The organism is Flavobacterium sp. TC780, assembly GCF_056783245.1.
On record NZ_JBXBAV010000103.1, the window covers coordinates 1 to 40,517 of the forward strand.

The 40,517-nt window shown below is 38.6% G+C and carries 44 protein-coding genes and 6 pseudogenes; 21 read left to right on the plus strand and 29 right to left on the minus strand.

What is annotated here, in order from left to right:
• Positions 1–63: 63 nt before the first annotated feature.
• The 3 genes and pseudogenes from AC1RYN_RS11065 to mobA all read right to left on the minus strand — a co-directional run.
• Positions 64–1,281 (minus strand): annotated as a pseudogene (locus tag AC1RYN_RS11065) (YWFCY domain-containing protein); the annotation flags it as partial.
• A gap of 101 nt (positions 1,282–1,382) precedes the next feature.
• Entirely contained in the window at positions 1,383–2,672 is a 1,290-nt protein-coding gene (mobB, locus tag AC1RYN_RS11070) for a conjugal transfer protein MobB (RefSeq protein ID WP_024564676.1), read from the minus strand.
• Positions 2,669–3,111 (minus strand): annotated as a pseudogene (mobA, locus tag AC1RYN_RS11075) (conjugal transfer protein MobA). The gene mobB and the pseudogene mobA overlap by 4 nt, the downstream one beginning before the upstream one ends.
• 738 nt (positions 3,112–3,849) lie before the next feature.
• Between mobA and AC1RYN_RS11080 the strand changes: the two are divergent.
• The 4 genes from AC1RYN_RS11080 (at position 3,850) to AC1RYN_RS11095 (ending at position 5,979) form a co-directional block, all read left to right on the plus strand.
• Positions 3,850–4,617, plus strand: coding sequence for a ParA family protein (locus tag AC1RYN_RS11080; protein ID WP_002979427.1), 768 nt, complete (start codon positions 3,850–3,852; stop codon positions 4,615–4,617).
• Positions 4,618–4,622: 5 nt separating this feature from the next.
• Entirely contained in the window at positions 4,623–5,060 is a 438-nt protein-coding gene (locus AC1RYN_RS11085; RefSeq protein ID WP_024564678.1) for a DUF3408 domain-containing protein, read from the plus strand.
• 11 nt (positions 5,061–5,071) lie between these two features.
• A complete protein-coding gene (locus tag AC1RYN_RS11090) occupies positions 5,072–5,344 on the plus strand; it encodes a DUF3408 domain-containing protein (RefSeq protein ID WP_002979429.1) in 273 nt (90 codons plus the stop codon).
• A 131-nt stretch (positions 5,345–5,475) separates the two neighbouring features.
• Positions 5,476–5,979, plus strand: a complete 504-nt coding sequence (locus AC1RYN_RS11095; RefSeq protein ID WP_481807017.1) for a conjugal transfer protein TraD — start codon at positions 5,476–5,478, stop codon at positions 5,977–5,979.
• 37 nt (positions 5,980–6,016) lie between these two features.
• Here AC1RYN_RS11095 and AC1RYN_RS11100 read toward each other — a convergent pair whose 3' ends face one another.
• Genes AC1RYN_RS11100 through AC1RYN_RS11115 form a run of 4 tightly spaced genes read right to left on the minus strand, consistent with a single transcriptional unit; the run spans position 6,017 to position 9,322 of the window.
• The gene (locus AC1RYN_RS11100; RefSeq protein WP_481807018.1) at positions 6,017–7,048 is read right to left on the minus strand and encodes an ATP-binding protein; all 1,032 of its coding nucleotides are present in this window, start codon (positions 7,046–7,048) and stop codon (positions 6,017–6,019) included.
• A 1-nt stretch (position 7,049) separates the two neighbouring features.
• A complete protein-coding gene (locus tag AC1RYN_RS11105; protein ID WP_481807019.1) occupies positions 7,050–7,772 on the minus strand; it encodes a helicase HerA domain-containing protein in 723 nt (240 codons plus the stop codon).
• A 2-nt stretch (positions 7,773–7,774) separates the two neighbouring features.
• Positions 7,775–8,980 (minus strand): SIR2 family protein, encoded by a 1,206-nt coding sequence (locus tag AC1RYN_RS11110; RefSeq protein ID WP_002979432.1) that lies wholly within the window; start codon positions 8,978–8,980, stop codon positions 7,775–7,777.
• A 57-nt stretch (positions 8,981–9,037) separates the two neighbouring features.
• A complete protein-coding gene (locus tag AC1RYN_RS11115; RefSeq protein ID WP_002979433.1) occupies positions 9,038–9,322 on the minus strand; it encodes a helix-turn-helix domain-containing protein in 285 nt (94 codons plus the stop codon).
• A gap of 204 nt (positions 9,323–9,526) precedes the next feature.
• Here AC1RYN_RS11115 and AC1RYN_RS11120 point away from each other — a divergent pair, with 204 nt between their 5' ends.
• The 17 genes and pseudogenes from AC1RYN_RS11120 to AC1RYN_RS11200 all read left to right on the plus strand — a co-directional run bounded on the left by AC1RYN_RS11120 (position 9,527) and on the right by AC1RYN_RS11200 (position 21,303).
• Complete coding sequence (locus AC1RYN_RS11120; RefSeq protein WP_002979435.1) at positions 9,527–9,832, plus strand: DUF4134 domain-containing protein; 306 nt, start codon at positions 9,527–9,529, stop codon at positions 9,830–9,832.
• A gap of 12 nt (positions 9,833–9,844) precedes the next feature.
• A complete protein-coding gene (locus tag AC1RYN_RS11125) occupies positions 9,845–10,177 on the plus strand; it encodes a DUF4133 domain-containing protein (RefSeq protein ID WP_002979436.1) in 333 nt (110 codons plus the stop codon).
• Positions 10,174–12,675, plus strand: coding sequence for a TraG family conjugative transposon ATPase (locus AC1RYN_RS11130; RefSeq protein ID WP_024564679.1), 2,502 nt, complete (start codon positions 10,174–10,176; stop codon positions 12,673–12,675). Before AC1RYN_RS11125 ends, AC1RYN_RS11130 begins: the two co-directional genes overlap by 4 nt.
• A 45-nt stretch (positions 12,676–12,720) precedes the next feature.
• On the plus strand, positions 12,721–13,335 hold the full coding sequence (locus AC1RYN_RS11135; RefSeq protein WP_372487774.1) for a DUF4141 domain-containing protein: 615 nt from the start codon (positions 12,721–12,723) through the stop codon (positions 13,333–13,335).
• Between the two features lie 2 nt (positions 13,336–13,337).
• Positions 13,338–14,333: pseudogene (gene traJ, locus AC1RYN_RS11140) on the plus strand (conjugative transposon protein TraJ).
• Between the two features lie 24 nt (positions 14,334–14,357).
• Positions 14,358–14,983 (plus strand): annotated as a pseudogene (gene traK / locus AC1RYN_RS11145) (conjugative transposon protein TraK).
• 11 nt (positions 14,984–14,994) lie between these two features.
• Positions 14,995–15,432 carry a hypothetical protein gene (locus AC1RYN_RS11150; RefSeq protein ID WP_481807020.1) on the plus strand — a complete coding sequence of 146 codons (438 nt, stop codon included), beginning with the start codon at positions 14,995–14,997 and terminating at the stop codon, positions 15,430–15,432.
• 489 nt (positions 15,433–15,921) lie between these two features.
• Complete coding sequence (locus AC1RYN_RS11155) at positions 15,922–16,368, plus strand: hypothetical protein (RefSeq protein ID WP_481807021.1); 447 nt, start codon at positions 15,922–15,924, stop codon at positions 16,366–16,368.
• A gap of 82 nt (positions 16,369–16,450) precedes the next feature.
• The gene (traM, locus tag AC1RYN_RS11160) at positions 16,451–17,062 is read left to right on the plus strand and encodes a conjugative transposon protein TraM (RefSeq protein ID WP_481807022.1); all 612 of its coding nucleotides are present in this window, start codon (positions 16,451–16,453) and stop codon (positions 17,060–17,062) included.
• A 25-nt stretch (positions 17,063–17,087) separates the two neighbouring features.
• Positions 17,088–17,988 (plus strand): annotated as a pseudogene (gene traN, locus AC1RYN_RS11165) (conjugative transposon protein TraN).
• Between the two features lie 21 nt (positions 17,989–18,009).
• Positions 18,010–18,570: a conjugal transfer protein TraO gene (locus tag AC1RYN_RS11170; protein WP_481807023.1), complete on the plus strand. Its 561-nt coding sequence runs from the start codon at positions 18,010–18,012 to the stop codon at positions 18,568–18,570.
• 11 nt (positions 18,571–18,581) lie between these two features.
• Positions 18,582–19,032 (plus strand): annotated as a pseudogene (locus AC1RYN_RS11175) (DUF3872 domain-containing protein).
• A gap of 115 nt (positions 19,033–19,147) precedes the next feature.
• Positions 19,148–19,429, plus strand: a complete 282-nt coding sequence (locus AC1RYN_RS11180; protein ID WP_002979448.1) for a hypothetical protein — start codon at positions 19,148–19,150, stop codon at positions 19,427–19,429.
• A gap of 175 nt (positions 19,430–19,604) precedes the next feature.
• On the plus strand, positions 19,605–19,907 hold the full coding sequence (locus AC1RYN_RS11185; protein WP_481807024.1) for a VOC family protein: 303 nt from the start codon (positions 19,605–19,607) through the stop codon (positions 19,905–19,907).
• Between the two features lie 141 nt (positions 19,908–20,048).
• Complete coding sequence (locus tag AC1RYN_RS11190; protein ID WP_024564686.1) at positions 20,049–20,360, plus strand: helix-turn-helix domain-containing protein; 312 nt, start codon at positions 20,049–20,051, stop codon at positions 20,358–20,360.
• The gene (locus AC1RYN_RS11195) at positions 20,341–20,634 is read left to right on the plus strand and encodes a helix-turn-helix domain-containing protein (protein ID WP_002979451.1); all 294 of its coding nucleotides are present in this window, start codon (positions 20,341–20,343) and stop codon (positions 20,632–20,634) included. Before AC1RYN_RS11190 ends, AC1RYN_RS11195 begins: the two co-directional genes overlap by 20 nt.
• Positions 20,635–20,916: 282 nt before the next feature.
• Complete coding sequence (locus AC1RYN_RS11200) at positions 20,917–21,303, plus strand: response regulator (RefSeq protein WP_002979452.1); 387 nt, start codon at positions 20,917–20,919, stop codon at positions 21,301–21,303.
• Between the two features lie 214 nt (positions 21,304–21,517).
• Here the strand turns inward: AC1RYN_RS11200 and AC1RYN_RS11205 are convergent, their stop codons facing one another.
• The 22 genes from AC1RYN_RS11205 to AC1RYN_RS11310 form a co-directional block, all read right to left on the minus strand.
• On the minus strand, positions 21,518–22,324 hold the full coding sequence (locus AC1RYN_RS11205) for a PRTRC system ThiF family protein (protein WP_481807025.1): 807 nt from the start codon (positions 22,322–22,324) through the stop codon (positions 21,518–21,520).
• Complete coding sequence (locus AC1RYN_RS11210) at positions 22,321–23,043, minus strand: PRTRC system protein B (RefSeq protein ID WP_024564688.1); 723 nt, start codon at positions 23,041–23,043, stop codon at positions 22,321–22,323. Before AC1RYN_RS11210 ends, AC1RYN_RS11205 begins: the two co-directional genes overlap by 4 nt.
• Positions 23,040–23,903, minus strand: coding sequence for a hypothetical protein (locus AC1RYN_RS11215; protein ID WP_481807026.1), 864 nt, complete (start codon positions 23,901–23,903; stop codon positions 23,040–23,042). The genes AC1RYN_RS11210 and AC1RYN_RS11215 overlap by 4 nt, the downstream gene beginning before the upstream one ends.
• Before the next feature lie 116 nt (positions 23,904–24,019).
• Positions 24,020–24,202, minus strand: a complete 183-nt coding sequence (locus AC1RYN_RS11220) for a hypothetical protein (protein ID WP_481807027.1) — start codon at positions 24,200–24,202, stop codon at positions 24,020–24,022.
• Positions 24,203–24,220: 18 nt separating this feature from the next.
• The gene (locus AC1RYN_RS11225) at positions 24,221–24,439 is read right to left on the minus strand and encodes a PRTRC system protein C (protein WP_024564690.1); all 219 of its coding nucleotides are present in this window, start codon (positions 24,437–24,439) and stop codon (positions 24,221–24,223) included.
• Between the two features lie 17 nt (positions 24,440–24,456).
• A complete protein-coding gene (locus AC1RYN_RS11230) occupies positions 24,457–25,065 on the minus strand; it encodes a PRTRC system protein E (RefSeq protein WP_024564691.1) in 609 nt (202 codons plus the stop codon).
• Between the two features lie 24 nt (positions 25,066–25,089).
• The gene (locus AC1RYN_RS11235; protein WP_024564692.1) at positions 25,090–25,428 is read right to left on the minus strand and encodes a hypothetical protein; all 339 of its coding nucleotides are present in this window, start codon (positions 25,426–25,428) and stop codon (positions 25,090–25,092) included.
• Between the two features lie 26 nt (positions 25,429–25,454).
• The gene (locus AC1RYN_RS11240; protein WP_481807028.1) at positions 25,455–25,616 is read right to left on the minus strand and encodes a DNA-binding protein; all 162 of its coding nucleotides are present in this window, start codon (positions 25,614–25,616) and stop codon (positions 25,455–25,457) included.
• Between the two features lie 86 nt (positions 25,617–25,702).
• The gene (locus AC1RYN_RS11245) at positions 25,703–26,776 is read right to left on the minus strand and encodes a DUF932 domain-containing protein (RefSeq protein WP_024564694.1); all 1,074 of its coding nucleotides are present in this window, start codon (positions 26,774–26,776) and stop codon (positions 25,703–25,705) included.
• A 45-nt stretch (positions 26,777–26,821) separates the two neighbouring features.
• Positions 26,822–27,214: a single-stranded DNA-binding protein gene (locus AC1RYN_RS11250; RefSeq protein WP_024564695.1), complete on the minus strand. Its 393-nt coding sequence runs from the start codon at positions 27,212–27,214 to the stop codon at positions 26,822–26,824.
• A gap of 653 nt (positions 27,215–27,867) precedes the next feature.
• A complete protein-coding gene (locus AC1RYN_RS11255) occupies positions 27,868–29,118 on the minus strand; it encodes a site-specific integrase (RefSeq protein WP_002979474.1) in 1,251 nt (416 codons plus the stop codon).
• Positions 29,119–29,824: 706 nt separating this feature from the next.
• Positions 29,825–30,601 carry a hypothetical protein gene (locus AC1RYN_RS11260; protein ID WP_481807029.1) on the minus strand — a complete coding sequence of 259 codons (777 nt, stop codon included), beginning with the start codon at positions 30,599–30,601 and terminating at the stop codon, positions 29,825–29,827.
• Positions 30,602–31,016: 415 nt separating this feature from the next.
• Positions 31,017–31,475, minus strand: coding sequence for a contact-dependent growth inhibition system immunity protein (locus AC1RYN_RS11265; RefSeq protein ID WP_481807030.1), 459 nt, complete (start codon positions 31,473–31,475; stop codon positions 31,017–31,019).
• 259 nt (positions 31,476–31,734) lie between these two features.
• Positions 31,735–31,962, minus strand: a complete 228-nt coding sequence (locus tag AC1RYN_RS11270) for a hypothetical protein (protein WP_481807031.1) — start codon at positions 31,960–31,962, stop codon at positions 31,735–31,737.
• Positions 31,941–32,192, minus strand: a complete 252-nt coding sequence (locus tag AC1RYN_RS11275; RefSeq protein WP_481807032.1) for a hypothetical protein — start codon at positions 32,190–32,192, stop codon at positions 31,941–31,943. The genes AC1RYN_RS11270 and AC1RYN_RS11275 overlap by 22 nt, the downstream gene beginning before the upstream one ends.
• Positions 32,193–32,196: 4 nt before the next feature.
• Entirely contained in the window at positions 32,197–32,406 is a 210-nt protein-coding gene (locus tag AC1RYN_RS11280; RefSeq protein WP_481807033.1) for a hypothetical protein, read from the minus strand.
• Between the two features lie 612 nt (positions 32,407–33,018).
• Positions 33,019–33,597 carry a hypothetical protein gene (locus tag AC1RYN_RS11285; protein WP_481807034.1) on the minus strand — a complete coding sequence of 193 codons (579 nt, stop codon included), beginning with the start codon at positions 33,595–33,597 and terminating at the stop codon, positions 33,019–33,021.
• 41 nt (positions 33,598–33,638) lie between these two features.
• Entirely contained in the window at positions 33,639–36,620 is a 2,982-nt protein-coding gene (locus AC1RYN_RS11290) for a NucA/NucB deoxyribonuclease domain-containing protein (RefSeq protein ID WP_481807035.1), read from the minus strand.
• 70 nt (positions 36,621–36,690) lie between these two features.
• Complete coding sequence (locus tag AC1RYN_RS11295) at positions 36,691–36,981, minus strand: hypothetical protein (RefSeq protein WP_481807036.1); 291 nt, start codon at positions 36,979–36,981, stop codon at positions 36,691–36,693.
• Positions 36,982–37,132: 151 nt separating this feature from the next.
• A complete protein-coding gene (locus AC1RYN_RS11300; protein WP_481807037.1) occupies positions 37,133–38,035 on the minus strand; it encodes a toxin TcdB middle/N-terminal domain-containing protein in 903 nt (300 codons plus the stop codon).
• On the minus strand, positions 38,032–40,038 hold the full coding sequence (locus AC1RYN_RS11305) for a hypothetical protein (protein ID WP_481807038.1): 2,007 nt from the start codon (positions 40,036–40,038) through the stop codon (positions 38,032–38,034). The genes AC1RYN_RS11300 and AC1RYN_RS11305 overlap by 4 nt, the downstream gene beginning before the upstream one ends.
• A partial coding sequence (locus tag AC1RYN_RS11310) for a hypothetical protein (RefSeq protein WP_481807039.1) occupies positions 40,025–40,517 on the minus strand: 493 nt, incomplete at its 5' end. The genes AC1RYN_RS11310 and AC1RYN_RS11305, both read right to left, overlap by 14 nt.

The following is a 40,517-nucleotide window of genomic DNA, read 5'->3' on the forward strand; positions in this document are numbered from 1 at the left end:
TTTTTTGGCCCCACTGATTGGTACGTGTTAAGGTTAATACGTGTCCTGTTGTAGGGAGGCAGCACCTGTCATAACCCAATACAGTTGCGGACTAATCATTCTTGACAATGGAATTTTAGCGGAAGCTATCTGCCCCTGTAATTGGTCTTGTGCTCCGCCTTGCCAAGCATCCATAAAGGGCGATAAATAGTTTTCCAATTCGGGATAAGAAGTCAAAATTGTAAATACGTCTGCATATCTTTTATTTAGTAATTCTATGGCGTGGGGAAAGGAACAATACTTACCATTGTCATAAATTTTCAGATACCAAATAATGGCTGCCAATAGAATAATTGGGCTTTCCACGAAGAAATCCCCTTGTTTCTGTATCCAGCTTTTGTTCAGGTTTAACATTATCGTATATGCCGCTTCGTAGGCATCTGATATGTCCGTCATAAATTCGGGATTGAGCGGATTGCAACGGTGGCTCTTGCGTGGGTCGTCAAAATTTATCACGTAAAATTTTGGCGGTACTTTGTATTTATGCCTGTTCTTTAATAAGTGATTGTAGGCAATCGTGGACAGGTCGTCAAACTTAAAATCGTAGATGTACATTGAGAAGCCTTTCTCAATCTGTTGCTTTATATAATTATTTACGATTGCATACGATTTTCCGGAGCCAGGGGTTCCCAGCACAATCGTTGCCCGAAATGGGTTTACAATGTTTATCCAACCGTCATTCCATTTGTTTTTGTAGTAAAACTTTGTAGGCAGATTAACAGAGTAATCATTCTGCATTAACTTGGTTTCCTGCTGAAAGCTCTCATTTTCGTTGTTGAAAACGTCGTCCATTAAATTGCTACGGAGCAAACGGCTCATCCAAACCCCTGCAACCATTAAAGCGATATAACCTAAACCCGTCGTCAGGATATAGAGAAATGTGGCGGTGTTTAGTGGTAGCTTTAGCAATGGGAAATTCAAAAAGAAAAGGACGAAACCGATACCCAAAGCCACATAAATTTTGCCCCAAGTAATCTTTTCGTCCTTAACGCCCTTTGTACCCAAACAGCTTAAAGCCAACAATACCAAAGCAAAGACTTTGGTATATAAGGTGTGTTCAAACAGTCCTGCTGTTCGGTTGAAATTCCCTAAAATCTTATTGATGATTTCCAATGTCCAGCCACGGTGTATAAAGAACCCGTAGCAAAACCAATACAAGTGCATCAATACTATAATGATGCTTACGGCTCGCATAAAAGCCATAATCTTGGCTAAGCCTCTTAAATCGTCTTCTCCCTGCATTTCTAAAGTTTTAAATGTTCGGGCGTGAATTTAAAGGCTCAAAAGAGTGGCTATAAGAATGTGGCAGTCAATGGCAGTGGGTGGCGGTGTTTGGCTAAATGTTATTGCAGACCTCTCTTGCGTTTCCGCTTTTTCTTCATTTTATTAGCAAAGTCCTGTTCTTCGTAGTCCTCGCCCTGTGCTTCAGGGATAAGCAAACCGCCAAAGGCTTCAATCAAGCCGTCGTCTTTTTTATCGGGAATGTTTAAGTCGAACAAATGATGCAGTTCTTCCGCAGGAAGATCCGCATCATTTGATGTGGATTTCTTTTCTTTTGGCTCGTCCAGTTCTTTAATGTCCGGTTTAATGTTGTTGTTCCAATAATCATTAAAGGTATTGGCTGAAAGTTCCTTTGCTAATCGTGAGCCATTCCAAACGGTTTTGGAATTGTGGTCGATGAATGTGATACCGTAAATACGTCCTGTGTCGTTCCTGCGAACCACTACATTAATACCTTGTTCGCCCAACTGCTTTTTAAAGCTCAATTCATCAGCCGTAGATTGCAGGGCAATGGTAACGGCTGCTTTTAAAGTCTGCTGGGTCGGGTGGTCTTTCAAAGCTGTTTTGCATTTCGCAAAATGCAATTCCAATGCTGGCAGTCCAGCATTCTTTCCGAACAGGGAAGCCTTAAACGGGTGTCCGGCTCTTTCGCCCTTTTCATTTAATGGAATATACAATAAACCTTTTCGCATTTTTCCCTGCAATTCGCCCTCGATTTTCTCGGTGGTAATATTGAACAGGGATAGCAAAGCATTGTATTCTCCCAAAGTCTGAAATTGATAGTAGTTCGGCAAATGTCGTACTACCGAAGCAATCTGACTTTTTATGTCGCCTGCTTTATAATCCACAGGTTTAAAAATCTTGTCGTTATGCTGGCGTTCCTTGTCCGTAGCTGGTATGAGATTGTATTGCTTTTCGAGTTCTCGGCAAATATTCATCGACCGTACTTTCTCAAACTTATCAGGGATTTTTTTGCCGTTTTCGTCCACGCAAACCGATACGATATGAATGTGAGAGCGGTCAATATCGGTGTGTTTGAATACGACAAAAGGCTGGTCGCCATAGCCTAATTCTTTCATATACTGCTGTGCCATTTCCCTGTAAGTATCATCGCTGACCTTATCTTTTGGGTCGGGATTGAGTGAAATATGCAAGGTATGTTTCTCCGTATTTTGGTTTGCCAACAGATAAGGGGCAAAAGATTGGGCTAATTGTGCAACGGAATATTGCCCGTCTGACGTTTCAATAATCTTATTGGTAAACAGAATTTGTCCGTTTTCCTTTTCAACTTTGAGATTATTGTACGCCAATGCTCCGTATAAATTTGCACTTCTTCCGATTTTCGCTATCATTTTTCAGGCTGTTTTTTGAGGTGTTTTTGGTTAAATTCCTCGGTTATCTCCACAACTTTTTTGAACAATTCGACCATTTCTGCCGTCTGTTTTTCCAACTTGTACAGGTATGCCGATGCCTTTTTCTCGGAAAAACTCTTGTACAATAGCTTTACAATCTGATTATAGTTTACCCCGATAGAGCGGAATTGACTGTGAAACGAAGTCAGTCGCATATAGAAATCAACTGTTCCTTTGTCAATATGTACCGATTTTATCGTCTTATTGAAGATGCAAGACGTTATAAAATGTGCCTTATCTGCATACCCGATTTATCAAAGAGGGCAAGAAAACGGGCGTGTTCCTCCTCGTTAAAAGAAATCGTGTAGCGGATTTTCGCAGGGTCGTTTTTAAGCGGTCGCCCCGTCTTTTTTAACTGTTTTTTGCTGTTCTCATTCATCACTAAGCCATTTTAATTCACACAAAAACGCCGACTTCGGAGGACGTTTTCTGCTCCTGCAAGGGCAAGTGGTTTTGAGCATCCGAAAAGTTTTCGAGATGCTCAAAACACAACTTGCCGTGTTCTGTTGAACACAAAAATCCTCCCTACGGTCGGATTGATTTTAACAGGGAAAAACGGCTCGAAGCCGTCGCTGTAAAAGTCCAATTTGTCTATTCGATTTTGCATAAATCCGTTAATAAAATTCTTTTTACAAAGTAAAGCCCTCTTTCTGAAAGGATTGTACTGTAACAGAGTGCCAAACACTGCCAATGAACGCCAAACACTGCCACATAAATAAAACTGCTTGTTTATCTCTTTTCCTTTGTACCAACAAAAGGATATAAGTGCGTAGATAGCTATGCAGGTAACAACATAAGTACCTCAATACCGAGATAGGTAAATGAGTAAACAGGTACATAGAAAAGTACCTATTCAGATACCTGCCTATGCAGTCCTGTACGGACAAATGCAGGTACATAAGTAAGTAGGTCTGCCCGTACAAACCTACTTACCCGCATACCGATATAGGTATGTATTCAGGTACATAGATAGCTTGTTGCATAGGTGCGTAGCTACCCAAGTATATCGGTACAGAGCTACCTATCTATTTGCAGAGCCACATAGGTATCTGACTACGGATATAAGCACCTACGCACATAGGTAATTAAGTATGTAAATAATTAAAACAGTTGAAATATGAATGCAAAACACAAAACAGTATTTATCGCCTTTTCTTCTCAAAAAGGCGGTGTCGGTAAGAGTACATTTACAACTCTTGCAGCGAGTATCCTGCATTATCGGTTGGGCTACAACGTAGCCGTATTTGATGCGGATTTTCCACAGCACAGCCTGATGAAAATGAAAGAACGTGATTTATCTATGGTAATGGAAAACGAGGCTTTGAAAAAGCTGGCTTACAAACAATTTACCACAATCAACAAAAAAGCCTATCCGATTATACAGCACAAAGCGGATAGCGTGTTGGAAGCGGCACACGAATTTGTAAACGCTTCAGCCGTTCCTGTTGATGCCGTGTTCTTCGACCTGCCGGGAACTGTAAATACGCCGGGTATTCTGAAAGCGTTGGCAGGAATGCACCACATTTTTACGCCTATCACGGCAGACCGTGTTGTAATGGAGAGTACCCTCGTTTTCACACAGCTATTAAAGGACGTGATTATGAAAAAGGGCGAAACCTCGATAGAAACCATTAACCTGTTTTGGAACCAAGTGGACGGCAGGGAAAGCACCCCATTGTATGAGGTCTATAACAAACTTATAGACCAATTAGGTTTAAGCCTGATGCAGAGCCAAGTCAAGAACAGCACACGCTTTCGCAAAGAAAGTGAAGTAAACAGCAAAGCCGTTTTCCGCTCAACGCTGATGCCTCCCGATGAACGACTGATGAAAACCTGTCAATTGGACGAGTTTATGAGCGAATTTTTAAAAATCATTCAATTATAGGCACTATGGAAAAAGAAAACAAGAAAAAGGTTACTCCCGACATTAACGAGGAATTTATGATGAACCTTATGGTTGATGGCGTAAAGAAAGAGGGTTTACAGCCATTGCAAGAACCTCCGAGCGAAGCACCCGAAACGGAAGCCGAAAAGCCAAAGGAACTGCCACGGGAGAAACCCGTTATCAGGGAAAGAAGCCGAAGCAAACGAAGTTCCGATGCCGATTACGAAAGTATCTTTTTCAGGAAATCGGAAACCAATGCCCGTGACGGGAAAACGGTTTATATCCGTCCTGAATTTCACGAAAAGCTGACACGCATAATACAGGTAATTGGCGAAGACAAAATAACCATTTATGCTTATTTAGACAATTTGCTGGATTACCATTTTCAGGAATTTGCCGAACAGATTACCAAAAGTTATAACGAAAAATATAAACCCATTTAATTAGTAGAGATATGGAAACGAATAAAAAAACAGCCGGAGCAAAGAAGACAGGCAAAACTTATAGTGCTAAATTTCTAAAAAGAAGTAAAATGAAAGGTAGAGGCGATAAAGCTATTTATGTAAGTCCCGAATACCACGAAAAGCTAACACACATTGTAAAGGTAATCGGTAAGAGCGAAATCCCATTGTACGCCATTTTGGATAATATATTGGAACATCATTTTGAATTGTTTTCCGAAGAAATTATCAAGGAGTATAACAAAAAATTCAAACCTCTTTTTTAGCTATGGAAACGATAATCGTAATATGTCTGTTGGTAATTATTGTCCTGCTTGTACAGGACAAGATTATCATTAAAAGGAAATTGAAACAGAAACCTACGCAGGAAAAAGTCAATCCGAAACTACCCGATATTATGGGACAACCTAAGCCCGTAAGAAGCCAATCAGTGCCAAACACTGCCAATGAGAGCCAAATTGCAGAACCGGAGATTAACCCTGCTAATTTGGTCATCGAATATGACAAATACGAAGAAGTCAATATTCAAATTCCGCAGGAAGAATTGGACGAAGTATTCAGAAATGTACCTGATTTGACGGAGGAGGTAGAATTGAACAGGTATAGAGCTTCCGTAGGCGATGACGGTTTTGCCCAAGGGGTTACCTTTCAGGAACTAAACAACGTGGGGGTCTTGCTTCAGAAAGAAAAATTAGAGCCAGCCCAAAAGGAAACAGCGATTGATATAGTTCAAAGATTACAAGGAACCGAATTATTTGCTCTGCTGGAAAGTTCAATGGAGGGAGCTTCCCTAAAGATTGCCGAGCTTTTGGATAGCACTCTTACAACTGATACCAAAGACAATTCTTCCAATTTGCGGAAAAGTGATTTAAGTGATTTTGACATTGGGGAGTTTATATAGACTTCCCTTTGTCTTTTAGAAAACAAGGGAATATCTTTTAACCTCCGGTTGCCTTTACGAATTTTGGAGTGTCAAACTTTGGTGTAATTGTAGGCAAATCCACTTTGACAGATATAGGCATTGGAAAATCAACACCCATTACAATGGCTTCTCCAGACCCCAAAGACGGCAGAAATGAAAGTGTTTCTTTATTAGCTGTTGAACAAGCACTTGCTATCGCTTCTTTATCTTGGTAGTTTATCAGTCTATGAGTAATAAATGTTCCCATCTGACTTAATGTTCCCACAGGAATATCTCTTGGCATCTGTGTCGATAAACAGAGGAATAATCCATATTTTCGGCTTTCCTTAGCTATATTGTCAAAAGCATTTAACTCTGTACTTTCAAAATATTCATCTTTAACTTTTTTATTCAAGAACTGATGTGCTTCATCAACAAAAAGTATTAAAGGGTTTTCTCTAAAGGCATTGGTTCTTGCTTTGTTTAATAAATATCTTCCCAATGAGTTTGCTAAAATTTCTCGTACCTGAAAATTATATGGGACGTTTTCAAACCCAATTCTCAATACGTTTAAATCAGGATTGTCTAAAAACTCATTAATCTTCGTTATCAAGTTGTTGGTTGTTGGTGCATTAAATCCAAACATTCCTGCATAATCATTGTCAGATATGACATTATTGACACGCATTATTAGGCTGGTTGCATTTCCATAATTTCTTTCATCCCTATTTGTTGCCCAACGGTCATTAAATATTTGAAAACATTCGTTTCCAATTTGTCTATGAAGTAGGTTTATACCAAAATTATTTATTGAAAAATCTTCTACTATCGCCTTGTAAGTAAAGTAAGCATTATTATATGCGGCAGTAAAATTTCCCTGTTTTACAATCAATCCATTGTTTATCACAACTTGCTGCCCTCTAAAAGTGAAATTGTCATTTGTTCCATCATTAAGATGTCCATTATTGGGAATATTACTCATTAAACAGTGAGCAACTTTCAAAGATTTTATCGCTTCCAACAAAACAGGCTGTTGTACTTGTCCTGATGGTCTGAACAGGACAAACAAGTCATTTATAGTTAAATTTTGATAAGGAAAAGTGAGCTTCTGAAATAAGCACGGAATGTGCGACTTTCGGATGTGCATCAAACGTGGAATATTCTCCTGTTGGGTCTAAAATAATAGCCTTTGCGCCAGTTTCAATAACACCCTCGATAAATTTACTAATTGTATAACTTTTTCCACCACCCGTTGTACCCACCACAGCACAATGCCTACTGAAGATTGCTTGCAATGAAATATCTACGGGAACATTTTTATCATAAATCAAATTACCCATTCTAAATGTCGGAGAATGCTCAATATTTTCTGGTTTTATACCGAAAGTTTTGAAATGAGTAGATAAAAATTCTGAAGAACAAATGAATACCTTAGAGCCAATAAGTGGTAAACTGTTTATGCCTTTTTCTATTTTATTGGGGTTAAATAAGTCAAATGATAGCAAAATCTCAATTCTGCCAACCGGATGAAATGCCTTAGTTGAAAAGGTTCTTTCGCTTAATTCTAATCGTTCTTTCTCGGGCAACGATATTTCCAACATTTTTCCTAAAAACCCCTTGTCTTCTCCCTCAATAACAATATAATTGCCAACAAGACCACCCCGCAACACTTCTGCGTGATGCACAAATGTTTTCATCAAAACTGATGAAGGAAAATGCACTTTGACAAAAGCAGGGGATACAAAATTTATGTACCCAAGAAAGTGGCTGTGATTAAAAGGACTATTACTCATAGTTAGGAGTTAGGAATGTTAATTACTATTTGTCTTGTATCTTCCTGATTATAAGATTTTAAGTCAGGATAATTTTTGGCGAAATCTTCAAAGGTTTCTGATACAATACTTAAATTGGAATATTTCTTTGAAGCATCAATAAATGGCTTCAGATTTTCATTAGTTTCATCTATTCCACGATTGATAATCATTAATTGGAAACTTGGATTTTGTTCAAGAGCTTCGATAATAGCAGTAACTATATGTTTATCTCCGAAGCTGAACCCTATCGTTATGAGAAAAACATTATCCTTTCGGAGATTAGATTGGAACCTCGACATCATCTCGAAATACGGCTGTTCATAAGAACTTTCGTATTTAGACTGATGCGGGTAAATCATCAATGGGTTGTCAGGGTTTTCTTTCTGTATAATTTTGTTGTCTTCTTTTTCCCAATTTACAGAACCGTGTAACTTATACAAGTGAAAAACCTTTTGAATGAAATTATCTTCCTCTTTTACCCTGCTTTGATTTCGAGAAACAATATCATAATCATAATTACGTCCGCTAAATATTCTTGGTTGAGAAAATGAAAAGCCATCAATAACCACAAAATTGCTTTCACAAGCCGCCTGTTCAAACATCATATCGTAGTTCAATGTGAACAATTTAAATCGTGGTAGCGTAACCTTTCGTTTGGTTATTTTATTTAGTAAAAGCGTATGAGGTGAATTATCAGGTAAACTCAATTGACAAGCATCTTTGATAAAATCTTTAATCTTGTTTACACAATCTTCTATGTCAATATCGCCTTTAGGTACATAAGGAATAGCAGGGGTAGCCATAGAAAGAACTTTTTCTAAATTTTTCACGATTGTACCATCTTCCCATTTCTCTTCATAGCCAATCGTTTCAAGCAACTTGTTAAAAACATCAGTAGTCAAAAGGGCTTCCGCATCATCCCATAAATTAGCCATCGACTTACCTAATTTTTCATCCTTGCCCCAACCAATGGACGAGCCAGCCCCTGTGAGGAGTAATAAATTTTCAAACTGATTATTTAAAGTTTGAGAATACTTGTTCCTCTTTGTTGCAATAGCATAATCTATCCTGTTTTCAGTGCTTTCTTTGAAATCGTGAAGTTTACCGTCGATATACACTTTGACATCGGCAGCATCACTATCATCATAAGCAACAGAACTGTTATTGTTGAGTAAAATATAATTCATACACTCATATTTTGTTTATTAAAACTCGTGTTTATAAGAAGTTTTCAAGGCACTGCCTTAACTATGTTTCAATTGATTTAATACTATTTTCAAAGCCTGTTTTCCTATTTCTTTATCGTCAATAAGACTTTTTATTTTATCAGATAACCACAAAATCAATAATTCATCTAATGGTACGTTCAGAAATTCAGCAAGATTTTCTAAATGCTTTCTTGGTAATAATCTTTCCTCATTTTCTACCTTACTGATAAAAGCATTATCCAATTCTAAAGCTGCCCCAACCTCTCTTAGGAACAACCCCTTACTTTCTCTCAATTCTTTTATATGTTTTCCAAATGCCATTTTGATTTTTTACGACTTGTCTAAAAAGTTCAAATTTACAAAAATACTTTTAATGAGTAGATAATTTAAGCCAACATTATGCCATTGAACGCCAAACACTTCCTTTGACTGCCACTTTAAAAGACCGCCTCCATTTCCATTAGACATTTGTGCCGTAAGCCCGTAAGGTACGGGATAACAGTAACAAATTAATCTTTTTCAAAAATGGAAAAACAGAGAAAAAAAGTTTTGCTGGCAGCCGTGGCGATGCTGTCAGGAATTGGTGCGTTCGCACAGGGAAACGGGTCGGCAGGTATCAACGAAGCTACCCAAATGGTAACGTCCTACTTTGACCCAGCTACCCAATTGATTTATGCGATTGGGGCGGTCGTCGGGTTAATCGGGGGCGTGAAAGTGTATAACAAATTTAGTTCGGGCGACCCTGATACGAGTAAGACGGCAGCAAGCTGGTTTGGTGCTTGTATCTTCCTGATTGTGGCGGCTACAATCCTACGTTCATTCTTCCTGTAAATCCTCTGCCTTATGAATAGTTACAACATTAACAAAGGCATTGGCAGGACGGTTGAGTTCAGGGGCTTAAAGGCACAGTATCTTTTCATCTTCGCTGGTGGTCTGTTGGGTACGCTCATCTTCGTGATGATACTGTATATGGCTGGCGTAAGTAATTACGTCTGCCTGTTCCTCGGAGCTGGCGGTGCTTCGCTCATTGTGTGGCAAACATTCTCGCTGAACAAAAAATACGGCGAACACGGATTGATGAAAGTAGGTGCAAGAAAACGACACCCTCGCTTCATCATTTGCCGCAAGCCTGTACGCAGGTATTTAAAATTCACTCCTAAACCTAAAGCCGTATGAGAAATGTAGCCAAGACAGCCACATTGGAGAATAAATTCCCTTTGCTGGCAGTAGAGAACAACTGTATCTTATCCAAAGATGCAGACATTACCGCCTGCTTTGAGGTGCGGTTGCCGGAACTGTTTACCGTAGCCTCTGCCGAGTATGAAGCCATTCATTCGGCTTGGCATAAGGCAATCAAGACCTTGCCCGATTTTACGGTAATCCACAAACAGGATTGGTATATCAAAGAGAGCTATGCTCCCGATTTGGCACAGGAAGACCAAAGTTTTTTATCAAAGTCGTATCAACGCCATTTCAACGAACGACCGTTCCTGAACCATTATTGCTATCTGTTCCTGACGAAGACGTCCAAAAACAGAATGCGTATGCAAAGTAACTTTTCATCGCTTTGCAAGGGTACGCTTATTCCAAAGGAAATCAATAAGGAAGCAATACACCGATTTATGGAAGCGGTCGCACAGTTTGAGCGTATCGTGAACGATAGCGGTTTTATAACCCTGCGACGTTTGACAGAAGATGATATAACCGGAACGGACGAGCAACAGGGATTGCTGGAACAATACCTCACGCTTTCGAGAGAAGCCGGAACACCAATGCAGGATATTGGCTTAGGTGCTGAAGAAGTCCGTGTAGGGAACAAAAGATTGTCCTTGCACACGCTGTCCGATACTGACGACTTGCCTGCAACCGTTTCGGCTGATACCCGATACGAAAAGCTATCCACTGACCGGAGCGACTGCCGTCTGTCCTTTGCTGCTCCCGTAGGATTGTTGTTGAGCTGTAACCACATTTACAATCAATACATATTCTTGGATAACAGCGAGGACAACCTACAACGGTTTGAGAAGTCTGCCCGTAATATGCACTCTTTGGCAAGGTACAGCCGTGCCAACCAAATTAACAAAGAGTGGATTGAAAAATACCTGAACGAAGCACATTCGTTCGGTCTTTCTTCTGTTAGAGCACACTTTAATATTATGGCTTGGTCGGAAGACCCTGCGGAACTCAAACAGTTGAAAAACGATTGCGGTAGTGCATTGGCACTAATGGAATGTAAGCCTCGCCACAATACTACGGACGTGGCAACCTTGTATTGGGCTGGAATGGCTGGTAATGCCGGGGACTTTCCTGCGGAAGAAAGTTTTTACACGTTTATTGAGCCTGCTCTATGTTTCTTCACGGAAGAAACCAACTACCACAATTCGCCCTCTCCGTTCGGGATAAAAATGGCTGACCGTTTGACCGGAAAGCCAATCCATTTGGATATTTCCGATTTACCAATGAAAAGGGGAATTATCACGAACCGGAACAAGTTCATTCTTGGTCCGTCAGGTTCGGGAAAATCTTTTTTTACCAATCATATGGTAAGGCAGTATTTCGAGCAAGGTGCTCACGTTCTGCTGGTAGATACGGGTAACTCTTATCAGGGATTGTGTGAACTGATTAAAGGAAAAACCAAAGGCGAAGACGGTGTTTACTTCACTTATACCGAGGATAATCCGATTGCCTTTAATCCTTTCTACACCGACGACGGTGTGTTTGATATTGAGAAAAGGGAAAGTATCAAAACTTTGATACTCACGCTTTGGAAACGGGACGATGAACCGCCTACAAGGTCTGAAGAAGTGGCACTTTCCAATGCCGTTTCGGGTTACATCGAACGTATCAAACAAGACGATACCTACCCGTCATTTAATGGTTTCTACGAGTATGTAAAAGGCGATTACCGCAAGGTTTTAGAGGAAAAACAAGTCAGGGAAAAAGACTTTGATATTGCCAATTTCCTGAACGTTTTAGAGCCTTACTATCGTGGCGGAGAGTATGATTATTTGTTGAACTCCGACAAGCAATTAGACCTGTTATCCAAGCGATTTATCGTGTTTGAAATTGATGCGATTAAAGACCACAAAATCCTGTTTCCCATTGTGACCATCATCATTATGGAGGTGTTCATCAACAAGATGCGGAGGCTGAAAGGTATTCGCAAGCTGATACTGATTGAGGAAGCGTGGAAGGCGATTGCGAAAGAGGGAATGGCGGAATACATCAAGTATTTGTTTAAGACAGTCCGCAAATTTTTCGGAGAAGCCATAGTCGTCACGCAGGAGGTCGATGATATAATCCAGTCGCCCATTGTAAAGGAAAGTATCATCAACAACAGCGATTGCAAAATTCTCTTAGACCAAAGGAAATATATGAACAAGTTCGATGACATACAGGCGATGCTCGGACTTACGGACAAAGAGAAAGGACAGGTACTATCTATCAATATGAACAACGATGCCAGTCGCTTGTACAAGGAAGTTTGGATAGGATTGGGCGGAACACACTCGGCAGTGTACGCAACGGAAGTAAGCCTCGAAGAATATTTGGCTTACACGACGGAGGAAACCGAAAAAATGGAAGTGATGCAACTCGCTTCCGAATTGGACGGTAACGTAGAACTCGCCATTAAGCATATCGCTATGCAAAGGCGTGACAATGCAAATCAATAGTAATTAACAATCAAAAATTTTAAGACAATGAAAAAGATGTTTTTAATGGCAATCACGGCATTAATGCTTGCCGTTGCCCCAAGTGCGAAAGCTCAATTTGTGGTAACTGACCCTGCAAATTTAGCATCAGGTATTCTCAACTCGGCGAACGAAATCGTACAGACTTCTTCGACCGTGAGTAACGTAGTCAAGAACTTTAACGAGGTCAAGAAAGTGTACGAACAAGGTAAGGAATATTACGACAAGCTCAAAGCCGTAAACAACCTTGTGAAAGATGCCCGTAAGGTGCAACAGACTGTTTTGCTGGTGGGCGATGTATCGGAAATGTATGTGCAAAACTTCGGCAAAATGATGAACGACCCGAATTTCTCCGCACAGGAACTGACCGCAATCTCAAATGGTTACTCGGCTTTGCTGAATGAAAGTACCGAGTTGCTAAAGGAACTGAAACAGATTGTAACCTCCACAGGCTTGTCACTAAATGACAAGGAGCGAATGGACATTATCGACCGTGTGTATAAGGAGGTCAAAGAATACCACAGCCTTGTCAGATACTACACGAATAAGAATATCTCTGTCAGTATCCTGAGAGCAAAGAAACAGAATAATACCAAACGAGTGCTTGACTTGTACGGAACTCCTAACCAAAAATATTGGTAGTTATGGAATTTCAAAATCTGCACGAAGTCCTACGCTCATTGTATGATGAGATGCTCCCACTGTCCGCCGATATGGCGGCAGTGGCTAAGGGCGTAGCCGGCTTGGGTGCTTTGTTCTATGTCGCCATAAAAGTATGGCAGGCATTGAGTAGAGCCGAACCCATAGATATGTACCCTTTGCTCCGTCCGTTCGCTTTGGGTATCTGTATTATGTTCTTTCCGACAATCGTGTTGGGAACAATCAATGCGGTACTAAGTCCGGTGGTACAGGGTACACACGCTATTCTCGAAAATCAGGTGCTTGACCTGAACGAGTTGCAACAGAAAAAAGACCTGCTCGAACGGGAAGCGATGCTCCGCAATCCTGAAACGGCATATCTCGTAGATAATGAGGAGTTCGACGCAAAGCTCGAAGAATTGGGCTGGTCGCCGGGCGACCTGATTACTATGTCAGGTATGTATATGGACAGGTTTGCCTACCAAACCGAACAAGCCATTAAGAATTGGTTTCGCAACCTGCTGGAAAGTGCCGTTTCAGGCTGCTGCATTGGTCGTCGATACGATACGAACATTCTTCCTGATAGTCCTGTCCATACTCGGACCAATAGCCTTTGCTATTTCCGTGTGGGACGGCTTTCAGAGTACGCTCACGCAGTGGCTCACAAGGTATGTGAGCGTTTACCTGTGGTTGCCCGTCGCCGACCTGTTCAGCTCAATGCTTGCTAAAATCCAATCCCTGATTATCGAAAAGGATATACAGATGTTGGCTGACCCGACCTACATACCCGATACGGGTAATACCGTGTACATCATCTTTATGATTATCGGCATCGTGGGTACTTCACTGTACCGACCGTAACAGGCTGGGTAATTCAGGCTGGTGGTGCTGGAAACTTTACCCGAAATGTAAACCAAGCTGCTATGAAAGCCGGAAATGTCGCAAGTGCCGGAGCTGGTTCTGCTGCCGGAAATATCGGAGGGCAATTGCTTAAAAAATAATGTAAAACGAATAATCATTTAACAATGGAATTTAAAACGCTTAGAAATATTGAAAACAGCTTCCGTCAGATACGTCTGTATGCGATAGTGTTTGCCGTTCTCTGTATTGGCGTGGTAGGATTTGCCGTGTGGAAATCGTACAGCTTCGCCAACGAGCAACGCCAAAAAATCTATGTGCTGGACAACGGCAAATCTTTGATGCTTGCCTTATCACAAGATGCAAGCATTAACAGACCTGTGGAAGCAAGGGAAGCAGGTTCCGGAGATTTCACGAACTGTTTTTTACGCTTGCACCTGATAAGAATGCTATCGAGAGCAATATGGCAAGGGCATTCAACCTTGCCGACAAATCAGCCTTTGACTATTACAAAGACTTATCGGAGAAAGGTTATTACTCCCGTATCATATCGGGGAATGTTCAGCAACGCATTGAGGTCGATAGTGTCGTGCGCAACTTCGACAACTATCCCTATTCGGTGCGGACGTATGCGAAGCAATTTATCATACGGTCGAGTAACGTAACACGCCGTAACCTGATTACCTCCTGCTATCTCGTAAACTCCGTAAGGTCGGATAATAACCCACAGGGATTTAATATCGAAAAGTTTGCGGTGGTTGAAAATCGGGATATCGAAGTCATTGAACGCTAAAATTTACGGATATGGATAAGCTACTTGATTTAGACACATTCGCAAAAACATTGACTGACAAAGGTTATGACGGATATTTCCATACGGAAGCTGATTATCCGGGCAAAGTCAAAGAAAGTATCAACAGGTTTTTGGAGGCTTGTAAGAACGGTACGGACAAACCGCTGTATGCTGATAGCATTTCGCTAAAAACATATCTCGAATGGAACGGAGATGACAAACCCTATACTGATTGCTATATGCGTGTACGGTATGAAGACGGCAAATTCGATGTACAGAGTTTGGAAATTGAAAGGAAAGACCGTTACGGGCATTCAATGAAAAAATCGGAACTGACCAACCTTACAACGGGGTCGGTTCCGACCGCAAAGGAAGCCCTTTCCAAAGTCCTTGATACACCTAAACAACAGTTTTCTCCCCGAAAAAGAGGGTTTAAAATGAGAACCTGAAATAATAAGAGTATGAAAAAATTAAGGGAAAATATCGACAGGTTTTTTGACAGGCTGGACGAAAATTGGAGGACAATGCCCGTTCGCAAACAGCACCAATACACGCTATACCTGTTTGTGGGCTACCTGCTACTGACCGTAGGGGTTGTTGCAAAAAGTGTGGTACGATACAAGCCAGTCAAAAAACGATATGCACATCGACCATATCGAAAACCCTGTCCTGAAACAGACCAAAGCCCTGCAAGATTGCAGACACATTAAAAACAATTTTTAAAAAATCAAATTTACTGAAAGAACAATTTAAAAAAAGGTCAGTTTTCTCGTTGAGGGGGACGACCAAAACGGAGCATCAAATCTGCCCGAAGAAAAAAAGAACAATACCGAGAAATTGAAAAAGCCATTCATTTTTGGCTTAATGGGTATTGTTTTCGTGGGCTGTATGTATTTGATATTTAAACCGTCGGAAGACAAAAAGGAAATCGAAAATATTTGGGTCTGAACGATGCCGTTCCGCAAGCTACGGGAGCAGGAATGCCCGACAATAAGGGCAAGGCTTACGAGCTTGAAATGCTGGAACAAAAGGAGCAAGAGAAACGCAATGCTTTAGCAACACTTTCAGATTATTGGAACACGGACGATAAGGAAGAACCGATAGACGAATTTGCCCAGGAGGAAGAAAGCTACGGCTATGGTAATGGCGGTCGAAGTTCAGGGAGAAACGGGGGCAATCCTGCATTGAACAGCTACCGCAATATGCAAAGTACATTGGGGTCTTTCTATCAGGACGACAATTCGGAAACAATGGAACTCCGCAGACAGTTGGACGAACTCAAAGAGCAATCAGCGGAGCAAAATGTACCGAAACCAACAACCGTAGATGACCAGCTTGCATTAATGGAAAAATCGTATCAAATGGCAGCGAAGATCTCCTGCTAATACGCCTGCAAGCTCCGCAGAAAATGCACCTGCAAACGGTACGGCAACAGGAACAACGGGGACAAATCAAAAGGAGCATTTTGTGGTGTTCACTCCGGCAAGGAAGAACACCGTATCAGCCTTGTACCGTGAACCTACGGACAGTGCCTTTTTAGCCGATTGGAGCGAAACCCGAAATCGGGGATTTTATACTGCTGGTGCTAAAGAGCAAATTGTACAACCTAAAAACAGTATTAGAGCCTGCGTACACGATGCACAAACGGTAGTTGGCGAAACAGGCGTAAGGTTACGGCTGTTAGAACCTGCAAAAACGCCAATCCGTACAATCCCACAGGGAACGATTGTAACAGCTAATGCGAAATTTCAGGGAGGGCGTTTGCAACTCAAAATAACCTCTATCGAATTGGAGGGCAATATCATTCCCGTAGATATAACCATTTACGATTTGGATGGTCAGCAGGGTTTGTACGTTCCGTATTCCCCCGAAATGAATGCACTTACAGAAATGGCTGGCAATATGAGCCAGACAGGTGGAACGAGTGTAATGCTGACACAAAATGCAGGACAACAAGTCGCTGCCGATTTAAGTCGTGGCGTGGTACAAGGAATTTGGGCTATTTCGCCAAAGAAAGTACGCACACCAAAAGTCACGCTAAAGGCAGGACACCAAGTATTCCTTGTATCAAAACAATAATTGTATAACTCAAATATTTAGACAAATGAAAAATCTTTTTAAAACCTTTTGGGCGGTTGCCCTGACTATCGGCTTTGCCGTACAATCTTTTGCACAGGATAGTGTAAATATCAAAACTCCGCTTGCTTTGGGCAAGATTGAGCCTTACAAAATGGAAGTAACCTACGATAAAACTTCGCATTTGATTTTCCCGACCGCCATTCGGTACGTGGATTTGGGAAGTGAATACCTGATTGCAGGAAAGGCGGAAGATGCGGAAAATGTATTGCGTGTAAAAGCTGCCGTAAGGAGTTTTGAAACCGAAACCAATTTTTCGGTCATTACCAATGACGGGCGTTATTACTCTTTTGATGTGTATTATAGTTCCTATCCCGATGCGTTGAGCTATGACCTGCTGACGATGCAAAAGGCAGTAGATAAAGCCAACGGTAATGATGTGCTTTGAGGAACTCGGAAACAATTCTCCGTCTTTGGCTGGTCTGCTTTTGGAAACGATTTACAAAAAAGACAAGCGTATCGTTAAGCATATTGGGGCTAAAAGCTTCGGCATTCAGTTTATCCTGAAAGGCATCTATATCCATAATGGTAAATATTATTTCCATACGGAATTAAGGAACAAAAGCAATGTACCGTTTGATATAGACTTTATCAATTTCAAAGTCGTCGATAAAAAGGTCGCTAAGCGTACCGTAGTACAGGAACGGGCATTGACACCGCTAAGAACCTACAAGCCATTAGAGGACGGTATTAACGGGAAATCTACCGAGCAAAATGTTTTTCTCTTAGACAAATTCACGATTGCCGATGATAAGGTTTTATTGATTGAGATTTTCGAGAAAAATGGCGGACGACATCAAACGCTTCAGGTGGAAAATTCGGACTTAATCAATGCCCGTGTAATCAGTGATATGCACTTGAAATTTTAATAACCTTTTAAAGCAAGAACAATGAAAAAGTATATCTATACCGTGATGCTACTCTTTGTGGCCATCACGGTGGCACAGGCACAACGAATGTTGCCAAAGCAAAAAGGATTGGAAGTGAGTACGGGCATTTTGTCCAATGATAAAATGGGTAACGATTATTATATCAATCTCGGAATGACCGTGAACGGCAAAAACGGTAATTATCAGATTTTGGCTTTGGAGTACACGCACCAATATCACGACTATAAAGACCAACGCATACCGCAGGAAACTTATACTGCTGAGGGCGGTTACAGTTTCTTCCTGCTGGGCGATGTCCGTAAGAACATTACGCTGAATGCAGGAATAACGGGCGTGGTCGGTTACGAGAGCATCAACAGAGGCGAAACGATGTTGTATGACGGTGCAAAGATAGTAAGCGAGGATAATTTTATTTACGGAGCTGGTGGTCGGCTGACCTTTGAAACGTACCTGTCTGACCGATTTGTATTGGTACTGCAAGGGCGTACAAAAGTGTTATGGGGAACTGATCTGCGACAATTCAGACCGTCCGCAGGTGTGGGAATAAGGTTTAATTTTTAAAACGTAAAACGATGATAGCAATATTTAATAAATTCAGAATAGGATTGTTGCCAATATATCTAATGCTGGCAATCCTGACAGGTTCTATTTCGCTGGTATCTTGTAGCAAAGATGACGAGCTTGAAATACAGAACGATTTTCCTTTTGAGGTCAATGTGATGCCCGTACCTAAAGAGGTCGCCAATGGGCAAACGGTAGAAATCAGAGTAACGATAAAGCGGAGCGGTAACTACCAAAATACGCAATACTATCTCCGCTACTTCCAATTTGACGGACAAGGCTCGTTGAGGTATTACGATGAACCTCCGTATCTGCCAAACGATTTGTACCCGTTACAATCGGAGCAATTCAGGTTGTATTATACTTCGGCTTCTACGGTATCACAATCCTTTGAAATTTGGATTTCCGACAAGCTTTGGCAATGAGAAACAGATAAGTTTTCAGTTTAACAGTAGTGATTAAAACGACAGCAAATTAGATAAGCAAAAACCGACTTTCAACAGGTCGGTTTTTTACTTTTTAGCTTCCAATGTTAGGGGGTTTTGTTTAAATTTACGGTATTATAAATCATATAGCTATGGATACGGTTACAGCTCAATTAGTGTTTGGTATTTTTGTTATCGTTGTTGCGGTTGTACTTATCTATTGGATAAACCGCAGGAGGTTTTACAGGCGTAATGCTGCTGGTGTAGAAATGTTTTCGGGATATACTAAAGCTATATCTGTGCGTTTTTTAGAACGTATCGGCAAGTTGTTTGCCTATGGTCTTATTATTCTCGGAGTGGTCTGTATATGGACGTACACCCAAATGAAAAAGGATAAGGAAAAACAACCGATAGAAGCCCAAAGCACACGATAGTTTTTACCTTTATTTGGAGAACATTAAAAATAGTATGAACATAACAAGTACAATCGTTTATTTACCCGTAGCGTTTCCGGAGGTATCGGTAACATTCTACAAAAACCTATTCAGTGAAACGCCCGAAATATTTCTCGAAGACGGATTAATCATTGTGGAGCTTCCGAACCTTAATTTGTACCTGATAGACAAAAACAGATATGAAGCCTATTACATCCTGAAAACAGGTCGTAACGTTAAGGTTTCAAAGGACAATGTTTCTACGATTATCAGTTGTGTTTTGCCGTCCGAAGAAGATGTAAATATTGCGTTGGCAAATGTTTCAGCGTGTGGCGGAACGGTAACGAGCAAAGCGACAACAAACGAAGCACTCGGTATATATGCAGGGTATTTTTCAGACCCTGACGGGCATATATGGGAGCTGGCTTATTATCCACCCGAATATAACAGGGTTTTGAATTTCGTAAATCCCAACTAAACAAATAGGATAGCCCAAAAGGTTATCCTATTTGTTTTTTATTACGCCAAACACTGCCTTTCAAAGCCAAAGGGTGCAATCTTCCGCAACCCTGCAACAAGCCTTAATATCTTCGACTTCCACAGAAAAAATATGCAAACTATGGAAGTTATCGCAATAGCAAAATCCGCATTGGACGGAATGACGAATGATATAAAAGAGCTTTTGGAACTGACCGAAAACGCTACCCGTAAATATGACCCGATTTTCAAAGGGGAAAAGTGGCTCGACAATCAGGAGGTTTGTTTGATGATGAACATTACCAAACGGACTTTGCAGACCTATAAAGACAAGGGTTTACTGCCTTATTCCAAACTGAACCGCAAGAATTATTATAAACTCTCGGACGTACAGGCTTTGCTCGAAGCTGGCGAACCGTACAATACAAATGACAATGGATTTACTGACGAATGACACCGAAGAAATCGTAGCCTATCAGGAAATGATAACACGGTTACGAAACCGTATTGAGGATATACTGAAAAACTACCGTCCTGTAATGAATGGCGAAATCTATTTATCGGGCGAAGATGTATGCAGGCTGTTACATATCAGCAAACGCACTCTCCAGCAATACCGTGATGACAATATCCTGCCGTTTATTCAGGTTGGCGGTAAAATAATCTACAAGGAAAGTGATATTCTGACTATATTGGAGCAAAATTATATAACCAATAAAACGCATTGATTGTAATTAATTTCATTCCGATTATGTTTCAATCGGAACTACTTTAGTATATTTGTATTTGAAAATATAGACATTATTTAAAGTGTTTTTGCTTTAAAACTCGGTACTAAAAACTGGTAATTTTTCGTAACCCCGAGGCAATAAGTAAGAACGCTCACGCAATAGGCGTGGGCGTCCGCTTATTCGGGGTTCAGGGCGTACCAGTGCCTTAGTATCGGTAAGTGTGATTGCCTACGCTCTTTTTTTGGGTAGGTTCCACTAACAAAAGAAAAATTATCAGTTATGGACACAGGAAACAAACCCCACAAAAACAGTATTGCATTTATCAATGATAAAAGCCCTCTAATTGACATTATCTGCAATGACCTTACTGCTTCAGGAATTGAGATACTGTTCCGTTCGGAGAACATTCAGGACGGTTTAACTCAATTATCTGCTTTGACCGAACTCCCCAAAGCAATTATTATTGACCTCAACTTTGAGGATAAGAATGTGCTGGCACAAGTTCGGGAACTAAAGGCTAAATATCCAAGCATCAGATTAATTGGCTACGGAGATATTGATGATACAGATGAAACGGTACAGGCTCTTACGGAAATAGGAATAAAAAGCTATCTGCCTATTGGTAGCGATGCAGACGATTTTAAAAGAGTTATCGAGAAAGTATAAAATATCTGTCCTTAATAAAGCGACGTTCTTTTGCTTCTTTTCTTTGGTCGCAACGGAAAGAAAAGAAGTCCAAACAAGCACAACCTGTTTGATGAAATGTAGGGCAATGGGGTTGTGTAGAGATACATTTTGGCAAAGTGGTTGTACCAATTTAAACGCAAAAATGCGTTTCCGACCGAAGCGAGGAATTGCATTTTTGCCCGATTTTCGGACTTTAACCGACTTTTATCGGTTGGGTACGGTAGTCTTTCAGATTGTGGAAAAATCCCCTGTATTCCGTCATTCCGTAGCGAAATAAATCCCAAAGTAAGGAACAACCCATTTGAGCCAATGAACTATTGATAAATAAATCCTGCTTTTGCAATGCTTCGGCAAGTGAACAACTTGGCGTGTCGTCCTGTTCTTCGGATTGCTTCAGCAATTCTTTAAATTCTTCGGTAACAAATGGCAGACTTGCCACCGCTTCGTATTTTTGCGTATCGGGTTGTTTAATCTCTCCGATAGTAGATAGTAAGACTTGACCTGTGTTCCTGTTGTTCCCAAAGTCCAACCAATATTTTGGGGTATCTCGGTAATTTTTACGGTTGCCCAATACGTTCAAAATTTCAGCAACTCCAAAACGTGCCTGTACGTTATCCACGCAAGTAATGGTAATGGTTGCCTGTGCTTCTTCGGGTATCATTCCGAAATTATCCCTTTCAAATTTTCGGCTTTCGGCTTTCCAATTTGTACCGATACAACGGTTTACACGATTGATTAAAGCAACGGATTTGTACAATCCTGTTTCGCTTTCAAAAAACCGCTGTCTGCCTAAATTGGCGGTCGTGATAATATCATCGTCCCACAACCTTACGGAAAGTCCTGCGTGTTCCAAAGCCGTCAAACTTTCATTTGTCTCTAACAAGGCTGTCAGAACTTTTGAGCCTGTGCCACCTGCTCCGATAAGGTTTACCGTAATCGGGTTAGTTGGGTTTAACAGATAGTTATCTGTGAAATGTACTTTTGTTTTTTCGCTGTTCATCGGAATAGATTTTTAAGGGTTTTATTATTCTTTTTTAATGCTTCTGTGGGAAAGGGTTTATCTGTATTAACGAGGTCTTTCCAAAGGCTTACAATGTTTCGTTTTGTCAAATTACTGCATAATGAATGACTGAAATAGGAATTGAAAAAATAGTGTTCCCACGCCTGTATAAATTCCTCAACCGAAGCCGAATTTTTAATGTCAATACTGACTGTCCCCATACATACGTTGCCCTTTTCGTAGATGTTGAAAAATGGGGCGTAATGCAAAGGCGTTTTTTCGGTTGGTCGCCTGTTGTTTGCCAAAGCAAATACGGAAAGACTGCTTTTACTCGCTAACCAAAGCATTGCAGGAACTTGTGCCGTTCCGTTGGGTATGCCCAAATCGTCCACGAAATAAAGTTGCTGTTTCTTTGCTTTGGTGTGCCATAGCACTGTGCCGTTGTCGCTCGGATTGATATGCAGGATATTTGTAGGCAAAATTCCCTTTGGTTTTAAAAATGCCGTGTTCTTATCTTCATCGGTCTGTAAACACTTCGACAAAATATTGGCTTCTCTTACGGTCAAGGGGTGGGCGTTGATTGGGTTGCCGTCCTTATCCATATCGAAATGCTCTACATAGGTTTCTTTGTCCGTGCCTTTGTTTTGGTAAAAAACCAATGCCGATTTTGGAAAATAAAGCGTTCCGAAATTTGCGGTTATGTCAGTTAAATTGTTCATTCTTCTGTTGTTTTATAGTTTCGCAATAGTATTTTGAGGTCGTCCAATAGGTCAAACAAACGGTTTTCAAAATCAAGGTTTCCTGCTGTTATTTTCTTGCCGTCAAAGACTTTGGTAATACTTGGTTCTTCCAATGCTCCCAACTCGTTAAAGTCTGAATTGATGCTTTCAACAAGGCTATCAAATAACCAACCTTTGGTATCTGCCACGAATGAAATGTACCTTTCCATTCCAACGTATTCGATACTGTCGTCATCGTATGGGTCTTGTTCGGGCATTGGTGCATTTCTGAAAATACTTGCGTTCGGGTATTCCGTGTATAGGGCAAAGGCATTACACGCAATATGCCAACATTCTTTGTCGAATGTATCAAGGCTTTTAAATTGGCTCAAACGCTGTTCAAATGCTTCTAAATTAGTACGGTCAGATATTTCCAATTCTATTTTGTCGCCAATCATTTCGGATTGTTCAATCTCTTTTTTGTTGCACTCGCTTTCTTCTGCTTCTCCGTATTCTGCCCAATCCTTATACATCTCATACAACTCATACAGATAGGTGTTTTCGTCCCTGTAATATGGTATTCGGGCAAAATGGTATAAGTAACTGCATACTGATAAAAGTAGCTTTGCCGATTGCTTTCGCTGTTTGTCCTGCAACATTCTGAAAAGCGGTACAACGGGAATATAGAAAAGCGTTGTATTGGTTTTAAACCGTTCGTCAGTTACAAAATAGGTTTTCCTGCTGTCCTGTACCAATTTAAAACCGTCCCAATTTATATTTGTCCGCTTCTGTTGGGTGTTCATATCCCACATAGCCAATACAATATTGTAGGGAAAGGCGTAATCCTGTCGGGTCTGCATAGGCTCAATGCTGTAATGCTCGGCAAGTCTGGAAAGGGAATTATAAAAATCCCTTTCCGTTTTCTGACAAGCCTGTACGGATTGTGCCGTTTTCAGTTTAGGCAGAAACGTACACTTTAAAAAACCATTGGTAGCATTGCTATCGGTACGGATTTCCGTTTGTCTTCCGGACTTGGTCTGCGTCTTTTGGTCTTTGCATCCATTGGGCGAACTCGCCTAACTGTTGGTGCAACTGTCGTTGCCGTTGCTGTTCGGGAATGCTGATTGTTCCCGCTATTTTGTTGCGTTGCATAGTTCATTGTTTTTACGGTTTTAAATTATCCTTTCGTACCCATTACGCTCTCAAAACGATATTCAACTGCATCGTCTTTTATCTTCGGTGCTGATACCTTTGCGGTAGTCAGTATCGGGTACATATTGGCGTAATAATTCATTACAGCTTCCACGCTCCACCGTGCTTCGGGGTCGGTTAGTCTGATGTCCTGTCCTTTATCTTTGAGTATAAAAACTCTCGGTAATACTGTTGCTAATAACATAACTTTTGATTTTTGGGTTAATACTGTTCTGCTTCGTCTGTTTCTTCAATGGGGTAATCTGCTGTAACTTCTTCCGCTTGTGTCGGTGCTTCTTCTGTTGCTCCCATTGTTACGAATAGGTCGGGTGTAGCGAACTTTGCAGATAGTGAAGATTTGCGTTTGCGTATCTCGTCCGCTTTTTCGGGAAACTCGGTAATGTCGGGTACTTTTATCCACGCTTCACGGAATTTGCCCTCTTTTTCCAACTCGTCCGCCTTTGCCATACCGTCTTTGTACTTCTTGTCTTTGGCTTCTTTTTCCTTTTTGAGTTTCTCGGCTTTCTGCTTTTCCGCTTCGGATTGTAGTTTGACTATTTCCATTTGCTTCATAAAGGCTTCCATATCTACCATTACGCCCGAAATAGTCTGAACAGGTTTTTTAATCTGCTCGAAAAATCCCTCGTCAAACTCCTGCGGTGTGGCGTTGAATGTCAAAGGGGGAATGAGATTTTTTGCACCATCTCTGCATTGCTCATTGTTGAGCAATACAGTTACAATTAGGTTGTTTTCCGTGCCTTTGGTTATTGTCAGTTGTAAATTGCCTGTAAAATCCAACTGTGCTATCTGATTGAAAAAATTTGTGTTCATTGTTCTGAAATTTTAATGTGTTCGTTAATTCCTTATTTCTGCTATCTCGTCTATCCTGCCATAAATGAAACTGCGTAGGCTCGTTTTGTCGGGTGCATTGTATTCGTGCCAACTTCCGTACTGCTTCACTATATAGGTTTTTAGAATATCCTCAAAACCAAACCGATAACCCATTAGCGGAATAGCTGTGCGGAAAAAACCATTGTAGTTTACTTCTCTTGCAATCCAATTTTTATCGGCTCGGCTCAACTTCTCGCCCTTGTTCAGTTTTTCCCTTAATTGGTAAACCTTTGCGGTTTTCAGCGTTTCCAATTCGGGTATCTCGTGGCTGATAAATTTTGTTGCTATTGCTTTCGTTTCCATTGTAACTGCTTTTAAATGTTATGCGTTTATTCTTTGGTATAAACTCCGTTTACATAGTAGCCAAATGACTTTTCCCAAAGGCGTACTAAACCATCTGTGTCTATATAGAAATACTCTGTACGATTGCAGTAAATAATAAATATGCTTTCGTCTTTGTGTTTCTGTTCAAGGCTCTGTGCCTTTGCCAACTTTTTTCGCTTCTTCTATTGTTGTCGCTTTCATATCGCTTGTTTTTAAAAGGCTACCACCGATTAAGGCGGTAGCCTGTTGTTATTTAATTAAGGTTTAGGATTTCCGCACCGTCCAAAGCAAAGGCGGTACAGTATTCAAATGCCTTTTGCGATTTCAGTTGAGCCGTTCCACCCATTACGATACTCTGTAATTTGGCTTCGTTGTCCTTGTAATTACGAACATTCTGAAAGTAGCCTGTAACCGCATTGTACGCTCCGAACAGTGTTCCCTTTGTAGTGTCCATTTGCTGTGTGTCGCTCATCATTGCGTAGCCAAATGCGTCATCTACGGTGTTTTTGAACACGGTGGAAACTTCATCTTCCGCACCTTTTTTGAGTGAATCAAGGGTTTCTTTATTTGGGCAAAGTGCCAACTGTATCAACTTTTTAACTTCTCGGTCTGATACTCTGACCTTTGCCCAATCGTTGAAAATGCCCTGTAATTGGTCGCTCAACGTGTTGGCTAATCCCATAATCTTGTGGGCGTTCTCGATACGTTGTTTTGCTCCCGAAGTATGTTTGATACGCACTACATTTGTCATATTCCGCAAACTTGCGTTTAAGGTATTTTGGCATACGATACGGATAGGCGTAAACGCTGCGGTAATACTTCCGCTTCCGTCGTGGCTTGTGGTTAGGAAGATGTATTTTTCTGTAACATCATCGCCATTACCTACACGGATATAGTCAGGCAATTTGGCTGTGATAAAAATGCGCTCTCCCTTGCCCAATGCTCCTGCGGTTTCGTATAAAATACCGTCCCCACCGCCTACGATAGCATCAAAGAAATTGAACGCTTCACGGTTTTGTACGATATGGTAATCTTTCCCGACTACGCCCAATACTGCATTATTATCGGTGCGAATGTTGGCGAAATAGTTAGGTACTTCCAATTCGGTACTGCCTAACTCAATACCCTGTGCAGTTTCAATAAATCCCGAACCTTTGGTAAATAGTGGGGATTTTACAACTTCGTAATCTAACCCTGCGTGTTTGATTGCTTCCTCGCTTGTCGGATATTGCTCTACGAGTTGCCCCAAACCGTGCCACGCTTTTTGCTGTACTGTAAAGAAACTGTACTTTCCTGTTCTCTCGTTGAAATTTAGATTGTGTGCCATTTTGATAAAATTTTGATGTTTAAAAAATTGATTGAATACTTATTTTTAGAATGGTAGGTCGTCCTCTGTTCCCTCTGCTGTAAATCCGTTGTTTTCATATTGTGCAGTAGCCAGTACGGTTTCGGCTCTGTTTCCTCCGCCGTGCAATTTGATTTGTGAGGTATGGAAATTCAAACCTGCTCTCGCTTCTCCGTCTTTGCCTGTCCACGCTCTTGTGCTTACACGTCCTGTGAGTTCTACCAAAGTGCCTTTTGTCAGTAGCCTTGCCACGTTTGCACTAATCCAATAGGCACAATCGAAGTAAGCCGTTTGCTCTACCCATTCGCCCTGTCTGTTTTTGTAGCCGTCATTTACCGCTACGGAAAAGTTTACTACCTGTTTTTCGTTCGACAATGTGCGTACTTCCGCATTTCTTGTCAGTCTGCCTGTGATGTTCATTTTTTCTGATTTTTAGTGATTGATATTTGATTTAATTTTTTTTGATTTATTCGGTAATGAGAGGAGGTGCTGTTTCGTTTCATTACCATTTTCAATGCTTATAATTTTCATAACTGACATTTTTTTTATTCGTCCAAAGAGCCGGAGTATGCTATGTTTCGTTTCACGAGCATTAAAGGTTCGTGTTTAGGCGACACAAGGTTTTGGAAAACAAATACTACCCAACGGGTGGAGATTTTTTTCCAAACTTGCTTGACCTTTTGGCGGCGTTAAGAAACACGGAAATACCTTTGCTCTTGAAATGGGACAATAGTGCATACAGGCTTCTTTGAATAAAAAAAATGTGGAAGCCGAGAAAATTGCATTACAAAGATGGTCTGTCTTGAATTGAAATAACACTTCTATTTCCCTTAATTGATAAATGTTTTTTTTAGTTAGGTGGCTTCCAAAGCCACGCTGATAGGGATTTTAAAAATGTCGAAAAGTGGAATGAGCGGAGGGACGTTTTTCAAATTTCTGTTTCAGATATAGCCGAAAGCTCTTTTACTGCGAGGGGATTAGAAAGGGTGGTAAATGTGCTTTGGGTATAAAAAATTGAGGCAAAAAAAAACAGAGCCGTTAAGCTCTGTTCAAAAAAATGTTTATGAATTTAATTAGATAGCCATTAAAAATGCTTCTTCCATTGCTTTAAATTTCGGAGTTACCAAATCCATATCCTTACTGATTTTTTGGCTGGTAATCTTCGCATAAATTTGTGTAGTAGATATATTTTTATGCCCCATCATTTTGCTAAGACTTTCGAGAGGTACGCCCTCGGTCAAAAACATTGTTCCGAAAGTATGCCTTGCCGTGTGGAAAGTTACTTTTTGCTCCGTAATAATTTCTGCATTTTCAATCAACTTAGCGACGTGCTTATTACAAGTCGCATTGGTTGGGATAGGGAATATAAACTCATTACGGGTAGTGCCGATATACTTTTCAATGATACGTTTTGGAATATCCATTAGACGAACATTGGAAGCAACGTCTGATTTCTTTCTACGGCTGATAATCCATTGATGCCCGTCAAAGAATGATTGTATATTGCTCCTTTTTAATTTCTTAATATCTGCATACGCAAGCCCTGTAAAACAACTGAAAATAAACAGGTCTTTTACAACTTCATACCGTTTGTGCGGAGGCTTACTAAGCATTAGTTTCTCAACGTCCTCTTTCAATATGTAACCTCGGTCGGTTTCCTCCATACTGATTTCGTAATCCTCAAAAGGATAATCACGTATCAGCCCTTTTTTAATCGCTAACTCCGCCAAAGCCAAAACAGGCATTGTGTACACCCAAATAGTATTATGGCTTAACTGTAAATCATAGCGGAGGTAAAAATCAAACTCACGGATAAAATCGTTATTCAATTCACGAAAAGCCATATCGTCACGATGATACCGTAACTCTATGAAGTTGGAAAGATGATTGTAAACTGTGATGTACTTATTGTAAGTACCCTCTGAACGTTCTTCCTTTTCGACCAATTTTTTAAATTGTTCGTTTTGGTCGTTGAAAACTTTTAGGATAGCATCGTCCATTACACCAACACCCAAAAAGGAGAGCTTCACTTTCTGCGAAGTGGCAAAGCCCTCGTGTTTGAGCATATCTTCATAAATCGTATCAATACGACCTCGAATGTTGTCTAATTTCTTGTTTACTTTTAATGCTTCTGCACTTTTGCCTAAAACTCTACCGAATTTTAAATCCCAATTATCAGCGTTAATTTCTAACTTTGTTCCGAAAGTTTTAGGCACTCCGTCAATGGTAATACGTGCCATAATCGGAGCATTACCATTCTTTTTTGGTTCGTTCTTTTTCAGGTAGAAAAGCAATTTAAACGTTGACCTTTTTGTCTGTTCCATAACCACAATGTTTAATGTTTAAAATTAAATTACATTGAGTTACAAGGAAACGTAAAAAGGGGTGCAAAAGACTGAAATATAATCAGTTAGATTTGGGTAGTTACGACTGAATTGGTAACGATTTAGGAACCTAACTTTGTATTTTCCAGCCCAAAACCTATCGGACAGAGAGTTCTCAAAAAAGACTACACTTTTATAAAGCATTGTATAATAACGGGGTTAACCGTTTTGCCTATCTTTGCTTTTTATTAATCTTTTTTAGAAAAAAGTAAAACATCTTGGTAACAATTTAAACATTTATAATCAGGATAATATCTTCCAGGGTTTTGATCTGTAAAAAAAACATCTATCTTATCAGAAAAATCACCGTCAATTTTTCTTTTATAAATCCAAATTGAGAGAGTTTTTTATAATTAGTTTTATCTTTTTCTTTTACAAAATCAGAATAGTAAACCTCAAATCTTTCACTATTATCGGGTGGTCCGGCAACATATAAAAATTACTATGATAGTATACTACTTTATCATAAAACGAATTATTATCCTTTGAACATCCCCAAAAAATAACATTCAATAATATATAGAGAATCTTGCTTCTGCGGAATAGTTTATTTTTCATTATTTATTTTTCGCTTTACACTAAGCATATTAACCGTTTGTTGGACAAATAGTAAGTATATATCTTGAATATAATATGTAATCAATTTTTACCCTGGTAATTTTAAATTTTGAATTTTTAGTACTTCTCTTTTATCTAAAGAATCAAAGTCTTCCATCTTTTTACAATTGTTTAAGTAAATTAATTCTAATTTCTTGTTGGAATTTAAAGCCTTTACGGATTTCAGATTCCTGCCATAATTAATTTTAATAGTTTTGAGGTTTTGCAGCTTTTCTATTCCATCCAAACTTTCAATATTCGTTAAATTAAGTTCTAAATATTCTATACTCTTTAGTTCTCCTAATAAATCATTTAAAGATTTGCTTTTTGGATTGTAATACCAAACAATTAATGATTTTAAATTAGAACTACTATTTACTAGCTTTATTTTTTCATTCCATTTTAGAATAGAAACAGTTTCTAAATTAGTAAATTTTAAAAAATCTACATTCCCTTTCGACGTACCATTTATATACATTTCTTTAACTAAATACAAACTAGAAAAATAGACCGCATCAAGTTTTGCATCCATAAAAGAAACATTATAAAAATTTAAATGTCCTATTTTATGATTAAAAACAGATATATCTTCTTTTAATGTTCCGTCATAGGATATTGTCTCGTAAAACATTTCTAAATGCTTATTAGGATCATATAATTCTGCCAAATAATCGTTATAACCTTTTGGATCATCCTTCTGTAAGAGTATTTCTAAATCACTTTTTTTTCTATTATTTTGTTCTAATTTATGCTCAATAAATTGATCAGACGTCACTTTTGTATAAGTATCTCCCTTAAACCAGCATTTGTATATATTAAAATTCATTTTTTATTATTTATTGTCTGAAAACCTTATAATTTACCGTCACAAATCAATTTTGGTTATCGAATTTTTATCAATATTTAGATTTCCTCTTACTCTAACATAATAGCTTTTTGTTTTATCTTCTAAACTAATAGTATAGAGGGTATCCTCAGTATATCTGGTTATTTTCTTCTTATCCCCCATAATAGTTAAAACGGAATCTTTTGATACGCTCCACTTATTAATATCTGGATCTTGGATATCCCAAAAATATCTTCTTTTATTTTTTACTTTGTCAAAAGAATACTAATTGTCTTGTATACCACCGCAACAAGGCATTGTACTTTCGTAGTAACTAATTTTAGCGGTTACATTATCAACAGCAGAGCCATTCCTAAATCTTCATACTGAATAATATTTCCGTTGGAGTCATAGGTTATTTATACGAAACATTTAACATTTCTATTAACTTAATAATTATTTCAGTTTTTGCAACACTACTAAAATCTATTTTAATTTCTGCATCCTGTAACAAGCACAGACCATCCTTCGGTCTATTAGGATCATAATATTTATAAGGAGAAATTATTAAGACATTACCATCCAAGGATACCTGACAGCTATTAGAATTTTTATATAAGGTAGTAAAAGACCTTTGCCCCATCTTAAGTAACTGATCTTTCTCCCAAGACGCCCATTCATTGTTTTTAGGTGTAGAAACCCCAGTTTTACTTTTACTTAAACACTCAAACAACTTTTTCTGAAACTCATCTATAGATACATCCAAAGGAAGTGTGTATATAGGATCATCAATAATTCCTAACCCGATATCGGAAGTCGATTCCGTGACTACGATATAATTTTTATTTGTTTTATAAATGGTACAACTTTTCATATTTATTTTACAATTCTAACATTAACTTTAACCGATTCGTTCAGATTTTTTTATCCTACAAACCTTATTTTTTAAAGAGATATTTATACTGTAAATCATCCTTCTTGGAATATCTTTTTTTACCTGAATCAAAGCTTGTAAAGCAATATTTATTGCATTTTAAATCAAATTTTGCTGGACTAATTAACCTATTGTTTGTCGGCACGAAAAGATTTTGCGCGATTGTTGCCCATATCTAAGCCATCAGGTTATTAAATTTTTATTTATAAGAAACACTTAACATCTCGATTAATATTTTCATTATTTCAGTTTTATCTGTATTAATTAAATTTATCTGTATTGCCGCTTCTTTTACTGAACATAAACCACTTTTTGGTTTATTAGGCTCACAATATTGATCAGGCTGAATAGTTAAAATATCATTTTCTAAAGCTAAATTGCAACTATTAGAATTTTTGTACAGCGTTATAAAAGATTTCTGTCCCATCTTTCTAAATCCCTTTTTTCAAACAGTGACCATTCATCTCTTTTTGGTGTATACACATCAGTTCTGCTATTATTTAAAGAATCAAATACTTTCTCTCTTAATTCTTCAATATTTGTTTCCACAGGAATAACATAAATAGGATCATCAATTATTCTAGCACCTATATCACATATTGATTGTGTAACTATTATATAATTTTTATTTGTTTTATAAATGGTACAACTTTTCATATTTTTATTTTACAATTCTAACATTAACTTTAACTCCAACTTGTTCTCCATATTTTACAGTAGCTTGTATTGCTTCTACTTGGGCAGCGGAAGCTCCTTTTGGATCACCCACTTCAAAGAAATAGTTAGGTTTTTTTTCTTTCAATGGATCAATATTCAGCCACAAACTAGTCTTCATATCCAAATACCTAGCTCCATAATAACTTAAATTCAATTCCTTTCCAAAAGCAATATATTCCTGTTTTTAAGTGAGTTTGTAGGATTCTATAAACAATAAGATTTATTCAAAATTATTTATAACCTTCTGTCCATAAAGTAACATCATAAAAATATTCATCAAAATCACCTTTATTTATTGGTCTCAGATTTGGGTTTAAACCCTGCAATTTATTGCAGCACTTTAGTAATGCGAAAAAATATAAAATATTAGTTTAAAATTGACGAATATCATTTTTAAAAATTACTATTTACGTTTTAAAATAGAGGGACTTTCAGTCCCTTGTCAAACAAACCTCTGCACTTTCAGTGCAGAGTGGTTTAGTTTGTATAAACATAATATAGATTTGACTATAAAAAAACTCATCATTAGTGACGAGTTTTTTGTTTGTAAATTTTTCTCTATATTTTTGTGTTTACGAGTAAGATGCCTGCGCTATCCAGCAGTTATAACTACTATAGATCGGTTCAAAGTTTACTTAACTTCTTCTCTAAAAGCTTAGAGTATTTTCTTTGGAAGTGTTTGGATTATTCGTTTTTACTTCATAAGATATTCTTCTATACCAAAACTGCTATTTTCTGGACGAGAAACTCACGCCAGCAAGAAGGGTCATGATTTCCAAAAGTCAGAAAGAGGATTTAAATCCAGTGAGATTTCCTTTTCCAATTGATAATCTATCTCTAAAGTTCCGTCTGAATTCATTTTATATGCATTCCTTTTATAACACTCTATGATAGTTTCAATCCATTTCTCAATAGAGTCATATACTGTCATCAATTCAGAAGATAAAGTAAGAGATGGGGAAAACAACAATAACATTCCTCTAGTTGAGCTTTTACTTGATAAATCAATTGAAACAGTATCCCCAGTTAATGACTGAATAAATGGTAATTTTTTATCATAGATTTTTAGTGTTTTTCTATCTAATAATAATAAGCTAAAAGCTGAACCTATATCAATAAAACTACCAAAAGAAAAAAAATATTCAAAAGTACCATCATACACTGAAGCTCCATTAACCCCTCCCCTCCATAAGTAAAGGTCTATAAGGTTTTTGTTAATCTCTAACTTCATTTTACCTAACTTATTTTCTATATCTTTTTCACTTTCTGACTCCTCGAAAATTTGAAGAATTGGATGATTTATTTCTTTTAAAATTTGATCTAAAATCGTTAATTTATTATTCATAACGTAGAAATTATTTATTATTTATTATTTAATGAAAAAAATTAATAAGAGTATTGAGAACCGCCCGAAAAAATTGTGGATAAAATCCCAATAATTATTAATGTTACTAGAACTGGTTTGGACACTTTGGGTTCTGGAACTGAATCTGGAACTTTTTCAGGTTCTTTAGGAGGCTTAGGCACTAAGATAATATTAAATTTATCTCCTGTTTTCATATCATTTAAACGAACTAAACTCCCGAGATATCCACCATGAGACATATTTTCTGATGCAGGCACAGTATTAATCGCTGCATTTTTACCTCCCTCTTTTGTAGAAGCATAAGGATATTCATCTAAATGGTGTTCAGGAATTCTTAATCCATTATTTGCCACTCTTGCATCATTTCTTCGTTTTCGTGCATTGGTTCTATCTGAATCATAAGTTATTAATAACGGATTTCCTTTTTCAACTCCCATTTTATGGGTTTTATAAACATTTGGCCATGTTGCTTCAGGAATATATGCATTTACTATTTTATGCTTTACACGGTCAACCTGCTTCCCATTTGGATCAATATATCTTATAGGATTTTGATAACAATAGCCATAACTATTTAGATTCATATCATTAAACACACCACCATTATGCTGCCCATCTACATAAAATTGACTTTCCATTACAGGATTATAAACTGCCAACGGATCAACATTCAGCCATAAACTAGTTTTAGCATCATAGTACCTCGCCCCATAATAAGAAAGATTCGTTTCCCTATCCAACTCCTTTCCATTAAACAAATAAGGACTAGAAAAAGAAGAACTATGCTCTTCAAACAGAACTTCTCCAAAAGCAATATACTCCACATGCTGGCTTATACTTCCGTTTCGGGTTGTAATATACGAAGTACTTCCCAAATGATCCGGATGAAAATAAAAAATATCATTCTCCGGCAAACCAATTCCTGTAAATCCTTCTCCTGCTTTAACCGTTGTTGGTTCTACGGGTGGTCCAAATTGTACGGGTGGTCCCGGAACATCTCCGGGAGCATTAAAAATAGGATTTCTAGGCCAGCCTTCCGGTGGTTCCTGATTTTCTTCAACGGGTTTTATTACTTCACTTGGATATGGATCTCCTGTAAATTCTGGTGTTGCATAGATACCTTGTTGCGTTGGTGGTCCTGGAGGTACGCCTAAACTTTTCACATAATTGTCCAAGGCTTTTTGCTGTTCAGCAGTTCTTTTAGAATAGTTTACCCCACCTGCGGTAATACCCAAAGGCTGGGCAAAAGTTCCATTCCCTAGTTTACTTACTACACGTCCTGCTCCTTCAAAATAATGTTTAGTGAATTTTCCTTTACTGATAACAAAATAAGGAGAAACATAACCCGTATAATCATCGGTATGTACAATAGTAGCGGCAGTTTCGCCGTTAATGGCTACATTTTGAGAATCTCCTGAACTTTTAATAACCCTTTCTCCGTCAGCATCATAGGTAAATTGATAAATTCTTCCGTTATCATTGATTCCCATTAAATGATTTTCCTCGTCCCAGTTCATTTTTCTGAAACTTTTATCTTCAGTATAACTTGTAGGGTTTCCGTTGCCGTCGTAAATATATTCTCTCGGCTCAGCTTTACCGGACTCAGCAATTTTGTTTGGCGCATTAGGATGTAATGCGTTATCATAATTATAATCTAAAACATAACCTTTCTGCTCATTGTTTATTGTATGAACCAAATCTTTCTTGATAATATTGTGCATCTTGTTATAGCTCATATTCAGCTCATAACTTGCTTTGGTAAACTCACCCTGATAGGTAGCTTTTGCATATTTTAATCGGTAAAAATCATCATACTGATATTCATGGTTTGATGTTCCGCCTAAAGTATTGTTTACTACTGGAGCTATATTTTTAATACCTAAAACATTTCCGACCAAATCATAACTGTAAGAGTTATTCATGACTTGTCTGGCACCGCTTTTAATTTGTAACTGCTGTAACCTTCTCATCACAGGATCATAAGTATAATTGGTTTCGGTATCGTTTCCGTATTTTAAATATTTGCGCTGCTCGAATTCATCATAACTCAACTGCTTGATGTAATCGTAAGTATGGTTTTCTTTTTTACCCTGCATGCTCTGCAGATTTCCCGCGCGGTTATAAGTATATTCTACTACTTCGCCGTCAGGATACGTCATTTTCTGGATTCTGTTCCAGGTATCATACTCGTACTGCGAAATATAGGTTTGAATATCTGTTGGCGTAATACGAAGCGTTCGAATTTCTTTTTCGATCTCGCCTAATTTTCCGTAAAAGAATTCCTGTCCGCCACTGGCATCCTGTACAAACCACAATCTGCCTCGACGCGCTGCTGTTCCATCGGCTTTGCCATAATTGTATTGTACATTATTTTGTGGGTTTTTAGGATATTTTATAGATTCTAGTCTATTAAAATTGTATTCATATTGAATAGATCCTCCATTTGGAACTGTATTTTTAATATCCTGAGTGATACGGGTGGTTAAGTTCCCTGCCAGATCATACTGCATAGTACTTGTTCCTGCATCAGGATGTGTAAGTTCAATACGTCGGCCCAGCCAGTCGTAACTGCTTTTGATAACATGATCCATTGCATCAGTAACCTTGACTATTTCTCCTAATGCACTAGTTTCAAACTTTGTAACTAGATCATTATGCATACTGGCTATATTCTGACCAGTTGCATCTGTGTACGTCTGACTGGTTTTATTTAAAGCATCCGTTTGTGTAGTGCGCAATACTGGCAGACCATCATAGTTTTCTAATGCAAAAGTGGTTGTGTTAGTACTTCCATCAGATAATGTCACTTTTATTGTACGTCCTGTTTCGTCATATTCTGTTTCAGTAGGTGTTACGCTTGATAATGCAGTGCTGAAATTATTATCAATAGAAGTAGTTGTTGTAGGATAATAACTTATAATGGGTCTTCCTAATCCATCATAAATTATTTTTCCAGATACAATCTGCGCTTCCTTATCAGCACTTCCTGCCTGTGTAAACAAACTGGCTGTTTCTTAATCTGCAATGTCCTGTCGAGTCCATCTGTATAGGTATAAGTCTCAATATCTTTATCTAATTCCGGATCGTAGTTTCTGGTTTTAGCATACGGAACTTTTGCATCTGGGAAATATTCGTAAGCAATAGTATAGGGTTTGCCTGAAGCACTTGATAAGGTGCTTTTATAGTTAATGGACGACCTTTAGCATCGAATGTATAAATCGTACTTTGATCATTACGATCAGTTGTTTTTAGTGGTACTCCAAAACGATAATCAAACTCTACTTTATTTTGGTATCCAAAAGCATCTTTGATCTCGGCTATATACTGATGATTTTCTCCATCAAATACATAATCCAATGTCATACGCTGTCCTTTTTGGTTTAATGGTCCTGTAATTTTCTGCAGGTTACCGTAAGTGTCATAGATAATATCGGTAACGGCAATATTATTTGCTGTAGCGTAATTTTTGATCTGCGTAACTTCTGCCGTTGTAGTATTGATAGTTGTGGATCTTTTACGTTTTTAAACCTTCCGTGGTAAACACTTCGAGTTGTTTTGCTATGCCACCGTAATATGGTGTGGTGCTTTCATAATAACTAATTTTAGCGGTTACTTTATCATTCGCAGTACCATTTCCTAAATCTTCATATTGAATGATATTTCCGTTGGCATCGTAGGTATTAAACGTATTGGTTTCCAGATAATCGCTGCCGCCTTCATATGTTTTTTGATTGGTATGAATCAATCCTACAAAAATACGTTTGGCATCGCACGAAGGTAAATTTAACTCTGCTACCGAAACACTTGCCTGAGTCGCTACATCTATAAAGCTATATTCGTTTTCTGACGCTTGGCGTATTTTGTCATTTTTATCTAATGTATAACCGTGCTTTAAAAGATTTTTTCTGAAATAATCCTGATTATAAAATTCCTGAACCGTTGTTGTGAAAACTGAATTATCAGCTGCGTCAATCTGCTGTTGAATTACTTTTCCGAAACCGTAAAATTCTCTCTCACGGCGGTCGTAGAAACCGTCTTCGTATGTGAATTTTGCAATTGTACGATCGATACCATCACCAGCATGCCCGTCAAATAAATCAACCGATTGTAAAACCCATTTCGCAGATGGATCTTCATAACTCGGTTTTACTAATGCATAATCAACGACATAGCTATTTCCAGCACCATTAGTGACGCTTTTTAATTTATTGGTTCTTTTGATGTTCGAGAGACGCACTTTCAAATACTTTTCGTCTGTAGATATAACATAATCGGTATTTCCATCTCCGTCAATATCCATAAAAGTAGCTTCGGAACGTGAAGTACTCCATCCTTTACTGGCTCCTAATGATGGCGTAAGGCGCAGCAACCAAATAGGAATGTCATAGGAATAACCTGCATTAAAACCATAACTCACACTTTTATTACGGTTATTTCAGAATATGTTGGATAGATGATAGGTGTATCAAAAGATGCTCCTAAGTTTAAAGACACAATCATTTTATCCAGTACATACTCAATTTTATCAGGAAGCCCATCACCATTAATATCCATAAAAGATTTATTTCCGTCAGATGTGGATCGTGCATAATTGGCTCCCGCTGTAATAGATCCAGCATTAAAATTATATCCTAAACCAAGACTCCAATCAGTAGAAGTTCCTGCGTTGAGTCCGTTGTTATTCCAGTTTTCAGCAGCTAAAAAACCGTATCCAGTATTCAATAACACCGTTCCGGCATCAGTTATTTTATCTGGTAATCCGTCCCCGTTAATATCTGCGTGGATCATTTTTGATTTATCGGTTCCATAACCCTGAGAAGCACTTACAGACATCGTGTTTTTTGCTTTATCAGCTTCTTTATCAGCAGCAGATTGTGCTGCTATTCTATTTGCAGCTTCTTTTCCTATTACCAATACTCCTGCACTTTTTGCTTTACCATGACTGTAACCCCCTCCATAATTTGGTCCTTCGGCAGTTGTTTCGGCATGGCTGAAATTATCTCCCAAGCTGAATACTTCATCAGAAATACTTCCAACTGGTTTTGTCAATTGTACATTACTTCCTCTGATATAATCCGGGAAACCATCTCCATTAAAATTGCCCATGGTTTGCGTTACATACGAATCTCCGTCTATAGATTTACTAAAGCCCATATTGTTAGGCCCTGCACCAATTCCAGCTCCGATACTTTTACTTTTACTTTCGCTGATCATGTCCAGTGCCGATGTACTTCCTCCTTCTAATTTAGGCAAAGAGAAGTCTGTATAATCTGCAATATCATCTTCTCCAAGTCTTGATGTTCCTATTATTGCACCTTTTATATAAATTGATTCTTCTAAACCTTCCCATTTTGCTTTTGTATAAGATGGATTTAAAGACACAAAATAATTCTCTGAAACTTCATACCCTTTGCCATCATAATTTTCCGGATCGGTGTTATTAACATCGGGCTCTGTAGCATAAGCGTCAGATTGTTTTAGTTTGGTCTGATCTATAATATTCGAAGTGAGGGTTCCGTTAATTACAAACCCTCCCCAGTTTCTATGGTACAATCCTAAGGTTCTTTCATCAGGATTTAAAAGGCTGTAAACACCAAAATCATCTGTAACAGCATTCCATACAACATCATCTGTAAGATCTGTAACATCTTTTAAGTCTGTCACCTGAACCTGAATATTAAGTGCATTTGCTTTTGGATAATTTCTCAGAATATTTACAGACAGCGGATTTGAAACTGTAGTTTCTACCTGAATTGGAATTCCTGATGCTGCATCGGGATAAACTACTGCATTATCAAAAGCATTGATAACTTCAACCAATGTTCCCGATATAAGCTTGTAACGTTTACGTGCCAGAAGGATATTATTCTGCTTAGCTGAAAGTATTACTTCTCCATTATAACTATCAACTGGCCCCGGAGGAAAAGCAGATGCCAAAATCAAATCCTGAGGCAGTATATTCAGTTTCACTTTTCCGCTAACTGTTGAAGTAACACCTGGTATATTGTAATTTCCTTCTCTTTTATTATATAATAAATGATACACTTCCATTGGTACTTCTTCGACTGCTGTACCCGGGTAAGAAGGAATGGTAATAGTTGGAGCAAATGAAATGCTTTGCCAGTTGATATTTGTATTTGTTTCTAAAGACAATGTCACCTGCGTATCTGCCTCAAAAGCAGGGAGGTTGACAGACGCTAAATCAAAAGTCGCAACATCATTCGCCCAAAAGTTTTTTTGATACACGATTACGGGAGGATTCGTTTGCCCCAAATAGGTTTTGGTAATCATCAGTCGGATATGATCGGATGTAACCGGTTTATTCAATATTCCTTTAAAGGAAACAGTTCCCGCAACAGGAATTACTTTTGATGTGTTATTACTGCTAAAAAAATCTGTACTTGCTTTATAGGTTGACAACGAATAATAAATTATCTTTTAAAATTACAGGAACATTAAAATCGGTTGTAACTAAATTATTATTGCTATCTCTGTCGAACTGTTTTACTTGAGAATAAGTAATAATCGGATCCCAGATAACCGCATCAAAATTTCCGTCTTTAACAGCGCTTACCCTAAAATATAGGCGTTCTCCCTTTTCTACAGAAATACCGTTATTTTGTTTCGTTTTACTATCATGATCTTTTGCAATTATAGCCTCATCCCATAGTAATTGTGTTCCTTTTTGAAAATATAAACGTACTCCATCTGCTTTGTCATCTCCTGCATTGTTTACATATTCTGCACGTGCTTTAATTTGTTCGGGAGTAGTTTCTTTGATTAACTGGTATTCGTGCGAAACTGAAATTATTCCTTTTACAGGAGCTTCCCACATTCGAACTACATCATGCAGGGGATTAGGTGCTGCCTCCCTAACAACAGGAGCATGTATTAACCTT

Bases quoted from the DNA above. Each gene is read 5' to 3' on its own strand.
- mobB (WP_024564676.1), bottom strand. From the start codon at position 2,672: ATGATAGCGAAAATCGGAAGAAGTGCAAATTTATACGGAGCATTGGCG.
- AC1RYN_RS11080 (WP_002979427.1), top strand. From the start codon at position 3,850: ATGAATGCAAAACACAAAACAGTATTTATCGCCTTTTCTTCTCAAAAA.
- AC1RYN_RS11085 (WP_024564678.1), top strand. From the start codon at position 4,623: ATGGAAAAAGAAAACAAGAAAAAGGTTACTCCCGACATTAACGAGGAA.
- AC1RYN_RS11090 (WP_002979429.1), top strand. From the start codon at position 5,072: ATGGAAACGAATAAAAAAACAGCCGGAGCAAAGAAGACAGGCAAAACT.
- AC1RYN_RS11095 (WP_481807017.1), top strand. From the start codon at position 5,476: ATGGGACAACCTAAGCCCGTAAGAAGCCAATCAGTGCCAAACACTGCC.
- AC1RYN_RS11105 (WP_481807019.1), bottom strand. From the start codon at position 7,772: ATGAGTAATAGTCCTTTTAATCACAGCCACTTTCTTGGGTACATAAAT.
- AC1RYN_RS11110 (WP_002979432.1), bottom strand. From the start codon at position 8,980: ATGAATTATATTTTACTCAACAATAACAGTTCTGTTGCTTATGATGAT.
- AC1RYN_RS11115 (WP_002979433.1), bottom strand. From the start codon at position 9,322: ATGGCATTTGGAAAACATATAAAAGAATTGAGAGAAAGTAAGGGGTTG.
- AC1RYN_RS11120 (WP_002979435.1), top strand. From the start codon at position 9,527: ATGGAAAAACAGAGAAAAAAAGTTTTGCTGGCAGCCGTGGCGATGCTG.
- AC1RYN_RS11125 (WP_002979436.1), top strand. From the start codon at position 9,845: ATGAATAGTTACAACATTAACAAAGGCATTGGCAGGACGGTTGAGTTC.
- AC1RYN_RS11130 (WP_024564679.1), top strand. From the start codon at position 10,174: ATGAGAAATGTAGCCAAGACAGCCACATTGGAGAATAAATTCCCTTTG.
- AC1RYN_RS11135 (WP_372487774.1), top strand. From the start codon at position 12,721: ATGGCAATCACGGCATTAATGCTTGCCGTTGCCCCAAGTGCGAAAGCT.
- AC1RYN_RS11150 (WP_481807020.1), top strand. From the start codon at position 14,995: ATGGATAAGCTACTTGATTTAGACACATTCGCAAAAACATTGACTGAC.
- AC1RYN_RS11170 (WP_481807023.1), top strand. From the start codon at position 18,010: ATGAAAAAGTATATCTATACCGTGATGCTACTCTTTGTGGCCATCACG.
- AC1RYN_RS11180 (WP_002979448.1), top strand. From the start codon at position 19,148: ATGGATACGGTTACAGCTCAATTAGTGTTTGGTATTTTTGTTATCGTT.
- AC1RYN_RS11190 (WP_024564686.1), top strand. From the start codon at position 20,049: ATGGAAGTTATCGCAATAGCAAAATCCGCATTGGACGGAATGACGAAT.
- AC1RYN_RS11195 (WP_002979451.1), top strand. From the start codon at position 20,341: ATGGATTTACTGACGAATGACACCGAAGAAATCGTAGCCTATCAGGAA.
- AC1RYN_RS11200 (WP_002979452.1), top strand. From the start codon at position 20,917: ATGGACACAGGAAACAAACCCCACAAAAACAGTATTGCATTTATCAAT.
- AC1RYN_RS11205 (WP_481807025.1), bottom strand. From the start codon at position 22,324: ATGAACAGCGAAAAAACAAAAGTACATTTCACAGATAACTATCTGTTA.
- AC1RYN_RS11210 (WP_024564688.1), bottom strand. From the start codon at position 23,043: ATGAACAATTTAACTGACATAACCGCAAATTTCGGAACGCTTTATTTT.
- AC1RYN_RS11215 (WP_481807026.1), bottom strand. From the start codon at position 23,903: ATGCAGACCCGACAGGATTACGCCTTTCCCTACAATATTGTATTGGCT.
- AC1RYN_RS11220 (WP_481807027.1), bottom strand. From the start codon at position 24,202: ATGAACTATGCAACGCAACAAAATAGCGGGAACAATCAGCATTCCCGA.
- AC1RYN_RS11225 (WP_024564690.1), bottom strand. From the start codon at position 24,439: ATGTTATTAGCAACAGTATTACCGAGAGTTTTTATACTCAAAGATAAA.
- AC1RYN_RS11230 (WP_024564691.1), bottom strand. From the start codon at position 25,065: ATGAACACAAATTTTTTCAATCAGATAGCACAGTTGGATTTTACAGGC.
- AC1RYN_RS11235 (WP_024564692.1), bottom strand. From the start codon at position 25,428: ATGGAAACGAAAGCAATAGCAACAAAATTTATCAGCCACGAGATACCC.
- AC1RYN_RS11245 (WP_024564694.1), bottom strand. From the start codon at position 26,776: ATGGCACACAATCTAAATTTCAACGAGAGAACAGGAAAGTACAGTTTC.
- AC1RYN_RS11250 (WP_024564695.1), bottom strand. From the start codon at position 27,214: ATGAACATCACAGGCAGACTGACAAGAAATGCGGAAGTACGCACATTG.
- AC1RYN_RS11255 (WP_002979474.1), bottom strand. From the start codon at position 29,118: ATGGAACAGACAAAAAGGTCAACGTTTAAATTGCTTTTCTACCTGAAA.
- AC1RYN_RS11260 (WP_481807029.1), bottom strand. From the start codon at position 30,601: ATGAATTTTAATATATACAAATGCTGGTTTAAGGGAGATACTTATACA.
- AC1RYN_RS11265 (WP_481807030.1), bottom strand. From the start codon at position 31,475: ATGAAAAGTTGTACCATTTATAAAACAAATAAAAATTATATCGTAGTC.
- AC1RYN_RS11270 (WP_481807031.1), bottom strand. From the start codon at position 31,962: ATGGGACAGAAATCTTTTATAACGCTGTACAAAAATTCTAATAGTTGC.
- AC1RYN_RS11275 (WP_481807032.1), bottom strand. From the start codon at position 32,192: ATGAAAAGTTGTACCATTTATAAAACAAATAAAAATTATATAATAGTT.
- AC1RYN_RS11285 (WP_481807034.1), bottom strand. From the start codon at position 33,597: ATGAATAATAAATTAACGATTTTAGATCAAATTTTAAAAGAAATAAAT.
- AC1RYN_RS11295 (WP_481807036.1), bottom strand. From the start codon at position 36,981: ATGACATTGGATTATGTATTTGATGGAGAAAATCATCAGTATATAGCC.